Raw genomic sequence first — 57,671 nt, forward strand, 5'->3', positions numbered from 1 at the left:
CAAGGTTTAGAGGAGGAAGGCTAACCGGTTGGCAACATCGCTAGTGCTTAGTCAAAGAGATAGTGCCGAGTGAGAAGAGTAAGATGAAGTCAGTTTCTCAACCAAGGCTGACATGGTCAAAAATACGTTGTGCGCTTAAGCGACGAAGAACGACAAAACCTCCAGGAAATTGTCACCACGGGGAAACGAGCTGCGGCTCTGATCAATCATGCCCGAATTCTCCTCAAAGCCGATTGCCAGCAATCCCCCGGTTGGCGAGATCAGGATATAAAAGAAGCCCTTGATATTAGCCTTAGAACCATTGAGCGAGTGCGGAAACGATTTGTCGAAGAGGGGCTAGAGGCAGCCTTAAGCCCTCGTCCCCATCCCCGTCGCCCCCGAAAGTTGGATGGCACAACGGAGGCACACTTAGTGGCGTTGTGCTGTAGTGAACCGCCCGCAGGTCAGGGGCGATGGACGTTACGTTTATTAGCACAGCAGATGGTGGAGTTGGACTATGTCGATGACATCAGCCATGAAAGCGTGCGGCAACTGCTAAAAAAAACGGTAGTGCGTCAAAATGATGTGGGTTTGGTAAAGTAGAGGAATCGTTACCACTGCACTAAAACTATGGAATGTCGGCTCTGCGGTCATCCCAAAACCCACAAACACGGCAAAATGCCCAATGGTCATCAACGCTACTTCTGCCCTCACTGCCAGCAAACCTTTGCCGAGAGTTTTGACACCCTCTACTACTATCGCCATGTTACTCCGGAGCAGATTGAGCAAGTACTTCAAGCCCACAGTGAAGGCACTAGCTTGCGAGGAGTCAGCCGCATCAGCGGATTAGCCTATAACACCGTGGTCAGTATTATTCGTGCCGCCAGTGCTAAAGCTTTGCTGGTTCATAACGACCAAGTGCAGGGCGTGGAAACGGAGGACGTGAGTGCTGATGAGATGTGGTCATTCGTGAAAAAAAACAAACAATGCTTGCCCGAAGAAGTTGAAGTAGGCGATTGCTGGATTGCGATGAGTTTGGCAGATTCGAGCGGGTTAATCTTGACAGCACGAGTGGGGAAACACACCGATGAACTGATTGAAGAACTGGTGGTGAGCACGGAGGGAAAGACCCATTGCCAGCAATGGAATAGTGACAACTGGGGAGGATATGAGCGGGTACTGCCGCTGGAAATTGAGCACTACATTGGCAAAGACCAAACGCAACGGTTGGAGCGTACCAATGGAATTATCAGGCAGCAGACGGGTAGGTGGCATCGACGACAGAACCTGGTTGACTGACAAAAGATTGTGCCCAAACCTCAAAAACCCTCACTATGCCTGGATTTCAGCGTTTTATAATCGGAGCCCCCTTATCGTGAACCATCTTGGCACTGGATTGGAATTGGCAGAAGCCTTGCCAGTACTCAGTTATGGCTCTCTACAGAGGTGATCGCTGAGATGCCTATGGGACAAGAGTTTTCAAAGTTTTGTCAGTCAATCAGCGACAGAACAAGTTTGGCAAACTGTGGCAGCAGACAAAGGTGACGGTGCGTTTAGTGGTGAGTTATTTCAACTGGATCTGGCAGCACAGTCGCTACAAGAGCACGGCGGCACAACGAGCAGGATTGACTGACCATCGCTGGAGTTGGCAGGATATCCTCTCCTTCCCCACAATAATCTAATGCACTACCAAAAAAACGAACTCCAACCCTGGCGACAAAGCTGTTGGGTAATTCCACCGAGCCAAAGCGCAGAGTTTGTCTGGCATATGGAGGCAGTCTTGACGGTCTATCAGACGGATTACACCCCAAACATGCCTGTGATTTGCATTGATGAAGCGAGCAAACAGTTAGTCAAAGAAACCCGCCTACCCATTCCGGCTCAACCGGGGCAGCCCGAACGGGTGGATTATGAATATGAGCGCAACGGGACAGCTAACCTGTTTATGGTCTGTGAACCGATGATTGGGTGGCGGCGCGTGACGGTCACAGAGCGTCGCACCGCAGTAGATTATGCCCACTTGCTCAAAACGTTAGTGGATATCGATTACGCCCAAGCCCAAAAAATCATTGTCATTCAGGATAATCTCAATACTCATTCCCCGGCCTCACTCTACAAAGCCTTTGAACCGGCAGAAGCACAACGCATCTTGAGTCGATTGGAATTCTGCCATACCCCCAAACATGGCAGTTGGCTGAATATGGCCGAGATTGAACTGAGTGTTTTGAGTCGTCAGTGCTTAAGTCGCCGGATTCCTGATCAGGAGACACTCAAGCGTGAAGTGGATGCCTGGCAAGACGAGCGCAATCATCAGGAAACATGGATTGATTGGCGATTTACAACGGCTGATGCCAGGCTAAAATTACAACATCTCTATCCGTCAATTGATTGTTGACTGGACACTAGTTGTGATCAAGAAAGCAGCCGCCATTGGGTCAAAGCTCCGAGCCTATCTCTGGCCGTGGCGTGGCATTATTGTCGCAGCCCCTAGCGTTACGGCTGTGGTGCTTTGCTTACGATGGGCGGGATTATTGCAGTTTTTAGAATTGGCTTGGTTTGATCAATTTGTGCGCTGGCAGCCGGTGCTGCCACCGGATCAACGGGTGGTGATTGTGGGCATTTCTCAAACGGATCTCGATACCCTCGCCCAACCCTTTCCCACCGATACCACCCTCGCCCGCTTAATTCGCCAAATCCGCGCCCATGATCCCGCTGCGATCGGTTTGGATATTGTGCGATCGCTCCCCCTCGAACCCGGCTATGACGAACTGGTGCAGGTGTATCGCAGCACCCCCAACCTGATCGGGATTCGTAAGGCGGTGCGGGATGGGGAAGATGCCCCGATCGCGCCGCCGCCGGTGTTGGCTGAGTTGGGGCAAGTGGCGGCTAGTGATGTGCCGGTGGATGCGGATGGGACGGCTCGCCGGGGTTTGCTGTACTTGACAGCCCACGATGGCACGATTGTGGATGGGTTGGGGATGAAACTGGCGAGTTTGTACCTCAAACGCCGGGGAATCACGGAAGGGGAAACCCCAGCCCCGCAGTATTACATCAAGTTTCAAGAGACGGTGCTCCCGGCTTTAGGACCCTACAGTGGCGGCTATACTCACCTCGATCATAGGGGCTATCAGGTGTTGATTCGCTATCATCCCCACAAGCGCGATCGCCTGCCGTTTCCGCTGGTGTCGATGGTGGATGTGCTAGAGGGACGGATTGAGCCGGAGGCATTTCGCGATCGCATCGTCCTGATTGGCTACACTGCCCACAGCCATCGCGACCTCACCCAAACCCCCTACAGTAGAACCCTCCTCGAAAAAATCGACAGTGTGCCGGGGGTGCTGGTGCATGCCCATCTTGCCAGTCAGATTGTTGCGGCGGCCTTGGGGGAACGCGCTCCCCTGCGGAGTTGGCCCGAATGGCTGGAATTTCTCTGGTTGGCGGCTTGGACGACCCTGGCGACGGTGATCAGTTGGCAAGGACGCTATCCCCAGACGGAGAAGCGCCTTTCGTGGCGATCGATCGGGTTGCTGTTGGGGGCGATCGCTGCCTTAGCCCTTGGGAGCTATGGCGCGTTTTTGGCGGGGTGGTGGTTGCCCCTTGTGCCGCCACTGTTGGGCATTGCCGGGGCCGCCTTGGGGATTATGGGGTATCTCGCCTATCGCACCGCTAGTCTGCGCTCGATTTTTAGCCGCTATGTCAGTGATGAAATTGTCGCGACGCTGCTTGAAACCCCGGCCGGTTTGAATTTGGGTGGCCAGCGTCAAGAGGTGTCGATCTTAATGTCGGATCTGCGGGGGTTTTCTAATATTTCTGAACGGTTTTCCCCGGAACAGGTGGTGGCTCTCCTCAACATTTACCTTGAGGAGATGACCGATGTGATTAACCAGTACGGTGGCACGATTAATGAATTCATCGGGGATGCGATTTTAGTCCTGTTTGGCGCACCAACATCACGACCCAATGATGCGGAGCGGGCGGTGGCCTGTGCGATCGCGATGCAGTTGGCCATGCCCCGCGTTAATCAACGCCTCCAAGCCGCCGAGCTACCCACGATCCAAATGGGAATTGGGATTAATACCGGGTCGGTGGTGGTGGGGAATATTGGCTCGGCAAAATATGCCAAATGGACTGTGGTGGGCAGCCAGATTAACCTTGCATCGCGGATTGAGTCCTATACCGTTGGGGATCAGGTGCTCATTTCTTGGTCAACCCTCACCGCTGTCATTCCTCCTTTAACCGTGTGCCAACAGCGGGAAGTGCACCCCAAGGGCTTTGATACCGCCGTCACGCTCTATGACGTGACGGGCATCGGTGCGCCCTATGATTTAGCCCTGCCTCAGAAACGGGAGCCGTTGGTGTTGTTGCGATCGCCGATTCCGGTGCAATGCACCATGATTCAAGACAAAGATATTAGTGACCATCAATTCAGGGCGGAAATTGTCCGCATCAGCACCAACGCCGCCCAACTCCAAACGGAATTTGTCCCGGAGTTACTCTGCTCGCTCCAGTTGGCCTTCGCGTCACCCCTCACGCCCCTCTATGCAAAAGTCACGGTTCTCGACGCTCCCACCCAAACCATCCAAGTGCAATTCACCGTTGTGCCCCCCCGTGTGGAAAAATTTATCCAAGCGGCGATTCATCATAGCCAGTCGAGGGCGTGAGGCGATCGCCCCCTTCCTTTCGCAATCAAGACCTTGAATCTACCCACTTGGATCACTGTTTCTCGCCTCGCTGGTGTGCCGTTTCTGCTCTACTGGCTCTATATTCCCACGGCCTCCCATCGCTGGTGGGCGGTGGGGGTGTTTCTCCTCGCCGCTGGTACAGATTGGCTCGATGGCTATCTCGCCCGTCGCCTCAACCAAGTGACAGATTTGGGGAAATTTCTTGATCCCCTGGTGGATAAGCTCTTGGTGTTGGCTCCCCTGTTGAGTTTGGTGGCAATGGGGTTGATTCCAGCCTGGGGAGTGTTTTTGATTTTGGGGCGAGAATTAGCGATCGCCGGTTGGCGCGTCAATCAAACCCAAATTTCCGGGGCGAATCTTTGGGGCAAGGCGAAAACCGTGGTGCAGATTATCGCGATCGCCCTGCTGATCGCCCCCTTACCCGCCCCCTGGCCCATCATTGCCCAACTCATTTTTTGGATCGCCGTTCTCCTCACCCTGATCTCTGGCGCGATCTATCTCTGGCCGCGTCCTAGCACCGACCCTTCCCCCTAAGCTCGATGCGCTCCTCAATCAATCCTCAGGGATTGCGATCGCTCTTGTTCACCCTTCGACAGTAACCCCTCATCACGTTCACTAAACGAGGCGAACTTGGGTTTGAGGATGGGTGAGGTGGCTCACGTCGCTGCCGTCGTGAATTAACTGCCATGGGGAATCCTGTCGCTCCAACTGCACTAAACAACAAAGAGAGGCGTGAATCTTGGGGCGATCGCTCAATAACCCCCAGGACGCACCCACCACCGATGCACCATGGCCCACCAGGAGCAGATTTTCCGTCGGGAACCGTGCCACGATGCGCCGCGCCGCTTCGCCTGCCCGTTCGATGAGTTGGTCTTGGGTTTCGGGAAAGGTAGGGAGGAGACAGGGGGGATAGGTGGGGTCAATTTCGGAGAATTGGGCGGTTAACTCGTCCATGGTGCGGGTTTCGGGCATGGCGGTCATCCATTCCGAATTGAGCCATTCGCTTAGGCCGGGTTCGATGTAGAGGGGTAAGTTAATCACCTGGGCGATTTCGTGGGCGGTTTGGATGGCGCGGAAGAAGGGTGAAACGAGAATGCGATCGATGGGTTCTGATCGCAGTCGTTGGGCGAGTTCTTGGGCTTGGACGATGCCATCGCCGGAAAGGTGTGGGTCGTAGCGGCGTTCAGCGGTGAGAAACCAGTCCGGATTGACGAAATCAATCCGATTTCCGTGACGGGCAATCCAAACAGTTTGGGGCATGGGTTGAGGGTGCGATCGCGTTTTCGTCCTTACTGTATCGAACTTTTCCCATGGATGCCCTGGAGTGCGAGCGTCCCGCTCGCTACTTTAACCCTAGATTAGCTCGCTACTTTAACCCTAGATTAGCTCGCTGTCGTGCTGTGATGATCCTGCCTCACGATGCGACGAAATCATGGCGGGGCTTGAAGGTTTCAATCTCGCGGATCTGGGCGTAGAGGGCTTCCTCTTCCGGGGAGACGTTGGGGGGAATCAGGATTTGGATTTCGACGATTTGATCGCCCCGTTTGTCGCTGTCTTCGAGGGGGAAACCTTTATTGGCCAGGCGCAATTTTTGACCCGATCGCACCCCCTTTGGCACATTCATTTTCACCAACCCATCGAGGGTCGGTACTTCCACCAATCCCCCTAAAATTGCCTCACTGGGCGTTACGGGTACGGTACAGAGCACATCGCGATCGCGCAGGGAAAAGCGATCGTGGGGATCGACGGTGATTTTGAGATATAAATTGCCGCCGTTGATGCCCTGGTTGCGGAGGCGGATTTTTTGGCCGTCAATCATTCCGGCGGGCATATCCACCTCCAGCGATCGCCCATCATCGAGGCGAATCCGTTCCCGCCCCCCGGTAAACGCCTTTTCTAAGGGAATGGAGAGATTTGCCTCCACATCGCGGGGACGTTGGCGGGGTTCGGGGCGGGGTTCCGGACGAGGTTCCGGGCGGCGGGTTTGGGTACGAGGTGCGCTGGTGGGGGGGCGTTCCGGGCGGGGTTGCCCGGCGGGGCGTTCGGTTTTGGTGCGTCGCTGGCGGTAGGCTTCGGGGGTATTTGCATCCATGCGAGCGCTGCTGGTGTTGCGCTCTTGGGTGAGGAGGTCTTCAACAAAGCGGTTAAAATCCGTGTAGGCGTTGGGGTCTTGGCCATTACTTGCGCCCCGGCTGGGTTTGCGCTTCGTGCCGGTTTGGACAAAACGGGTGAACTGGTCGTATTGCGATCGCCGTCCCCCATCGGACAGCACCTCGTAGGCTTCGTTAATGTCCTTAAACTTATCCTCGGCGACCTTATCCCCTGGATTCATATCCGGGTGATAACGCCGCGCCAACCGCCGAAATGCCCGCTTAATGTCCTCCGGTGTCGCCTGGGTTTCAATTTCCAGAATCTCGTAGTAGTTGCGAAAGTTCTGCATTTTTGTCATTCAATTCCTCTCTCCGCGTGGTGTGCCCCCGACTTAGAACCAGTCATCATCATCATCCCAATCATCGTAGCTGGGCCGAGACCGAGCGCGATCGCTCGGTGGGCGGCTATTGCTGGGGCGGTTCCAGTCGCGCCCGTCGGTGCTGCGTCGATCCGGCGGGCGACGGGAGCCACGGGGATCATCGTAGGGTGGTGGGGCCGAACGCGGCGGCGGTGGAGCGGGGGCATCGTAGGGCGATCGCGCTCCCCGACGCGGCGGCGGCGCACCGTAGGGATCATCAAAATCGTAGGGATTCGTATCGTAGGGATTATTCGGCGCACCGTAGGGCGGCGCGTAGGGAGCCGGGCGATAGGGATCGCGATAGGGATCGCGGGCTTTCTTATCGCCGGAAAACGTGCGCTTCACCGAGCCAAAAAAACCATCATCCTCTTCATCTTCGTACTGCATCCGCACTTCCCGATTCAACTCATAGAGCGCGTCTTGAAGATCGGCATAGGTGCGATCGATCGCCCGTTCATCATCCTTCGCTAACGCCGCTTCAAGATCCTGAATCAAGGCATCAATCTGACGGCGATAATAACTCGCGAACTGCGTGCCGAAATCGAGGACAATTTCCCGCAAACGGCGTTGAGATTGATCCACCAAGGCCTTAGCCCGGTTGCGTTTTTCCACCCGTTCGCGGCGTTCCCGGTCTTGCTGGGCAAACTGTTCGGCCTCTTGCAACATCCGATCCACTTCCCCTTGATTCAGGGTAGAGGCTTCCTGCACCACAATACTTTGCTCGCGGCCCGTGGTTTTATCCATGGCCGTCACCTGCAAAATTCCGTTGGCATCAATATCAAACGCCACCTGAATTTGCGGCACACCACGCGGCGCGGGAGGAATCCCCGCCAGCTTAAACCGACCGAGGGATTTATTATCCTGGGACATTTCCCGCTCCCCTTGGAGGATGTGGACTTCTACCACGGTTTGATTGTTTTCCCCCGTGGAGAAAATTTCCGATCGCCGCACCGGAATCGTTGTATTGCGCGGGATTAACTTTTTCATCGCGCCACTAATGCTTTCCAAACCCAAGGACAGGGGTGTGACATCAAGCAGCAGCACATCTTTCACCACGCCGGAGAGAATCCCCGCCTGCACCGCTGCCCCCACGGCTACCACTTCATCGGGGTTGACGTTTTGGTTGGGTTCGCGATCGATCAACATCCGCACCAGGTCTTGCACCATCGGCATCCGCGTCGAACCGCCCACTAAAACGATTTCGTCAATTTGGCGCGGACTCAGGCCCGCATCTTTAATCGCCCGTTTAATCGGTCGCCGAATCCGGCTGAGGAGATCGCCGCAGAGTTCTTCAAAGTCGGCGCGATTCAGAGTCGTTTCGATATGTTTCGGGCCGTCATCGGTGGCGGTGATGAAGGGGAGGTTAATTTCGGTGCTGGCCACGCCGGAGAGTTCGATTTTGGCTTTTTCAGCGGCTTCGGTGAGGCGTTGGAAGGCTTGGCGATCGCTCTTGCGCAGATCAATCCCCTCCTGCTCTAAAAACCGTTCAGCCAACCAATCCACAATCCGCCGATCAAAATCATTCCCCCCCAGTTGCGTATCGCCACTGGTGGCCCGCACCTCAAACACCCCATCCCCCACTTCAAGGATCGACACATCAAAGGTGCCGCCCCCCAAGTCAAACACCATAATCGTCTGATTATCCTGACGATCTAACCCATAGGCCAACGATGCCGCCGTGGGTTCATTAATAATCCGCAGCACATCGAGGCCGGCAATTTTGCCCGCGTCGCGGGTGGCTTGGCGTTGGGAATCGTTAAAGTAAGCCGGTACAGTGATCACCGCTCCGGTCACGGGTTCACCTAAATACCGCTCGGCATCTTCGACGAGTTTGCGCAAAATCTTCGCCGACAATTCTTCCGCCGCAAAATCCTGCCGCAGCCGGGGGCAGGGAATCCGCACATTGCCATTCTCATCGCGGCGCACGGTGTAGGCGACGCGGCGGGATTCGGTGGTGAGTTCGCCGTAGGTGCGCCCGATGAAACGTTTGAGGGCATAGAATGTGTTTTTCGGATTGAGAACCGCTTGCCGCCGGGCCATCTGCCCGACCACAAGTTCCCCGTCCTTATTAAATCCGACAACAGACGGGGTGGTACGCATCCCTTCCGCGTTGGCAATAACCAGCGGTTTACCGCCTTCCATCACTGCAACGACGGAGTTTGTGGTTCCCAAATCGATGCCGACTACTCTTCCCATGCGTTGTTTCTGAACAAATGTTAAGCCATTATGGTCTATTGTATCTTGCTACAGCTTGGGTGCTGCGTCTAGAGAGTAGGGCTGATTTGTCTGGATCAAGTCTCTCCCATGGGGCCACGGGTGGCGCAAGATTGGGATATGACAGAGGGAGTGTAAGCGATCGCTGCACTCTTGATCTCTTCTCCACCCTGAAACCATGACCAGAAAACTACATCTTGCGATTTCCACAACCAAGATTGAAGCAACCATCGAAGACTATTCCCAACGACTCGGCCAACGTCCCTGCGCTGCGATTCCGGGTGAATATGCCCTGTGGCGCACAGAGACACTGAATCTTTCTGTGCGTCAAGATGCCTCCTGTGCGCCGGGTTCGTTGCGTCATTTAGGCTGGGAAGACTCAACGGTTGACGAGTTTTCCAGTGATGTGGATGTGAATGGCATCGTTTGGGAACGATTCAGCGCCGCACAGCAGGCTGACGAAATTCATGCCCTTTGGCCAGAGGCAACCAACCCTTTCAACGCAAACATTTAAACAACTGAGCAGATGCATACTCCTGTAACGTCCTAGCCGTAGAAAGATGGCGGTGCCTGGGGTCAATGATGAGAGGAGGGCGCTTCTTCATTCCAGCAATTCTCATTTTAAAAATAATTCTTGCTGAAGCGCCTATTTTTAGGCCCTTTTAGCGATTGAAACCCGCATTCTGTCGTTCAGACTATCGGGATGGAAAGCCTCAGAAAGCCATGATTTCAGGACAAATGTTCTCAAATGAGAATTGCTGTTGCTGCGGTCTACCCCTTTCCGAATTCCCACAAAACCTCGTACAATCGTAAAGCACAACTTTTTAGACAAAAGTAATCCAGCTCCCATGATCAAAATTCGCCTCAAACGGTACGGTAAAAAGCGTGAAGTCAGCTATCGGATCGTGGCTATGGACAGCCGCACCCGTCGTGATGGTCGTCCCCTCGAAGAATTAGGCTTCTACAATCCTCGCACCGACGAAACCCGCCTTGATGTTCCGGCCATTGTCACCCGCCTCAAGCAAGGAGCACAACCGACGGAAACCGTGCGGGATTTGTTGACCAAAGCTCAAGTGTTTGAACAACTCAAAAATGCCTAATGTCTGAGTCGATCAATCTCGAACGCTCGTATCCCGACTATGGTGAGTTGGTGCGGTTTTTGATTGAACCCTTGCTCGATACCCCCGATGCGCTGCGGATTAATTGTGAATATGTTCGTGGGAATTTGGGTGTTTTGGTGCGCGTTGCCTTTGAAGAGGCGGATCATGGGCGGGTATTCGGACGCGGGGGACGCAACATCGAAGCCATCCGTACCGTCCTAGCGGCCACTGCTCAAAATGCGGGACAAACGGCTCGTCTCGAAGTTTTCGGGAAGCCACCGGAACCCGTCAGCCAGACGGATTCGCGTCCGGCGGGGCGATCGCGCCAACGCAGTAGCAACCGCTCAACGCCCAAGCCGTCCCTGCCACGTCCGTCTCGCCCTCGCCGTAATGGATAAGTTGATCCCGTGATCACGGAAACGATCGAGTTCCCTAACCCTGAGACGGCGATCGCCTTCGCGGGCATTGGTGAAGCCCATTTAAAATTGCTCTCGCGCCAGACGGGTGTAACCGCTGTGTTGCGGGGGCAAGCCTTGATGATGACGGGACAACCGAAAGCCGTGGAACGGTGTCGGCAGGTGGTGCGATCGCTGCAACCCCTCTGGGACGAAGGGCAAACCATCGGCGAGCCGGATATTTTAACCGCTTTTCATGCCGTCGATACCCAGCGCAGCGATGACTACCGCGACCTGCAAAAAAACATCCTCGCCGTCACCCGTCGCGGCGAATCGATCCGCGCCAAAACCTTCCGCCAACGCCAATACATCAACGCCATCCAATCCCACAGCGTCACCTTTTGCATCGGCCCTGCCGGAACCGGAAAAACCTTCCTGGCGGCAGTGCTGGCGGTGAAAGCCTTACTCAATGATGATTGTGAGCGGATCTTGCTCACCCGTCCCGCCGTGGAAGCCGGGGAAAAACTGGGCTTTTTACCGGGGGACTTGCAGCAAAAAGTTGATCCGTTTTTGCGCCCTCTCTACGATGCCCTCTACGAATTTATCGACCCGGAAAAAATCCCCGACTTGATGGAGCGGGGCAAAATCGAAGTGGCTCCCCTGGCCTATATGCGGGGACGCACCTTAAAAAATGCCTTTGTGATTGTGGATGAAGCCCAAAACACCACGCCAGCCCAGTTAAAAATGGTGTTGACGCGCTTAGGCTACGGGTCGCGAATGGTGGTCACGGGCGATATTACCCAAACCGATTTAGCCAATCAGCAGGATTCGGGTTTGGTGGTGGCGCAACGGATTTTAAAAGCGGTGGAGGGGATCGCATTTTGCCAACTTTCGGCGGCGGATGTGGTGCGCCATCCTTTGGTGCAGCGGATTGTGGCAGCCTACGAACAGTACGAAAAACGGTGATATCGCAGTGGTCACGTCAGTTAGGACATCTAAGATTTGTTAATCACAAGAGACTGCTGAGGGCTGAGCGGAGTCGTTCGCGTAGCGTCTCCGCAGGAGATAGCCCGGCCGGCCGCTTACCCTTCGACTCCGCTCAGGGTGCGCTGGTTGAATGTCCTAACTGTTCCGACTACTGCCATAAAACATCGATTGCGCTATTGGATCGCCATGCCTCACGATCGCTGATCCAGTTGGGTTTGGGCAAAGTCGCGCACTTGGGGGTCGTTGTCGTTGGCGGCGCGATCGCTGACAAACTCCCAGGTTTGGGGCAGGTCGTGATAATGCTCGATCATTGCTTTTAAGGCAGAGAAGCGGGGATTCACCTCATCGGGATGTTGGCGACGAAAGCGATCGGCAAAGGCGCATTTGGAAAGAATTTCATAGACGTTAAAATCCGTCGTCCAATTTTGGGCAAGTTCTTGCACCGCCAGCGATCGCACCATAGGATTCTGGGCATATTGGCTATAGGTTTTAAACCAGTTCAACACGCCGAGATCCTGCGTCCCGTAATGGGCTAATGCCCGAATCGCAATCGAGAGGACACCGGGATCGGCTTCTTGCTGAATGAACGTTTGGAGGGTTTCGAGCAAGTCTGAGCGGGTGCTGAGGTGGGGGAGGTGGGCTTGGAGGGTGAGGGCGCGATCGCGGGGGTCAGCGATCGCGCCAATTTCCGTTACAGTCAGGGGGGATAAATCAGGCATAGGACAGCAATGTTCAGGATGCACACCCAATTTTAGCGGCGAATCCTGCCAAACCTGACCAATATTCTGATCATGCGTCCCGAAACGGACTCGATCCTAAGCATTGAGGGCCTGAAGATGGGCCACGATCGCCCGCAAACCGAGGCGATAGCTCATCGCCCCAAAGCCGCTAATCTGCCCAAGCACCACCGGCGCGAGATAGGAATGGTGGCGAAAGGGTTCGCGCTGGTAAATATTACTGAGATGGACTTCCACCGTGGGAATCTGCACCCCGGCGATCGCATCACGGATCGCAACACTCGTATGCGTATAAGCTCCGGCATTAATAATCACGCCATCGATATCCCCCCAAGCATCATGAATCCGATCCACCAAGACCCCTTCATGATTGGATTGCAGGCAATCCACCGTTGCCCCCAACTCCGCCGCATCCGTGGCTAGGGCGGCGTTAATTTCGTCGAGGGTGACTGTACCATAAACTCCTGGCTCACGACGGCCCAATAGATTGAGATTGGGACCGTGCAAAACCAGGAGTTTAAACGGAGTATTCGGGTGGTGTGCCATGACTATTGCCTCAAAGAGGAACTCAGTTTGCACTGAGCACTCGAAGGACTAGCGTACATGGCGGCGTGGATTGTCCACAGGAATCGGAATGAGCTCAGGTTCGGGTTCCGGTTCCGGGCCAAAGAGAGCATCCACAATCCGGCGTGCCCAATCTTTGAGTTGTTCCAATACCTTGTCTAGATAGTCCATTGAACAAAGTGCTCCTGCAAGACCTAACTTAATTTTAACGGTAGTTTTCGGGCTTGATCGCGAGTTTTCTAAATTTGCTTTCAATTATTCCTTACATTGTAACGATTTTTAAAGTTTTTTGATCATCTTCTTAATAAAAAATGCAGGTTTTAGGGCAAAAATGCGCCGCCTCTGCGATCGTCCCCGGCCCCGGCAAACTCGCCACTGGGGAGGCGTTCCACCCCATGCACCCCCCCAAAAAACATATTTTGGGCTTGCCAATGCAGTTGATGATCGGTGTAGCGATCGCTCAACTCCAGCCCTTCGCCTAAGCCCGGTTCGAGGTTCAATGTGCCGCTTTCCCAATGCAAACGCGGGCGAGCAATGGCGGTCCTGAGATCATCCCCAAAGTCCACCAAATTCGTCACGATCTGCGTGAGTACCGTGCGAATCCGGTTCGACCCCCCGGAACCAAAAACCTGGGTGGGCTGACCATCGGTGAGGATCATCGTTGGGGCCATCATCGAAGACATGCGGCGATCGCTTGCCCAAGCATGGAACCCCTGGGGGTTGAGATCCGCTTCGCCGAGCATATTGTTGACCATAATCCCCGTCCCCGGAATCATGTAGCCGGAGCCTTCGCCGTTGGAGGTAGTGGCGCTGGCAGCGTTGCCCCATTCATCCATGACGCTGATGTGGGTGGTGCTGCCCCAGCGGTTTAACCCGGCGGCGAGGGCGGCTTGATAGGGGGCGAAGTGATCCGCGCCCAGGAACTCAGCGGCGATGGTGGGGTCATGGATGCGATCGTCGTAGCCATCGGTGCGGGCTTGGTTGGTGAGTTGCATGGCGCGAATCAGGGCGCGGAGATGGGTTTCGCTGCCCCAGGGCAGGGTGTCTAAGCCTGCGGTGGCCAGGAGTTGGAGGGTAAAGGCCATTAACGCGCCGCCGGAACTGGGGGGCGGGTTGGTGAGAAGGGTTTGACCGCGATAGTTAATGCGTAAGGGTTGCCGTTTGATCACTTGGTAATGGGCGAGGTCGGCATGGGTGAGATAACCGCCGTGGGTTTGACAGTCGGCCACCAGTTGATCGGCGATCGCCCCCCGATAAAACAGATCAATCCCCTCACTCACGATCGCTGCTAAGGTGTGGGCAAACTCTCGATGCACAAGCTGTTCACCGTAGCGCACGAGGCGACCCGTAGGCGCATAGATGCGGCGGGATTCGGCCCGTTCGAGTAAAATCGGCGCGAGGACGGTATTGATGCAAAATTCTTGAAAATCACTGAGGGGTACACCATCACGGGCGTAGGCGATCGCCGGTTCAGCCACCACCCCAAAGGGCAACCGCCCCAACTCCTGTTGCACCGTCCACACCCCCGCTAAATTTCCCGGTGTGGCCATCGCCCCTAGGCCCACATGAAACGACTGCACCGCATCGCCAAAATTCACATCAACGGGGTAAAAATCCAAGTCCGCCACGGGTCGTTTTTCGCGGGGGGTTTGGGTGAAAAAGTCGTAGAGGATGGGGGGGCGATCGCCACAATGAGCCAACAAAAACCCGCCCCCCGCCGCTGAAGTGAGGGTGGGTTCTGTGACAAAGGAGGCGAGCATGGCCGCTGCGATCGCATCAAATGCATTCCCCCCCGCCTCAAACACCGTCATCGCCGCCGCTGCGGTCTGTGGATGTCCGGCTGCTACTCCGCCCCGTGTTTTTCCCATATCACTCTACAGATTGATCCTGTCAACGAAACCGCTTTTGATTGTGCCATAGGTCGCCTCCGCTAAAATACAGGCAGGATTGAGAAACCTCTCACCCCAACCCTCTCGCGCAGGCTTCTGCCTATACACCAATCGATCGCACAAGTGAACACCCTAGCTTGATCCCCCCTAACCCCCCTTAGTAAGGGGGGAAACTCGAAAAAAAGTCCCCTTAGTAAGGGGGGAAACTCAAAAAAAAGTCCCCCTTAGTAAGGGGGGAAACTCGAAAAAAAGTCCCCTTAGTAAGGGGGAAACTCGAAAAAAAGTCCCCTTAGTAAGGGGGGGAACTCAAAAAAAAGTCCCCTTAGTAAGGGGGAAACTCAAAAAAAAGTCCCCTTAGTAAGGGGGGAAACTCGAAAAAAAGTCCCCTTAGTAAGGGGGGGAACTCAAAAAAAAGTCCCCTTAGTAAGGGGGGAAACTCGAAAAAAAGTCCCCTTAGTAAGGGGGGAACTCAAAAAAAAGTCCCCCTTAGTAAGGGGGATTTAGGGGGATCAAGCCCAGGCTAAGTCAACAAGTGAAGATTATGTATCAGCAGAAGCTCCCACGGGAGAAGGGTTGGGTATGAGGGCATTCTGCCCCGTCGTATCATCTTTTCCTATGTCTACCCCCGATCCCGAACTCCGCGAAAAAATTCGCCGTCAATTCGACCATTGCCCCTATCCCAGCACGCCTATCGATCACACCTACGCGAATAATCCGGATTTTCTGTATATTCATAACCTGATCACGGCGTTTTATCGGCGCGATCGCACCGTGATCGACCCTTCCGGCATGGTGATTTTAGATGCGGGATGCGGTTCCGGCATCAAAGCCCTCGGCCTCGCCCAAGCCAATCCGAGCAGCCAGGTGATCGGTGTTGATCTGTCCCCGGAATCGGTGGAATTTGCCAAAAAGCGAATTCAGTATCATGGTATTGAAAACGTTGAATTTCAAGTGTTAGATCTTGAAGATTTACCCAGTTTGGGCCTTGAATTTGACTACATCAATTGTGATGAAGTGCTGTATCTTCTCGATGATCCGGCGGCGGGTTTGGCTGCCATGAGTCGGGTGTTAAAACCGACGGGCATTCTACGGTTTAACCTCCACAGCTTATATGGCCGTGGCATGATGTTGCGTGCCCAGGAAGTATTTCGGATTATGGGCTTGATGGAAAGTAATCCAGAAGATACTGAGGTCGATATTGTGCGAGACACTTTTGATGCTTTGCACGATAACACAATGCTGAAGCAACTGACGAATTGGCCCAAGGCAGGCGAGTCGAAAGAGTCAATTTTGGCGAATTATTTGCTGATGGGTGATCGCGGTTTTTCCATTCCGCAGGTTTTTGACTTTCTTCGCCAAACAAACCTTGAATTTATCAGCATGGTGGAATGGCGAAATTGGAATCTTCTTGATCTTTTCAACACTCCCGATGATCTCCCTGTGTTTTGGCAACTCGCCCTTCCCGAAGCTAGCCTCGAAGACCAACTCACTCTGATTGAACTTTTGCACCCCAGCAACCGCCTCATTGATCTCTGGTGCTGTCATCCTCAACCCCCCAGCACGATTCAACCTCTCGACACCTGGAGCCAATCCGATTGGCTTCGGTCTACGATCCATCTACACCCCCAACTCCAAATCCCCGCCGTCCGGACTGAGCTAGAGCGGTGTGTGGCCCAACTCCAGCCTTTTAATCTGGGGGCATTTTTACGCCATGTCGGCACGGCGGCGGTGATTGATGCTACGTTGGCCGCCGGTTTACTCATTCCCCTACTCCAGCAGCCCCAACCCTTTCAAGCCCTTACCGAACACTGGCAAACCCTCCATCCCCTCAACCCAATCACCCAAGCGCCCACAACACCAGACGAGGCGCGATCGACCCTGTACAGCGCGGCACAAGGTTTAGAGGCGGGGGGCTACCTCCTGATCACTCCTTGAAATGCAACAATCTAAAAAAATTTAGCGTCGATGATGGGTCGCGGGTTTAAACTGGGTATCTTACACACATGAAGCTAGCCAGCGTTGAGGCAAAACGTCCTATGAAACCAGAATTTCAGGCCAAATTTTTACAATATCTCAATAGCACCCGCAAGGAAGATGAGGGTTTCACCCTGATCGAACTGCTCGTTGTGATCATCATCATCGGTATTCTTGCTGCGATCGCGCTGCCCTCCCTCCTGGGTCAAGCCAACAAAGCCAAACAATCAGAAGCCCGCAATAACGTCGGCGCTATGATGCGGGGTCAACAGGCTGCGTTTCTTGAAAACCAAGGATTCACAAGCAGTGTTGAAGCCCTTGGTTTAGGTATTCAAACCCAAACAGTTAACTATCAGTACAGGATGGTGACTGGGGGTACTATTCAAGTTGCAGGTGCAACTATCGGTTCCCAGGCAGTTCGGGTCTATGCCACTCCAATTAAGCCTGCTTTGAAATCCTATGTTGGTATTGTAGCCACCCTCTATGCCGGTACAGGTAACCAATCAGGAGAGTCCACAACATCTGCAAAACTTTGCGAAACAATCAAAACAGGTTCACCTCCTGTGGCCAGCTTACCAGCACCTGGTGGTACTGGTCCTCAAGAGTTAGATTGTGCTAAGCTGCCTGATGTTGAGAGCGCTGGCTGGAAAGACTTAGGTAGCTAAGTTAACGCTGAACTGTTAGCTGCTAACGTTTAAATATTTTTTAAAAACAAAGATGAGTTGCTAGCAACTCATCTTTGTTTTTAAAGGCTCTGGAAATAACCTTGTGAACCTATTATGTCTCTTGATCATCCTCACAGCCTCTATCGCAGCGGTCAATACGCCGAAGCTGTTCAACAGTATGAAACCGCTATTCAAGAGAATGTGGACTGTAAAGAGAATTACTGGTACTTAGGAATCGTACTGTTGTTGGGGGGACAACACGAAGAAGCTCAGGCAACATGGTTAATGGCAATGTTTGGAGGTGAGGATTATGAAATCGAGCAATGGCAACATGAATTACTAGATATTCTCAAGCATGAAGCCTTCTTTCAAGAAATCAATGTTGATGTTAACCATGGATTAATTATTCGAGAGAAAATTCAAGAGCTGTTTCCAGATCTACTAGATAATAACCTCCAGGTTCTGCGCCTCCATCTACAGCGCAAGACTTACCAGAGAGAACAGCTAGAAGCGGCTAATTTAATCGAACTTATTCAACACCATGCTGAACCCTTCGATCATTTGCTATTCATGGTAGTGATCCAGGAACTATTGAACATTGATCCGACCCATGAACCACTCTTAGAGTTAATTCAACTCAGTATTCCTTTCTTTGAACAATCTTCGCATCAGCTTGACTATATCAATCTTCTGGGACAAGCAGCTAAAAATATTGGCTATATTCAATATCAGCCCGAAATTGCTGCCGCAATTTGTGAAGCGGCCCTACAACTTGATCCAACCAATACCGAACTAACAGCCTCACGCGCCGAATTTTATCAAAATGGTGACCAATACTATAAAGGAATTGAAGCAGCCAAAAAACATCTCGCGCTAGTAACATCCTTAGCCGATCGCATTGATGCTATGAAGCTTGTATTGAAGTCGTTAGTGATCACGGGGGGACGCTGGGACGAAAGTACAGCGGTTTTTCAAGAGCAACAGACATTATTTGAGAAATTTGTTAGGATTCAGCCTCAAGATTTAAGCCTCGAACAAGTGTCCCGACTATTTAATAGCTATTTCTTTGCTCCCTATTTTCATGACCAACCAGAACAAACCCACCATATTCAACAGCAAATCACCCAAATTTGCGCCGAAAATACCGCCCGCCACACTCCCCAACGCCAAGCCCGCTTCCGCCAAGGCCACCGCGATCGCCTCTCCACTCGTCCGGCTGATCGCAAGCTGAGAATTGGCTATCTTTCCTTTTGTTTGCGACGGCATTCGGTAGGCTGGTTGGCACGGGCGTTATTTCAACATAGCGATCGCGAAAAATATGACACTTACGCCTATTTGGTCACGATGCCAGAGCACCAAGAATCCCTACAAGATTGGTATATTTCCCAAGTGAATGGTGCTTTCAAATCAACGAATGTGGCCAGTTTAGCCGATGCGATTTTTGAGGATGAAATTGATATTTTAATCGAACTGGATAGCATTACTGTAGACACAACTTGTAGTGTGGTGATCTTGAAGCCTGCGCCGATTCAGGTGACATGGTTGGGGTGGGATGCGTCGGGGATTCCGACGATTGATTATTTCATTGCCGATGATTATGTGTTGCCCGATGATGCCCAGGATTACTATCAGGAAAAAATTGTGCGGCTGCCCAATAGTTATATTGCCTGCGATGGGTTTGAGGTGGGCTTGCCGACCCTGCGCCGGGAAGATTTAGACATACCGACGGAGGCGATCACATTCTATAGCGTCCAAAAAGGCTATAAACGCCACCCCGACACGATGCGTTTTCAGTTGGAAATTATTAAAAATGTTCCCGGTAGTTACTTTTTAATCAAAGGCTCCAACGATACGGAAGATATGGAAAAGGCATTTTTGGCCCTCGCGGATGTGGTGGGGGTGGAGCGCGATCGCCTCAAATTCCTCGGTGTGGACTTAGCCGAAGCCAACCACCGCGCCAATATGGCGATCGCCGATATCATCCTCGACACCTACCCCTACAACGGCGCAACCACCACCATGGAAACCCTCTGGATGGGCATCCCCCTCGTCACCCGCGTCGGCCAACAGTTCGCCGCCCGCAACAGCTACACCATGATGCTCAACGCCGGAATCACCGAAGGCATCGCCCACAGCGCCGCCGACTATGTGGATTGGGGGGTGAAGTTGGGCACGGATGCCGAATTACGTCAGCAGGTGATGTTGAAATTACGGGCAGCGCGGCGATCGGCTCCTCTCTGGAACGGTCGGCAATTTGCCCGCAATATGGAAGCCGCCTACGACCAAATGTGGGCCGACTATGTAGCGGCTAATTTGCCAGAGTCCGATCGAGAAAGTGGTTGAGGATCGGCATCTTTTCGCGCTCTAATCCGTCATCATGAATATCAATCAGCCCTAGGGGTTTTCCTGTCTAGCTGACGCTGATGGCTATCTTTTTTTAAATTGGTTGAGGTTTTTTGTTATGGCGTTCTCCTCCCTGCGGACTGTGGTGCAATCGGCGAGTCTTGCGATGGTTGTCACCCTGGCGACCTTCCTACCCAGCACGGCCGCCTATGCTGCTAAGGATATTGTTTTGACCTACGGCTTTCTGCGCCATTCGATCCCAGTGTCAGAGATTACCCGCTTTGCGGAAACGGGGAAACAATCCCCCTCCTTGGGATTATTGGTGAGCTTGAGCCAACAAGACCCCGCCCTGCTCCGGGAGGCTCTGAATCGGACTGTGCCGGTGAATTATCTTGTGCTGCAAGGCGCGTTGAACAGTTCCCACGGGGATAGTATCTTGGCGGAAGCGGGCCAGGTGGTTCACCCGGATAGCCGCGAGGAAAGTGTGCCAGCGTTGCGGGCGGCGATCGCTACCTCAGCCCAAGATAATCGAGTGTCCCTGTTAGAATTTTTTGAAAATTATCCCACCGACACGATGTATGTGGATGGCGAAAAATTGATGGAGGCGGTGCAGCGGGCGCGTCCGATGATTGAAGCGGCGGGCGACGGGATTGAAACCGTTGAAGATGTACTCGGAGCTTTGGGGTTCTAACCCATGGGGAGCATCCCACTTTGGCACATCTAGATTGTATAGTCCTCATCCCCCAACTCCTTCTCTCAAGAAGGGGGAAGGGGAGACGGATTCAGAAATTCCTCGCCCTGCTTGGGAGAGGAATTTAGGGTGAGGGGTTGCGTAACTGGGATGTTCCCAAGCAATGGGTGTGCAGGCTGATGCGATCGCAGTGGAACCGGCAATGACCCGAAGATTTTTTGAAAGCCGCCCATGATACCGTACCGTAGATCTGAGAATAGCCCTGTGGCTGTGAATCTATCCCTAAAATTGCCTCAAATGCTCATGAATTATTCATCCCAACCCTCTGTTGTCCATGCCCATGTTTGGATTTCTGGCAAAGTGCAGGGGGTTGGCTATCGCTTCGCCACAGTGGCACGGGCACAGCAAGCAGGCATCCGGGGCTGGGTACGCAATCTTGACGATCGCCGGGTTGAAGCGATTTTTGAGGGGCCCAAGGTAAGGGTGGAAAAAATGGTGGATTGGTGTCATTCTGGGTCAGATGCTGCCATTGTTCAGCGGGTAGAAGTTGAATATCGGGCGGTGCAAGGGTTTAAGACGTTTGAGGTGCGCTATTGAAGGTGGGATTTAGCCAGAGTTGAGCACTGCTGTGAGGAATTGACGGCAATTGTGTCAAAATGTAAAGCGTGTGGATCACTTCTTCGACTCAACAAGCACTAACCCCCACTGCCCTCGCCCTCGGCAACTTCGACGGCGTTCACCGAGGGCATCAGACCGTGATGGCCCCCATCGCTCGCCCGCAATTAGGCGAAAGCCCCCTGGTGTCTACGGTGGTGACCTTCGACCCCCATCCCCGCGAGTTTTTTTCCGGCGATCGCCGCCCCCTCCTTACCCCCTTAGCGGAAAAAGTCCAGCAGCTAGAAGCCTTTGGGATTGAGCAATTGGTGCTGTTGCCCTTTACGGCGGCATTGGCGCGGATGACTCCCCAGGCATTTGTAGACGAGATTTTAATCGCCCAACTCCAGGCCCAACGGGTTAGCGTCGGGGCGGATTTTTGTTTTGGGCGCGATCGCAGCGGTACGGCAACGGCCTTGCAAGCGATCGCTGCCGCCTCTGGTTGTGAAGTGTTGATCACACCCCTCCATTGTCACGACACTGAACGGGTGAGTAGTTCCGGAATTCGTCAGGCCTTGGCGGCGGGGGATGTGGCGATCGCCGCTGCGGCCCTCGGTCGCCCCTACACCCTGAACGGCGTAGTCGTCCAAGGCCAACAACTGGGCCGCACCATCGGCTTCCCCACCGCCAACTTGCAGGTTCCCGACCATAAGCTGCTGCCGCGCCACGGTGTCTATCGGGTGCGGGTGTCCAGTGCGGCGGGTCTGAGGAACCTAACCGGCGTGATGAATATCGGCTGTCGTCCCACGGTCTCCGGAACCAAGCCGACGATTGAAGTGCATTTACTCGATTGGTCGGGGAATCTCTACGGCGAAACCCTCGCGATCGCGATCGAAAAATTCATCCGCCCTGAACAAAAGTTTCCCTCTCTCGATGCCCTCAAAGCGCAAATTGCAGCCGACTGCCAAGGGGCCCGGGTCTAAAAGCGGACAGAGACAAGCCTGAGCGGCCAGAAATTGGCGAAAACGTCCGTGTAGTTGTGCAAATCTTGCCCTGAACCCCTAAAATCCAAACCATGATTAGTCCTCCCTCTTCCGCTATGAGCGATCGCATCACCCGTCTTACCGAATCCCTCGCCCGCGTCATTGTCGGCAAAGATCACGCCATTCGCCTCGTGCTCACTGCCCTGATCAGCGGCGGCCATGCCCTCCTTGAAGATGTGCCCGGTGTGGGGAAAACTCTGCTCGCAAAATCCTTAGCGCGATCGATTAACGGCAAATTCCAGCGCATCCAATGCACCCCCGACCTGCTCCCCTCCGATGTGACGGGAACCAATATTTGGAACCCCAGCAGCCGCGAATTTGAATTTCTAGCGGGCCCCGCCTTCGCCAACATCCTCCTCGCCGACGAGATCAACCGAGCCACCCCCCGCACCCAATCCGCCCTCTTAGAGGTGATGGAAGAGGCCCAAGTCACGATCGACGGGGTGGCTCTCACCGTCCCCGCGCCCTTTTTCGTGATCGCCACCCAAAACCCCATCGAATACCAAGGCACATTCCCCCTCCCCGAAGCCCAGATGGATCGCTTTACCCTCTCCCTGTCCTTGGGCTATCCCACGGAATCCGAAGAACTGGTGATGTTGCAGCGTCATCAAACCATGAGCATGACAACCCTCGAACCCTGCATCACCACCGAAGAAGTGCTCGAACTCCAAGCCCAAGCGCGTCAAGTCGCCGTGACTCCGGCGCTGCAACAGTATATTCTGAGGTTAGTACGAGCCTCGCGATCGGATGCAGAGGTGGTTTTGGGGGTGAGTCCGCGTGGAACGGTGGCCCTCCAACGTGCGGCCCAGGCCTATGCCTTAATTGATCGGCGCGACTATACGCTACCGGATGATGTCAAGGTGTTAGCGCCCTATGTATTAGCCCATCGGATGATTCCGGCGGGTGGAAAGCAGGCTAAGGTGATTATTGAACGATTGTTAGATACTGTGCCGGTGGATTGATATGCAAAGAATTCAAGGGATACGGCAATGGTTGGCGGGGGTATTGGTGCTATTTATGGGGGCAGTGTTGGGGTTGGGGTTAGCGATCGCCCTCCATCCCCAACCCGTCCAAGCTGCGATCGATCCGACCAAATCCGTCGATCCCGTCCCGGCTGAACTGACCCTTAAACGAGATGTCTATGTAGCCCGCTGCGGCAGTTGCCATGTGGCTGTCCCACCCGCTTTATTGCCCCGTGAGCGATGGGTGGAACTCCTCGAAAACCCGATGCAGCATTTTGGCGTGAACCTCCGCCGCAGCCAAGGCAATATCCCCCCGCTGTCTAATATTGACGTGCGCCTGATGTGGGACTACGTGCGCAACTTTTCCCGCCCCGCCGGGCGAGAAGAAACCCTCCCCTCGACCCTCTCCGCTTCACGATTTTTCCGCGCTCTCCATCCCAAAGTTGGCGACTATTGCCGCCAAAATGAAGCGTTAAGCTGTCCGCCGACGGTATCGGTGCAAACCTGCGTTCTTTGTCACACCAACGCCCGTGCCTACGACTACCAAACCCTCGCGCCAGTATGGGAGGATGCCCCTTAATGTCCGATCAAACCCTCAACTGAATTTAGGGTGTTCATCAAAAACTCCTTGTGGAAACCCCCACCTCGCACCGCAGGTGGGGGAGGAAACAAGCGTCAGGCAGCGGGGTTAAATGCCCCACTGACTGACAATCTCTGCGGGCAACTGACCAAAATACCCGTGGCGCGATAGAGTAGCTCAACCTTGGCAGCACTAAACTGCCCAATACGCTTCCCAGTGAACTCAGAAACAGAAACTTGCCGAGTTGTATCCCCACTCACATAGCCCACCGAGACGCGACCTGCCATCTCAGCCCGCACTAGATCGCCCTTCCGGAATCCATGGCGGGTTACTGTGCCCCCATATTTGCGGCGTAGACCCTTTTTACGGGGAACCATGAGGTGCAGTTGCCTGCGACTGATGGGTGGCCGTTTAATCACCACAAATGGGGCAGATGTGAGCTTAACCTCTCCAAACCAAAGATAACCGTGACTGCGTTTCCGGTGGAAGGGACGATACTCGATGAAGTATCCACAGGCTAAAGCGATACCATCTACCGCATGGGTTTGGGGAATTTGTTCTGCTTTGTCCTGAGACTTCTTCAATCCCAGGGTAGAGCGAAGTTGAGCGGTGCCATTGCCATCCTGCTGCCATCCGTAGCGAGTGTAGACAGGGGCAATCTGCTCCATTTTCTCAATGGCGTAGGCTTGCCCCACCATGACCGGAGAGAAACCTTGCCCAGATTTTGCTCCCTTTCGACCTGAGGTTAAGTCCACGTCGGCGCGAACTTTCTCGTAGCCAATGGTGGCAATGGGGAATAGTTGGGACAACTCCTGAACAACTCGAAACTCTAGGTCTCGGTTGGCTCGGATACTGGGGGGCACTTTCTGCTGTTTACGGTTGTTAAATCGCTTTTGGCGATGATTTCGTAGCTGGAAGGGTAACTCTCGATTAATCCGCCGACTGCGGCGAGAACGCCGTAGCATTCTGCGATGATCCATCCGTTCACGCACCTTGGGGTAGGGGAGTTCTAGGTGGGACTGGAATAATGTCGCTTGAGCGGATTGAACGGCAATCCCTGAATAGAGTTTGCCGGGATCGACCCCGACCACGATGGGCTGGGTATTACGACCCGATGGCTCCGCTTTCAGGCGCACTGCCTTGATCCGTAGATTGGTTTTCACCCATTGGGCCTTGCCCTGCGCTACCCACTTTTGAGCGCGACTACTCTTAGTGGGCATGGCAGGAGTACCATCAGGGTTTTGGACTGGGATGCGTTGCATGGAAGATAATTCCAAAACTACAGGTCTCTTCAGCCAGTGAGTACGGTGTTTCTGGGCTGAACCCACTCCCTGAGATTCCAGGGCCTTACAAATAATCCGATTTAGAGAAGCAACCGGAAGTGTTGCCGTACTAACCTTGGTGGCCTATTCGCAGCTACGACCGGGTTATCTCCGGTCACTCCCCCACCTCGGCGGATGCCAGGTGGGGGTCATTGAAGCTCACAATCGTTTGGTGACATACTCCAGACAGCAATACAAGTATACGCTTCTGGCTTCTCCCACCTACTGCATCTGTAACGATCTCTAGTTCTAGAGCGTAGGATTCGAGCTTTTTAGAGTGAGGAAGATGCCCAGCCCCACTTTTTAATTCTCTCTCTCTGCATTAATTACGTTTTTTGCTTTTCCAGAAAACGTATTCCAGCGATGGGTGTCTACTCTGTGCATTGCCCGAAAGAAAGGCGTAGAAGGGAAATCAGCTCAGCTCAATATTTGCCACGCTCTTCAGTAGACATTCCACTGGAGAACTTGCCAATTTCACTTCGTTGCTTTGGCGGACTATCCTTCCCGACGTTGACCGCAAGCGGTACAACGCGGGGCTGTCGTCCATAGCTCAAAGGCTGATCAATTCTTGCAGAGAGGCTTCTAACCAAATTCTAATTCGGGTGGAAGATCGCGAACGGCTTCACCCATAACGGCAAGGTTATACAACACGGCCCGGATTGTCTTTCGATCATCTTGAAAATCATCGAAGGTTCTTTCATTCGTGAACTCTCGGATTTCAGCACACCAAAGTCCTTAAGTGTGAGCCTCTGACTCACTCTTGCTATAGAGGCTCACAGCTTAAGTGATGCATAAGCCCTCTCCCGTGGGAGAGGGTTAGGTGAGGGCAGTTAGGTTAACGCCGCTGCTTGGGGGTGGAGGGGGGTTTCGCTGCTGTTGAGGGCGGCGCTGAGGCGATTCAAGGCCCCAATGTAGGCGCGGGCCGAGGCGACGATAATATCGGTATTGGCGGCATGGCCGGAGAAGGTGCGGCCCTCGTGGCGGAGACGGATCGTGACTTCGCCCATCGCGTCGATGCCTTCGGTGACGGACTTGACGGAATATTCGATCAGGTCGTTGGGGATATTAACGACGCGGTTAATCGCTTTGTAAACGGCATCGACGGGGCCAGTGCCGATCGCGGCATCGGTGAGTTCTTGGCCGCTGGGGGTGCGGAGGGTGACGGTGGCGGTGGGCCGGGCGCGATCGCCACAGGAGACCTGCACTAATTCGAGATGGAACAGTTCGGGAACCTGTTGGGTTTCGTCATTAACGATCGCTTCTAAATCGAGATCGCCGATTTCCTTTTTCTTGTCGGCCAGATCTTTAAACCGCAAAAATGCCTTATTCAATTCCGTTTCCGACAGGTCATAGCCCAAGGTTTGGAGGCGATCGCGAAACGCATGGCGGCCCGAATGCTTACCCAAAACAATCAGATTTTTCGTTAAGCCGATGGATTCCGCATCCATGATTTCGTAGGTGAGGCGATGTTTCAGCACCCCATCTTGATGGATACCCGACTCATGGGCGAAAGCATTAGCCCCGACGATCGCCTTATTCGGCTGCACGAGCATCCCCGTCAAATTCGACACCAGGCGCGAGGTTTTGTAAATCTGCGTCGTGTCGATATTGCACAGGGGTTCGGTGGATTCTGCGGGCCGTCCCAAAAAGGGATTGTAGAAGCCGCGCCGCACATAGAGCGCCATCACCAATTCTTCGAGGGCGGCATTGCCGGCCCGTTCGCCGATGCCGTTGATCGTGCATTCCAGTTGTCGCGCCCCGTTTTGCACCGCTGCGAGGAAGTTCGCCACCGCCAAACCGAGGTCATTATGGCCGTGGACGGAAATGATCGCCTGGTCAATGTTGGGGACATTTTCTTTAATGCCGCGAATCAACGCGCCGAACTCTTCGGGGGTGGTGTAGCCAACGGTATCAGGAATATTAACCGTTGTTGCCCCGGCGGCGATCGCCGCTTCCAACACTTCATAGAGGAATTCCGGATCACTGCGCCCCGCATCTTCGGGGGAAAATTCAATATCGTTGATCAACGATTTCGCATAGCCCACCATCTCCGGCACGATCGCTAAAACATCTTTGCGGCTCTTACGGAGTTTGTATTCTAAATGAATATCCGAGGTGGCGATAAAGGTGTGAATCCGACCGTTGGCGGCGGGTTTGACGGCTTCGGCGGCTTGGCGGATATCTTCTTTTGTGGCCCGCGCTAACCCGCAGATCGTCGGTCCGCCTTCGATGCCCACTTGATCGGCAATTTTCTGCACCGCTTCAAAGTCCCCCAGGCTCGCACGAGGAAAGCCCGCTTCAATGACATCTACACCCAGTCGCGCCAGCGATTTTGCGATCGTCAGCTTTTCGTCCACGTTCAGGGTTGCACCGGGAGACTGTTCACCATCCCGGAGGGTTGTGTCAAAGATAATAATGCGGTCTTGCTCGTTTGCCATGGATAGTACTTCCTTACTAATTTAAGAGGTCAATGGAAGGATAGCCCCAAACTTCTAGGGTAACGAAATTTACCCAAGAGCGGAACATTAACCGGCGTTTAATTACCGTGGGGAATGGTGTGGTGTTCGAGAACGCGGTGAATGGCTTGGGCGCGGCGGCGTTGATCCTGGGCGACACAGTCCCAATCGCTGACGGGGCGATTTTCGCGCCGACAAATGCCGATTAAACCGCTGGCATCAATGCGATCGCGCCGTCGAAAGGCTTCCACCCGCGCCCAAACGATCGCCATTTCCCCGGTTTTCCCCTGAGCACGGGCGGCGGCATATTGAGCGGGAAACTGCACCGAAACCCAAGGACTCGCTTGATTGTAGAGATCCACAGCATTGATAAACACTTCGATGTGAACGCCCGGATCAAGGCCCGCGCTTTCAAGATCCGCCACGAGTTTCGGCAACCGTTGCTGAACCCGTTCTAAGCATTTTTGGTCGGCACGATTCGCATCGCCGCCGCCCCGCCCTTGGTCGGAGCACCAGCCTTGATTGCGGCGAAAATTGCCCGGATCGGTGTGGCCCCAATAGAGGGAGGTGCGATCGCCCGATACCGTTAAATTCCCTTCCGCATGGCCAATGGCCAACACCCCCACTGCATCCACCGAGGCAAACAGGTCTTCGGTCATCGGGGGCAGGGGTTTCGTGGTGGTGAGCAGTTGATGGAGAGAACCGGGCAAGGCCAGCAGCAGCGTCCGCACGGGGGGCGAGGCAATCACACAGAGCAGCATAATCACCGTCAGGGTTCCCATGGCAATGTGCCAATCCAGGGGGTCACGGGTGGCAGACCAACGGCGCAGAGACCGACGGGGGCGAGGGGGGCGTTTCATCCAGGCGGGGAAGCTGAATTAGGTCGGGGGGCTCACGCTTAAAATTAGCACAGCTTTACTAGTTTGGCGGTGGAGATGGGGGGCGATCGCAGGGTGGGGAAACGATTGCTATATGATGGCCAACAGCCGAGCTATCGCCGTGAGCCGATGACCCAAGAAGAGCAACTGAGTTTATTCGGAGCCTCCGAACCTGTTCCCGCTGGTGAACCCACCCCAGCGGTTCCGTTTGAGTTAATCCCAACGCGGGCCGATCTCCCCATTCCCCCCGGAACCTATGATGATTTGACACAATTGGCGACCCATTGCCGGAGTTGCGATCGCTGCGGCCTCAGTGAACATCGCACCCATGTGGTGGTGAGTCGGGGCAACCCCAACGCCGATATTTTGATCGTCGGGGAAGGCCCGGGCCAACAGGAAGACGAAACCGGCCAGCCCTTCGTCGGTCGCTCCGGTCAATTGCTCGAAAAAATTCTCGCCTCGGTCAATCTCAACACGACCGAGGATGTCTACATTGCCAACGTGGTGAAATGCCTAACGGGGGACACCCTGATCGCTACGGAATTGGGCTATCGGCCCCTGGGTTGGATTGTGGAAACGCGCTGGGCGGGGCGGGTGCTGACGGTGGATGAGCAGCGGCAATTGGTGTGGCGGCCCGTGACCCATTGGTATACGTCACCCTTGGCGGGGCGATGGTTGTATCGGGTCAGTTTTGTGGATCAACTCCACGGTTATACTGCCACGGGGGATCATCCGGTGTTGACGCGGCGGGGTTGGGTTCCGGTGGATGAGTTGACGGCGGGCGATCGCGTCGCGACGGGAATCCCCCAACGCCGTCCCGTTGTGGCCGGGCGCAGCAGCGATCGCCCCGAAGCGGATTTTCACGACTATCTCGGCCAACCCACCACCTGGGCCCCGGTCAAAAAAGAACTCCTCACCCCCCAAGCCAGCGACACCCCGGTGTATTGCATTGATGTGGCGGAAACGGCCAACTTTGTCACCCTGGCGGGGGTGGTGCATAACTGCCGTCCCCCCGGCAATCGCACCCCTTTACCCGCCGAAGTGGAGGCCTGTCGCCCCTATCTCCTCGAACAAATTCGCCTCGTTGATCCGAAAATCATCCTGTTTGCCGGGGCTACAGCCATGAAGGCCCTGACGGGAAAAAAAGAAGCGATCACCAAAATTCGCGGTCAATGGTTGAACTGGAACGGCTACGACTGCATGGCCCTGTTTCACCCGGCCTATTTACTGCGGAACCCCTCGCGGGAGAAGGGCAAGCCGAAATGGTTGATGTGGCAGGATATCCAGGCGATTCGGGACAAATACGATGCTCTCCGGGCTGACAATCCGGGCTGATCATTCGCGATCGCTCTCCACATAAAACGTCACCTGCAACGCCCCATAGCGGCGGCGTAGTTCTGCTTCGAGTTCCCGCACCAGTTCATGGGTGAGGGGTTCGTAGTGGTGGTCAATGATCAGGTGCATTTGGAGATAGACAAACTGACCGACAATGCCCCGCGACCGAATCCGATCGCACCGTTTCACCCCATCCACATTGCGGGCGATCGCCGCCAGCACATCCGGCGCGATCGCCGTTTGTTCCACCAACAGGGGAAATTGCCAGGCGATCACCTGCCAGACCCGATCCAACGCCACTAACCACAAAATCAACGCCACGATTAAATCAATCAACGGCTCGCCAAACCACACCCCCCACAGCCCCGCCATCACGAAAAACGATAGCCCCGTTTCAATAAAAAGCTGCTTGGTATTAAAAGCGAGGATGGGGTGATGGAGTTGGCGGGCTTGGTAACCACAGAAACAGGCAAGACCGAGGGGAATGGCGCTGATCATGCCTAACAGTTGCACGAGGGGAATCCCGATCTGGAGGTCAAAGGGGAGGGGTTGACGTTGGGCGATCGCCATCAGTTGCGGCACAAACATCGACGCAAACAGCACCGTCATCAACGTCAACAGGGCAATCAAGACAAACGTGGCCAAGGTTTCCCGCTGACCATGGCCGTAAATCATCCGCCCATCGGGATGATCCGCATTGACAATCGAGAGCAGGCTAAAGAGGGTATTAAAACAAATAATCAAGGTATGGAAGGCTTGCACGATCAAACTCAGCGATCGCACCTCCCACCCCAGGGAGCCTTTCACCCACACCACCAACACCATCAACCAAAGAATGGCCCCCAAGAGCAACCGAATCTGCCAATCCGACTGAGTCCCCTTCTGCATCATCATTTTATCGCCAGGGTTTCGCGTGCTAGTCTGCCTGCCCACAGTCCTTAGGATCGGGGTCGGTGAGCCAGGGGCCGAAGTCTTCGACAAAGCGATCGCTCAAAATCGAAGCGCGAATCTGTTGGGTAAAGCGCACCAACTCCGTCACGTTGTGGAGCGAGAGCAAAATATAGGCCAGCATTTCCTTCGCCTTCACCAAATGGTTGAGATAGGCACGGCTGAAGGTGGTGCAACAATAGCAGGGACAGGTGGGATCAAGGGGAGTGAAGTCTTCCCGGAATTGGGCGTTTTTTAAATTCAGCCGCTCACCCTGCACCATCGCCGTCCCATGGCGACCGAAGCGAGTGGGAATCACGCAATCAAAGAGGTCAATCCCAGCGGCGATCGCTCGCACCATCTCCCGGTAGGTTCCCATTCCCATCAGGTAGCGGGGCTTATGGGCCGGCAAAATCGGGGTCGTCGCTTCCACCACGGGATACATCAATTCTGGCGGCTCCCCCACACTCACCCCGCCGATCGCATAGCCCGGCAGATCCAACGCCACCAACTGCTGCGCCGCCTCAATCCGTAAGTCTGGGTAGATCCCGCCTTGGACAATACCGAACAGGGCTTGATCCTGGGGACGCTCATGGGCTGCGATCGATCGCTCCAGCCATCGAAACGTCCGCTGCGTCGCCGCCTCCACTGCTTCACGGGTGGCAGGATAGGGCGGGCATTCATCAAAGGCCATAATCACATCCGCCCCCAAGGCGTTTTGAATTTGGATCGACTTTTCGGGGGTGAAGTGAATTTTGCGACCATCGCGGGGGGATTGAAACGTGACCCCATCTTCCGTTAACTTGCGCAGCTTACTGAGGCTAAAGACTTGAAATCCGCCCGAATCCGTCAGAATCGGTTGCTGCCACCCCATAAACTGATGTAGCCCACCGGCCGCCTGCACCAGGGCCTCGCCGGGTTGGAGATGGAGGTGGTAGGTGTTCGCCAAGATCATTTGGGCTTGGGTTGCTTCGACCTGGGCGGGGGTCAACCCTTTGATCGTGCCCACGGTTCCCACGGGCATGAATCGCGGCGTTTCGACAATGCCGTGGGGGGTCTGAAACGTGGCGGCTCGGGCCTGGGTTTGGGAGCAGGTCGCATCAATGTGAAACTGAAAGGCGCTCGCAACTGGACTACTCATGCGCCTTGGCACAGGCGCGATCGCACCCCTCTAAAACGGACAATCATCATCATCAATCTGGACATCCCACTTCGCCGACAACACTTCACTGAGCATAGCCTCTAGGGCCGCTTCGTCCAAATTTTGGGCGGTTACGTCTTCTTGCAGGGGATTGTTCAAGGGGACTAAACGGAGCAGACGATTGTCTTGGACTAAATCGTAATAGGTTTCGTAGTTGGGCGATTGATGCAGGTGTAAATAATCGAAACTTTGCACATTTAGATAGATGCCATGATTGGCGACTAACGTTGCTTGCTGAGGGTCTAGAAATACATCGAGCACGACTCCTTCTCCCTCACTTTGAACCTGATGATCGAGGGAGTGGATATAGCTCACTCGGTTTAAAGCCGCAAGTAAGCGACGCATATCGTCTTTATTCACCACAATGCCATTATCGACAATGCAAGGAGCAGGAAGAGAGTGGGGGAGTTGATTATGACTCATGAGAAAACGCCGTTGATGCGGACGGATGCGGTGGAGGAGATGCCAATCAACAATGCCTTGGCAAGGAAACGGTAACGCTTTACCTTACACAAGCCGTTGACTTGGCAATCACAAACTTTCAATAAAAAGGTAAACGGGTTACTGACGGTTTAAACCCATAATGACAGGATACTCGGCATCCTGAGTTTAGGTTAAACTATCTACCCTTGGATTAATCTTAACCCAAGATTTTAATTTGTCTCCGTTTTTGTTGGCGATGCCCCTAAATGTAAACAATGACCAAAGATAGACCCGTAAATTTTCGGATTCAGGATGTTCAAAAAATTTTTCTGGTCGTTCAGTAGTGCTCTTGTTTTTTATACACGCCTCCCCTTGCCCCCCCATTGGCCCCTCCGGTTTGAGCGGATTGCTCGCTGGGCTCCGCTGATTGGAATCGTTTTGGGCTGGGGATTAGGGGCGATTGATTGGGGGCTGATGCAGGGGGGATTGTCGTCGCTGTTGCGGGCGATCGCGCTCGCCCTCCTTTGGGTGTGGTGGACGGGGGGACTGCACCTCGATGGGGCGATGGATACGGCGGATGGCTTGGCGGTGCTCGACCCGGAGCGGCGCTTGGCAGTGATGCGCGACAGTGCGGCGGGGGCCTTTGGGGTGATGGCGGCGATCGCCATTCTCGCCCTCAAGACGGCCGCTTTGGTTGAGTTTGCTAACCCTGGTTTTGCGATCGCAGCGGTGGCGGGCTGGGGGCGTTGGGGCCAAGGGGTGGCGATCGCGGCCTATCCCTATCTGCGCCCCACGGGGAAAGGTGCAATCCATAAAACTCACCAAAAATTGCCCCAAGATGTGCTCCTGGGCCTGGTGTGTCTCCTGAGTCTCGCGGCATTGCATATATCTCTGCACAGAGAAAAATACATCATCATTCTCCTCGGCCATGGCTTCCTCGCCGTGCTCACCGTGGGCATTGGCTCCTGGTTGGCGCGGCAGTTTCAGGGCCATACCGGCGATACCTATGGCGCGGTGGTGGAATGGACTGAGGCCTTGGGGTTGGTGGGGTTAACGATGCTGTGGACGTGAGCCGTTGGGGATCTGGAATGGGGATCAATCGCCGAGGAGGATGGTTCGGATGCGATCGCGCCAGGTTTTTTTCTGCTTGGGGTGCGATCGCTGTTCCTGAAAGGTAACTGTTGGGGGGGGTAAAATACCCTGTTGGATTAAATGATGTTGCTGCCAACGCAGCCCGATCAACGTGGCAACATAGACCATATAGCCCGGCTCTTCCATCTGAGTAAAAATCAACCCAAACATTAACGGACAGAACAACAAAAATCGCGATAAATCATCAAAACAAAGGTACTTCCACACCACCCACCAAATATACAAAAACGCGAATAACCCCAACCAACCCACATCCCCCCAAATCCCCGCCCAGCCAAAAAACGGGCTAAACATACTCGATTGATCCCCCAGCCAACTCTGCCCCGCCGCTACCCACGTTTCTTGACTCGCAGGATGGACTGTTGAGCCTAACGGTGATAACAGACTTTCATAGGCCGCTAGCATCCAGCCCCCCAAACGCCCCACACTATGCCCCGGCCCAATACCAAGCCAAGGATGCCACCAATCAGTGTGATAGCCGGAAACAATTCTAATCGCCGCTGTTTTTAACAGTGTTGCTTCACCGTTGGGGCCGTAAATTTCCGGTCGCATCCAGGTGTTGAAGGCTCGAAATGCTTCTAGATTTTGCATACACCACCAAAATCCCGACCCTAGCAATGCCCCACCAATGACGAATTTAATGGCTTCGAGCAGATTATTGAATTTGGTGAGCAGTAAACAACCTCCTGCCATCCCCAAGGATAAAAGGACTTGTTTAGCATCGGCCATATTCATGTGCCAAAAGGTTAAGGCCATGACCAATACTCTGGCCCACAGGGGGATTTTTTGAGCATCGACACAGTAGTAAATCCCAAAGGTGAGGGCCACTGAAGCCCCCACCACATGACCCGCTCCTCCTCCAACAAACACGCCTTTAATGTTGTCTTCTAGTCCGGGTTTATGGTGGAGTTGAAAGACATAGTGCTGGGCATAGGCAAAGAGGGTATTAAGGGCGGCGCAGCCGACGAGAAAGGCACGGAGCGTGTAGAATTTTTCTGCGGTTAAGGGGATACAAATGAGGGTGAGAAGGAAGAGAAAATGCTCGCCAAAAAATAAAAAGTTCATCACTGCGTTGATGATGCCAGCATCGTTGAGCAGCGCACTACAAAAGTTAACCCAGAGAAAGAGCAGGATGGCGATGAGAAGATGATAGGTGATTTTAATCTGGGTGCGGTTTTTAACCCGTGCTTTGCGGAGGGCGAGGAAGCAAACGAGGGGAATGATGCCCAAGTGGGCGAGGTTGATCACGGAGGGGAATTTGATCAGGGTTAAGGCGCGAACGAGAAAGGCGGAGCTAAAAGATAGGGCAACGAGGGGGATTAGGGGGATGTAAACGCTGCCTTCTGGTTTGGAGAAGCGTGATTGTGGAATGTATCCCATGGGACGGCGGGTGATGAGGTCGTGGGATGAACAATGGAGGGGGTCAGGTGGGGCGGGTGATGCCCGCAAACGAGAGCGGTCGTGGAATTTGAGGTCGTGCGATCGCCCTCGATTCTCTGGCTACACCTTAACGAATGGCGGGGGCAGCGGCGAGGACTTGGTGGTAGATGTCCATGAGGCGGGCATAGTTTTGGGGGGCGGTGTATTTGGTTTCGTATTCGTGGCGCACGGTGTGGCGCATGGCGGCGAGTTTGTCCGGCTGTTGGAGGACGGATTGAACGACGCGGGCGAGGTCTTGGGGATCACCGGGTTGAAAGTGGAAGCCGGTGTGATTGTGGGTGACGAGTTCCGCGATCGCGCCAATCTTAGCCGCAATCACGGGGGTTCCTTTGGCAAAGGCTTCAACGGCAACGCGCCCAAAGGTTTCGTACCACTGGGACGGAAAAACTAAAAACCGGGCTTCTCCCATCAGGTGATGGACTTCTGGCATGGCTTTACGCCCTAACCATTCCACGGCGGGGTTGGTGGCAGCGATCGCTTTCACCTGCTCCGCCAGCGGGCCATCCCCAACAATTTTCAACGGGATCGGAGTTTGCAACTGTTGCCAAGCCGTCAGCAACGTATCCAGCCCCTTTTCCACCGAAAGCCGCCCCACAAAAAGGGCGTACCCCCCAGCACCACTGCCCACCCCCGGATCAGGATGGACAAAATTCGGCTTCGTGACAATTTTGTCCGGGGGAAATCCCCCTTCGATAAACTTTTGCCGAGCAAATTCGGTGAGGGTGATGTAGATGGAAACTTGTTTTGACCATGTTTTCAGGGCGCGATGGGCCACCAACATACTCGCGGTAACGGTGGTGGCAAGGCGACTTTCACGATAGCAGGCATGGATAATACCGGGATAGGGGATCGGTTTGTGGAGACAATCTTCACAGACACGACCTGCACGAAAAAAGAGGCCATTGGGGCAGAGCAGGCGGTAGTTTCGCAGGGTTTGAACGATGGGAATTTTTAACGATTGAGCCGCGTAGTAAATGGAGGGGGAAATGATGGGAAAAAAGTTTTGAACGTGGATTAAGTCGGGGTGATGGGTGGTGATGTATTGTTGAATTTCGCGATAACTTTGGCGCGACCAAATTGTTTTTTGCGAAATTTTGAAACCACTCAAGTTTTTGATCTCATCGTTGTGTTTTTTATAGACCCCGACGGTATGATTCATTTCTCGCAGCATATTTTCTTCGGCTTCACTGGAAACATCTTCTCCTCCGCGTACTTGGTAGTAGTTGTGAACCGAAAGGATATGCATTGTAAATGACTCCACATTTTAACGATTAAATCGGGTTTATTGAACCACCGGTTTGCAGCCCCAGTGGGCCAGGCCAATGGCGAGCCAGTAGGACAGACTCAAGAGGATCAACCACCCCCCAAAACGAATGAGGGAGACTTGCCACAGGTTGAGGCTGAGTTCTGCGAAGAGAGGGCGTGCTAGCACTGAAAAAAATTTATTCCCAATGCCATTAATGCAGTAAATGCCGAGGCTATACCGGGAAAGTTGGCGGATGAGGGTGACGGCCCAGGGGGGGAGGGAATGGGGGGTGAGGTTGAGGCAACAGAGGAGGAGCAGCAGAGGACTGAGGCTGGCGGTGATCAGGGCGTATTCAAAGGGGTAGAGGTTGGCAAAGCCGGGTTGAGTGAGGAGGTAGAATTCTAGGCTGGCGGCGATCGCATACCCCAACAGCCCTGCAATTTTAATCTGTGGCGTGAGGCGACGGGACCAGGTGAGCAGTTGATCCCAATGGGTGTAGCAAAAATGGCCGAGGCCGAGGTAAAGCAGCCAGTAGAGGATCAGGGGGCGTTGAAGGGTGGTGAGGATGGTTAGGGCCTGGGCAGAGGCGGGATGGGTTTGTGTCCAGAGGAGACCGTGAACCCCGATAAAGACTAACCCTTGCAGTAGGGCGAGGCTGGGGAGGGTGAGGGGATGCCGGAAGAGGGAACGCAGGAGGGGATAGAGGAGGGTGAGTTGCAGGAGGATGAGCAGGTAGTCGGAGCCGATGAAGATCGTGCCGGTGAGGGTTTCTTGGGCAATGTCGCGGCGGGTGTTGTCGGTGGCGATCGCTTCGAGGAGGATCGCGATCGCAAACCAAAACCCCACAGGCTTCAACAGCCGCCAGATCCGGAACTTAAGGTGCTCCAGGGGGGAACGGTGGGGCACGGAGTGCAGGCGATGTTCAAAGAGGATAAACGAGAGGGTGAGGAACATCGGCACACAAAAGCGGAGGGGCGCGATCAGAATCAATTCCGAGATGGCGACGGCTCCGTAGGCGTTGATCGGGGCAAAGAGGGCATGGTAGTAAACAACCGCGCTGATGCTGATCGCACGGAGCAGGTCAATGCTGAAGTGGCGATCGCCAGTTTGCCATGCTTGGGGTACAGAAGAGGTCATGGTGCAACGGCTACGAGATCATGAATTACGATGGGGATAGGGTGCGATCGCCCAACGCATAGCGTGTCACACGAGCCAGAAACTCCCCCGCTGCCGCTGGGTCATACTGTGCCATATAGTCCTGCGCCTGTTGCCCGATCTGCTGCCGGGCCATCGGATTTTTGATCAATTGCTCCATCAACTGCGCCAACTGGGTCGGATTGCGCGGATCAAACCCATAGCCGGTCACACCATCTTCAATCAATTCCACCGCCCCCGCCTGCCGAGAACAGAGCACCGGCTTACCCAACACCATCGCCTCCGACACCACCACCCCCCAGGTATCTTCGAGGGTGGGTAACACAAACACATCCGCCCGCCGGAAAAAGGCCCCCACTTCGTCGTAGGTCACTTTCCCCACCCATTGCACCAACTCGCTTAATCCTTCGGCATCACAGCGGGCCATCAATGCCGCCCGTTGCGGCCCATCCCCCACCACTAACAGCCGAAACCCGGTGATCTGTCTGGCTTTCAGTTGACCACAGGCATCGAGGAGAAAGTTTAAGCCTTTGCGGGGGTCAACGCTACCAACAAAGAGGAAAACGGGGCGGGTGAGGGTTGACCAATCCAGGGGGTGCTCGGTGGTGCTGGCGGCGAGGGCTTGGGCGTTGGGGACTTCGTAGGGTTGGTTGAAGACTTTGGCGGGGTCGGCGTTGAGGGTGTCGAGGAGGTAGCGGCGGCCGGCTTGACTGTTGGTGATGCAGGCATCGGCGAGGCGCACCATTTGCCGCCGGACGGTGAGGCGCACGGGGGAATGGAGATAGTCTACGCCGGGGGAACTGCCTTCGTAGGCAATGACTAAACGCCAACGGCCAAGGGGTTTAAAGAGAAGCGCGAGAATGGTCCAAATCCCGAAGGAGTTTGAGAAAATGACGTGGGGTTTGTAGGCGAAAAGGTAGTTAACGATGCTGGGGGAGAGGGCGGTGTAGTTGGAGCCGTAGCTTTCGGTGGATTTTTGCAGGGCGACAATTTTGCGATCGCCCACCACTTCCACGCTTAATTTATCCTCATAGCCATAGGCATATCCCCGCCACCACGCCGTAAAAATCTTCAGTTGAGGAAACTGGCGGCTTAATTCGTAAAGGGACGGATGCCAGTAGAAAAAGGCAGAATTGAGCAGCCAGGCAACGCGGGTTAATTGGGGGTTCAGGGTCATGGTATTGGTGTCACAGCAATCACTGGCCAAAAAGGCGCGAAAACTCGGCTTGACCCCTAGGGGATGGGCCGATCGCGATTTTCCACTTCAGTATAATGTGCGTGGCTCGTGGGAGCACGTTTAGGCTTGGGGGGCAGATGGCGCGATTACGCGATCGCCGTCTCCGGTGCCATCGTCGGTTGATCCTGCAACGCGGGCCGCAAACAAACATACAACAGCGGGCCAAACAGAGGAACCAACGCCACCGCCCAAAAGATCGCCCGATGCTCCAGACCCCGCCGCGCCATATCATCCCCTAGCAACGCCGTAATCAAGCCCGACAGCATCAGAAAATCCAAACTCATCACATGGATAAAGCGGGAAGTTTGCCATTGGGTGACAAAATTTCCCCAATCCCCAGCGGTGATGCCCCAGGCGACGAGAGCCACTGATCCCGCCAGGAGACCCACCCCCAGCCAGCGCGAATCATGAAGCCGTAACCACCAGCCCACCGGCCCCGCAAATCCCGGATTCGGCCGACGCAGCGCCAAATAGGGCAAAATCGCAAACGCTCCCGTCGCGAAGCTCACCACCGCAAACAGCGCCGCCGGTAGCCGTTGCCCCCGCCCATCGCTATACATAAACATCAAGTACAGGAACGGCCAAATCCCCATCAAGTTAAACAGCGCGAGGATCGCCGGGTTAATGCCGTCCCATGCACCGGTGCTCATGTTCACAATTAAATCCAAAGTCTCCGGCTGATCTGGGGGTGCGAGCACCGTCGCATAGCCCAAAAACGCCACCCACAGCAAGCCAAATCCTAAGCGAAATCGCAGCATTAGCACATCATCCTTAATAAACAGCCATTTCCTTGATGTTGCTCAGCATGGGCTGAACTCTGGCCATTCATTGTAGAAAGGGACTCCTCAGCAAAGCAAGGTTAGAGCCTGAGGTGCGATCGCCCAGATGATGCCTTAAACCGCTGCGGACTGTTTAAAGATGAGGCGATCGCCCTCGGCATCCACATGAATTGTGTCACCGAGATTATATTGACCCCGGAGGATTTCTTTAGCGATCGCTGTTTCTAAATACCGCTGCACCGCCCGCTTCAACGGTCGCGCCCCATAGACCGGGTCATAGCCCTTATCTGCCAGATAATCCAGTGCCGCTTCGGACAAATTGAGAGCTAATTTTTGCTCACCCAACCGTTGATTGAGTCGCTCAATTTGCAGCGTCACAATTTTGCGTAGTTGGGACTTCATCAAGTTCCGGAAAATAATGATTTCATCAATCCGGTTGAGAAATTCCGGGCGAAAACTTGACCGCATCGCATCCATCACCCGACTGCGCATTGATTCATACTGATCATCGGATTCATCAAAGGCAAAATCCAGAATAAATTGCGACCCAATATTACTCGTCATGATGATAATTGTATTGCGAAAATCCACCGTTCGCCCCTGGGAATCCGTCAGCCGCCCATCATCTAAGATCTGCAACATCACATTAAACACATCCGCGTGGGCCTTCTCAATTTCATCAAACAGAATGACCGAATAGGGACGGCGGCGAATCGCTTCGGTTAGCTGTCCCCCCTGTTCATAGCCCACATAGCCCGGAGGCGCACCCATCAACCGCGAAACACTATGTTTCTCCATATATTCCGACATATCAATCCGCACCATCGCATCGGTCGTATCAAATAAATTGTGAGCCAATGCTTTGGCTAATTCGGTTTTTCCCACCCCCGTAGGCCCGAGAAAAATGAAGCTGGCGATCGGTCGATGGGGATCAGCCAGGCCAGCCCGCGATCGCTGAATCGCACCCGCCACCGCCGTCACCGCTTCATCCTGGCCAATCACCTTTTCATGAAGTTCATCTTCAAGATGGAGGAGCTTTTCTTTCTCCGATTCCACCAATTTACTGATCGGAATTCCCGTCCATTTAGAAATAATTTCGGCAATGTCAGACTCTAAAACCTCTTCTCGTAACAAAGATTTCCCAGTGGTTTGAATTTCGGTTAAACGCTGCTCAATAGCCTGTGCATCTCGTTGTAAGCTAATCAGGGTTCCATGCCGTAATTCTGAGGCACGTCCGAGATCATAATCACGTTCAGCTTGTTGAAGTTCAACATTAACTTGATCAATGCTTTCTTTGATCGTTTGTAACTTATCAATAACTTCTTTCTCCGAAGTCCATTGAGCATTCAGTCGGGATTGATCTTCTTTGAGATTGGCAAGTTCTTGATCAAGATTTTGGAGTCGTTCTTGAGAAAGTAGATCATCTTCGCGCCGTAGCGAGAGTTTTTCCATCTCCAGTTGCAGAATTTTTCGATCAACTTCATCCAATTCCTCAGGCTTCGAGGTAATTTCCATTTTGAGCTTTGCCGCCGCTTCATCGACAAGATCAATGGCTTTATCTGGCAAGAAGCGATCGCTAATATAGCGGTTTGATAACGTTGCCGCTGCCACTAGGGCATTATCAGCAATTTTTACCCCATGATGCACCTCATAACGCTCTTTTAAGCCCCGCAAAATCGAAATCGTATCCACTTCACTCGGCTCATTCACCATCACCTCTTGAAACCGCCGTTCAAGGGCCGCATCTTTCTCAATATATTGCCGATATTCATCCAGCGTCGTCGCCCCAATACAGCGCAATTCACCCCGCGCCAACATTGGTTTCAAAAGGTTTCCCGCATCCATCGCCCCCTGGGTTGCACCCGCCCCCACCACCGTATGAATTTCATCAATAAACAGGACAATTTGACCGTTGGATTCGGTCACTTCTTTTAAAACTGCTTTTAAGCGTTCTTCAAATTCCCCCCGATATTTCGCCCCGGCAATTAATGCCCCCATATCTAGGGCCACGACCTGCCGATCTTTGAGGGAATCCGGTACATCCCGGTTCACAATCCGCTGGGCGAGACCTTCGGCGATCGCGGTTTTTCCTACCCCTGGCTCACCAATTAACACCGGATTATTCTTCGTCCGCCGAGACAAAATTTGAATCGTGCGGCGAATTTCATCATCCCGACCAATCACCGGATCGAGCTTTCCCGCCCGTGCTAATTCCGTCAGTTCCCGACCATATTTTTCCAACGATTCATACTTACCTTCAGGGTTTTGATCAGTCACAGTTTGATTGCCTCGAATACGTTTAATAATATCGGTCAGTTTTGCTTCATTCAGCCCAAACTCTTGGAGCAACTGCCGCCCAAAGCGATCATCTTTGGCATAGCCTAAAACTAAATGCTCGACGGAAATGTAGTCATCTCCAAGATTTTTACGATACTGTTCTGCGCGATCGAGTAATGTATCTAAACTCCGGCCAAGATAAACCGAATCACTGACTTGGTTCAGTTTGGGCTGATTCTTGATAAATGTCGAGGTGCGATCGTTGAGGTGTTGTAAACTCACCCCTGCTTTTGTAAATATGCTAATCGCGAGACTATTATCATCCAGCAAAGCCTTGAAAAGGTGCTCACTTTCCAATTGCTGCTGATAACTTTGCTTCACAATTTCCGGCGTTTTTACAATCGCAGCCCATGCTTTTTCGGTAAATTGATTAGGATTGGTGGGTTGCATAGGATATTCATTTAATGTAAGGCGAATATGCTTATTATTTTAAGGCGTTGGAGGCCTGCCCTGGTTTAGGGATTATCCCCCTTGAGTCGGTAGGGTTTTCCCGATGGGCGCGTTTCCCCGTAGATTTGGTTGGGGGCTTGCTCTACAGTAGGGTTAAGACCCCTTGGATTGAGGAGTAAGACCAATGCGATCGCCCCTTCGGTTATGGACAGTGGCAGACTACCTGGAAGCTGAAGCCGCCAGCAACATCCGCCATGAGTATGTGAGTGGCTATGTATTCGCCATGGCCGGAGCAAGCGAAGCCCACAACCTGATCGCGTGCAATTTTGTCGCCCAACTCCGGCCCCATTTGCGTGGCAGCACTTGTCGCGTTTTCGTATCTGATATGAAGGTAAAAATCCAGGATGATATTTTTTACTACCCAGATCTCCTCGTCACCTGCAACCCCCAGGATAATCAGCCCTATTTCAAAACTCAACCGACGTTAATCATTGAAGTTCTCTCAAAAACGACTGAGACGACGGATCGGCGTGAAAAGCTGATGCACTATCAAACCCTAGAGAGTTTACAGGAATATGTATTAGTATCCCAGAACTGTATTGAAGTGGAAGTCTATCGTCGCCAAGCTTCGGGCTTTTGGACAGTGGAAGTGCTGAAGGCAGATCACAATTTACATTTAGTGTCTGTAGATTTGAAGCTGACAATGGCAGAGATTTATGAGGATGTTCGGTGGTAGTGCGGGGGGGAACCTAAGCCCACTCCTCTGCCAACCCCAATCGGTGACAATGTCCACTAAAACAAAGCCCCCTCAATCACGAGGGAGCTTTGTTCAGTTAGTTAGGACATTAGGTTATTAAACCCAGAAATCTTAACCGTTAATCGCAGGAGCGGTCAAAGCCACAGGCGCAGACTCAGCAGAAGCCAAATCTAAGGGGAAGTTGTGGGCATTGCGTTCGTGCATCACTTCAAAACCGAGGTTAGCGCGGTTCAGGATGTCCGCCCAGGTATTGATGACGCGACCTTGAGAATCGAGCACCGATTGGTTGAAGTTGAACCCGTTCAGGTTGAATGCCATCGTGGACACACCCAAGGCGGTGAACCAAATCCCAATCACGGGCCATGCACCTAAGAAGAAGTGCAGAGCGCGGGAGTTGTTGAAGGAAGCGTATTGGAAGATGAGACGACCGAAGTAGCCGTGGGCTGCAACGATGTTGTAGGTTTCTTCTTCTTGTCCGAATTTGTAGCCGTAGTTTTGGCTTTCGATTTCGGTGGTTTCCCGCACCAAGGAAGAGGTGACGAGGGAACCGTGCATGGCGGAGAACAAAGCACCACCGAAGACACCAGCCACACCGAGCATGTGGAAGGGGTGCATCAGGATGTTGTGTTCGGCTTGGAACACGAGCATGAAGTTAAAGGTTCCGGAGATACCCAAAGGCATACCGTCGGAGAAGGACCCTTGACCCATGGGGTAGATGAGGAACACTGCGGATGCGGCGGAGACGGGTGCAGAGTATGCAACACAAATCCAAGGACGCATGCCGAGGCGGTAGCTCAATTCCCACTGACGACCCATGTAGCAGAAGATGCCGATCAGGAAGTGGAAAATGACGAGCTGGTAGGGACCACCGTTGTACAGCCACTCATCGAGGGAAGCAGCTTCCCAGATCGGGTAGAAGTGCAAGCCGATGGCGTTTGAGGAAGGCACAACAGCACCGGAGATGATGTTGTTGCCGTAGAGGAGAGAACCGGCCACGGGTTCACGGATGCCGTCAATGTCCACGGGGGGAGCAGCGATGAAAGCGATGATGAAGCAGGTGGTGGCGGTCAAGAGGGTGGGGATCATCAAGACACCAAACCAGCCCACGTAGAGGCGGTTGTTGGTGCTGGTGACCCATTGGCAAAAGCGTTCCCAGATGGAGCCGCTTTGTTGTGCCTGAATGGTTGTGGTCATGGTTAGATAATTGCGAGAAAGGTATGTATGGGGGAAGTTGTTTCCCTTGGGTACAACAATAGCAAGAAAGTTAAGGAATGTAAAGTGTTTGTAACAATTGGGGATGTCCGTACTCAGTTTGGGGGGCGATCGCACCCCTACCCAATCACCCTAACCCAAACCCCATCCTGCTTCACAGGAATCTGAAGCGAACCTTAAATCCGTTTGTTACAACCTGAGAATCAGAAAAGCCCCCACCCCCCCGATCCCTAGCTCCCAGAGAAAGAGCGATCGCATCCAGGCCAACGCCTGATCAATAACATCAGAGGTAATCGGGTGAATCGGGTCGCCGAGTAACGGTTTTGGACGGAGTTCGCCCCGATAGGTATTTAAGCCCCCCAACTGCACCCCCAAGGCTGCGGCATAGGCGCATTCGCTCCAACCGGAATTCGGGCTGGGGTCTTGGGGAGCATCACGACGGCAGAGGGTGAGGACGTGGCGGGGGTGGCGGGACAGGAGGGCGATCAGGAGGACGGTGAGGCGACAGGGGAGCCAGGTTAAGCGGTCTTCGAGTTGGGCACTGAACCAGCCGAGATCATGGAAAGGGTCGCGACGATAGCCGATCATTGAGTCGAGGGTGCTGGCGGCTTTGTAGGCGATCGCCAAAGGCAGCGGCCCAATCCCCAACCAAAGACCCGCGATCGCATAAAAGAGCGGCGCGGTCACGCCGTCGGTGGTGTTTTCGGCAATGGTTTCTAAAACAGCGCGGCGCATTTCCCCGGCATCCAGTTGATCGGTGTCGCGGCCCACGTAGCGGCTCAGTTGGTGGCGGGCTTGGTCGAGATCGCCGGATGCGAGGGGTTCGAGCACGTCCAACGCCGCCCAGCGTAAACCCCGTGCGGCGAAACAACTGGCGAGGAGAATTACCTGAGCGATCGCCCCGAACACCGGATGCAGTCGCGCCCCCCATTCTGGAATTGCCCAGCCCAACCCGCCACACCCACTGATTAATCCCAACCCCAACACCACGCCCCCCAATTGACGCGGCCAACCGGGTGCTAAACGGAGGATGAGGGACTGCGATCGCCCAATCACCCAGCCCATCCCCTGCACCGGGTGAGGCCAAGCCCAGGGATCACCAATGGCATAGTCCAACCCCGCCGCCGCACAGAGGATCAGAAAATCAGTCAAGAGGGGATCAACCATAGCGCACCGGATCGCGAAAAGAGCATCAACGTCTCCCTATTTAACCCTGTGGGGGCGTTGATGCCTGCGGTTTTCAGGTGCGGGGCCGTGCTAAGGGCGTTGGGACATCGGGCGGGAGAGGGGCGGCGGCCGGTGCAGTGGGCAAGAAGGTGCGATCGCGTCCGGGTGGAGTCGGTTCCGTGGCCACCACATCTTCACTGCCATTAATCACCCCGCCAAAAATCGGAATTTCCGCATCGAGCAACTGTTCCAACATCATCCCCAAGGGTTTTTTCTGGGTCACCCCAGGCCGCGTCGTGATCACCATGCCATCGGTGAGGGGTTGGAGCAGCAGCGCATCGTTGCAATGGTCGAGGGGGGGCGTGTCGAGAATCACCAAATCATACCGCACCCGCGCATCTTGGAGGAGGCGCAGTAGTTCGCTGGATTCGAGGAGCATCGCAGCATTGCGTTGGGGGCCCGCGCTGGGGATGACGTAGAGATTGGCCACATCCGGAGCGAGGACGGTACAGGACTGGGCTGCCCCATAGTAGCTGAGAGGTTCCGCCACGGCATCGAGATCCACCGCCAAGTTAAGGGAGGACACGCGGGAGCGCGATCGCAAATCTGCCTCAATTAACAACGTGCGCTGACCGGCGTGGGCCGATGCGATCGCCAAATTATACGATGTCAGACTTTTGCCCTCGTTTTCCTCCACACTGGTCATCAACACCACCTTGCCCTGCGGCCCTGCCACGCGGCGTAGCGTACTCCGAAACCGCTCATATTGATCCCCATACACCGCATTCGATCCCTGGATCAGCGGCAGATCTTCCGGGTAGGGGGGAGCATTCAAGATCGGCAATTCCCCCAGCACCAGCACATCGCGATCGCCAAACACCGCCCGAATCTCACCTGCCGTATACAGATGCGGGTCAAGAATTCCCAACACCAAAATCACCCCCGCCCCGGCCAAGATCGCCACCACAACCCCCGCACTCATGATAATCAGCGGGCCCGGCGGCGGTGAATAGGTACTCGGCACCAATTGCGCTAGGGGCGGCTGGGCGATCGTTAAACTGCCCACCGCTTCCGCCTCTGCCGATTGGGCATCCACTAACTTCGCTTGGAGAAAATCGTGAAAATTTTTCTTCAGGGTTAACTGTTGTTGGAGTCGCTCTTTATCCAATTGTTGATTGGGGAACCGTTCATAATCGCGGCGCAGTTGTTGTTCCGTCTGTTGAGCGAGGGTTAACTGTTTTGTCAAACCGTCTTTTTGGGTTTGCAGATTTACCAACTGATTGGCCAACTGTTGGCGCGTCACATCTAAACTGCTGTCGCGACGAATTTCACTGACTTGGGCCCGAAACACGCCATCCGTCCCCACCACTTCATCGGCCCGCTCTCGCAGCAGTTGGTCAAAGGTGGCCTTTTGTTTGAGTAAGTCCGCCATGATCGGATGTTCCGGGCGGAGTTCGCGCGATCGCAACGCCAACTGCGTTTCCACCTGCAAAATCTGCGCCCGCAAATTCGCAATAATCGGATCAGCACTCAACGCTGATGCCAACGCCGCCTGGGACGGGTTTAACCCCAATTGCCCCACAATGCTATCAATCTGCGCCGTCACCCCTTCGAGTTGAAACCGCAGATCCCGCTGTTGCTGCTGGCTAGTACTGATCGCCGTGAATAAGCTTCCATCCTGGGCCGCCACCAATGATGACCCCTGCCGACTCATAAATTGATAAAACTGCTGTTCTGCGGTTTGTAACTCCTCTTTCGCCCCTGCCAGCCGAATTTCTAGCGCCGCAATCTGGGCCCGCAAGCGAGACGTATTCACCGTTCGGCTTTGAGCAACCATCGCCTCTAGCAAGAGTTCCAAGGCCCGCACAGCCCGCTCTTCTCGATTATCAGTGAACTTGATTTGAATAATCGGCGGATCGTTCTCTTTCTTCGGGAGCTTGATCTCAACCTTTTTGACAAAGCGCTCAATGTTCTTGATGTCCAATTCAGTGACCACATCAAACACCACCTGCTCCGTCAGCAAGGATTCTGGGCTACTGATGGAGGTGCGTCCCTGTTCAAACAACGTTCGGCCGGTTTCTGTGGCGGTGGGGGGCGGGTTGCTGTAGGTTAAGGTTGCCGCCGCCGCATATTCAGGATTGGGGGGTGGTTTGGGCGGTAACAGGGCCACCACCGTTGCCAAGCCCAAGACAAAGCCACTGGTTGCCACACCCAAGAGTTTATTCCGATCCAAACTGACTTGAAACCGTTTCACAAGAGGGGAGGTCATGGGTCTTTTGCACAGGACGAAGGAACCGCATCTTAATCCTAGCGGCCCCAAGGCAGAAATGCGATCCTGTTTCCGACGGATTGATCACCCGGAGGGGTAGGGGGGGCGGGTTGCTGGCAGGGTGAGGATGGCGGGGGATTTGGGGAAGCGGCGATCGCGCTAAAATCAGGCCGCATCCTGTGAGATTTTCAAGAACACACTATGACCGACACCATTTTATTAGCCGTCAATGGCACGCTGATGCGAGGTTTAGAACTTAATGGCAATCTCCTCGCAGTCAATGCCACCTTTGTCCGCGAAACGACAACGGAACCCTGTTACCGCCTTTGGACGATTGGCGATCGCCATCCTGCCATGCAGCGCGTTGCCCAAGGGGGCGTTGCGGTAGCCGTCGAACTGTGGGCCGTTCCTGCCGCTGGGATTGCACAGATTTTGCAGCAGGAACCCCCAGGATTATCTGTGGGAAAGGTGCGCCTCGTGGATGGTGAAGAGGTGTTAGGCGTAGTGGGAGAAGCGATCTGCTGTGAGCAGGGACGGGAGATTACGGAATACGGGGGATGGCGTGCCTATTGTGCCGCTCGCACCTAGCACCGCCTGGGCGATCGCGGGGACAGTCTACCCCCAATTAGCAATAGGCGCTGATGTCTTCATTGCATTCATCGGCTAAGTAACAGAGAGCGCGGAACCGGAGTTCCATCAATTCGGGGTAGAGGGGGTTGAGTTTGCACAAAGGCGGGATTTGTGCGACTTTGCGGCCTAAGATCCGGATTTCACGGGCGAAGGGGCATTGATTGGGGATTACGGTACAGAGGCGGCGGGCCATGGTTGCGTTGGCGATCGCCATACTCTGAAGCCAAGTGCGCACGGGTTGCAAGGGTGCAAAGCGAGGGTGGGATGATGGTAACGAGTGGGTTGAGTTCAACATAATTCAGCCTCTAACAAACGTGAATGAATTCCGTGCAGTGCATTGGTTTGCTGCGTTGTTCATACTATATCTATAATTTCAGAGAATATAAAGACCCATTAAATATAAATAAACTTTATCAAAGATAATCAAACCTAATTCCTGCACCAAGCTGCCAATTTTGCGATCAGGGCAATGAGCTAGAAGCTCGCACTACAGAGGATTCCCGGAAGGAGTGCGAGCCTCTGGCTCACCCACACCCGATCCGGTATGGGTGAGGTATCACAGCATTAAGGGCGGGGACTGGTGGAGCAGGTGCTTCATCGCCACGGCATCAAAGGTTTCCGCAAAGAGGGGGCCATGGACAAAATCACAATTCAACTCCCGCAAAATTTCCACCTGTTGGGCGGTGGTGACATGGGAGGCGATCACATCAAGGTGAAACTGATGGGCCAAAATAATCAAAATGCGGAGGGTTTCGCGGGTTTCCCCTGGGTCGCCAAGCTCTTGAATTAAAACGGGGTCGAGCTTAAAGCTCTGGATGGGTGACTGTTGTAAACGATGCAAACTCGTATGACTCGTGCCAAATTCCGTAATGCAGAGGCGAATATTGCGATCGCGCAGGGCGGTTAACTGCTCATGCCATCCTGCTGTCTGATGCTCCCAAAACCCATCGGTCACGGCCAACCGAAGCTGACTCGGCTTCACCTGGGTTTGCGCACAAATGGTGTCGAGCTGCTTTAAAAACTCAGGATGACCATATTGCCGCGCCGAACAATGGATATGGACAAAAATATCGGTGGTTAATTCCCACTGTTGCAGATGCTCACAGACGGTGGAGATCATCCAGTGGGTCATCGCCAACCATTGGCCCGTTTCCTCCACCTGTTGCCAATGCTCAAGGGCCGGAATCAAACCCTGCTGCGGGTGATGCCAATAGAGCAAGGCATCTAGACCCTGAATCATCCCAGTTTTCAGGTTAATAATGGGCTGATAGTGCAGTTGGAAGAGTTGAGCTTCAATGGCTTGGCGGAGTTCCGTTTCCAACTTCATTTGACTCATGGCTTTGTCGTGCATCGTGGGCGTGAACAGTTCATACCGACCTTTGCCCCGTGCTTTGGCTTGGTAGAGGGCGGTATCCGCATCGCGCAGGAGTTCTTCTGCCGTTTGCCCTTCCCATTCCGTTTCCGACACGTTGAGATTACCACTGAGCACAATCCCAATGCTGGCCCCGGTGAAGACTTGATAGCCGTTGAGATCAAACGGGGCGCGGAGGGCGGTTTCAATGCGCTCGGCGATGCGGGTGGCGGTGTTGATGTCTTCGATCGCATCGAGCAAAATCGTAAATTCATCGCCGCCGAGTCGGGCCACAATGTCATCGGTGCGTAAACAGTCTTCAATGCGGCGAGCAATGGCGATCAGGAGTTGATCCCCCACCAAATGCCCCAAGCTGTCGTTAACCACTTTGAAGCGATCGAGGTCTAAGAATAAGACCGCAAAATGATACAGTTCGCTATCAACATCGGCCGCAGAGGTTTGGCTACGGGCGATCGCTTCATTGAGGCGCAGTTGAAACAAAGCCCGGTTGGGCAATTGGGTGAGGGGGTCATAAAAGGCGCGGCGATGCAGTTCGGCTTCGACGGCTTTCTGGTTGGTAATGTCCATCACCATCCCTTCGTAGCGGAGAATATTCCCCCGTTCATCCCGCACGGCCCGCGCATTTTCTGAAATCCAAATCACCGTGCCATCTTTGCGGTAGACCTGGGATTCAAACCCAATCACGACCCCCTGTTTTTGCATCACATCTTGAAATTCTTCCCGCTGCTGGGGGTCAACGTAAAGCTGATGGCCGATGTCGGTGAGGGAACTGATTAACTCCATTGGGGAAGGGTAGCCATAGATGCGGGCCAAGGCGGGGTTGGCGCTGAGGTAGATGCCATCGGGGGAGGTCTGGAAGATCCCTTCGAGGGCATTTTCAAAAATACTGCGATAGTTTTGTTCGGCTTCGGCGAGGGCCTGTTGGGCGAGTTTGGTGGTGGTGATGTCGCGGGCCACCCAGACGACGGTATGTTCACGGGTGGGGGATACGGTGGCGACAAACCAGATGGAGCGATCGCCCATGTTCAAACAATATTCCAGATCGTGTAAGGTCTCACCGGTGGCGAGCACCTGATCGATGGTGCGGAGAAAGAGAGCGGCGAGGTCGGGGGGGAAAATATCGGTGATCGACTGTCCGAGTAAGACATCGGCGGGGCGGTAGAGCAAGGCGGTATTGGTGGGGGCTATTTTTAAATATGTTCCATCGGCGCTGAGCACGAGGATTAGATCGGTCATGGCCGCAAAGAGGGCTTCGAGTTCCCCTAGGTGGGTTTGGCGTTCGGCTTCGGCGGCTTTCCAAAGGGTGATGTCCCGCGCCACCCAAATGACACGATCGCAGTCGAGGGGTGAAATGTTGGCGGCAAACCAGCGGTTTTGACCGGCGTGGCTGAGGGTGAGTTCGAGATCCACTTGGGGGGTTTGGTGGGTGAGGACGAAGGCGATCGCTGCTTGGTGCGCGGCGATTTGGGGGGCGTTGAGGAGGGTGGCAACGGGGGCGGTGGGGGGAGTGCCGAGGGGCGCAAAGAAGGGGGTTAAGGTGGGGGGAATCTGCGATCGCAAGCAGCGCCCCTGGCGATCAAACACACAGATCACATCACTCATCGCCGACATCAAAACCCGCTGCTCGGTTTCCGAATTGCGTAACGCCCGTTCCATCTGGTGGCGATCGTTAATATCGGTGATTAGCCCCTCAATCATCCCCAACTCGCCCGCCTCATCATAGACCCCATGGCCCCGCTCCCACACCCAACGCTCTTCCCCCGTTTTGGTGATGATCCGATATTCCAGGTTGTAGCGTTTCCGTTGGGCTAAGGCCCGGCGAATCGCCTGGAGAATCCGCGTGCGATCGTCGGGGTGGATCAACTCATTAAACGAATGAAACCCACTGGCAATTAATTCAGCACTGGTGTAGCCCGTGATGCCGTAACAGCCTTCACTGAGGTAGAGCATCGGCCAATCTACCTGGGCCGAAGCACGAAAAAAGACTCCCGGCAAGGCATCAATGAGGCTCGTCAGTTGGCGTTGGCTTTCTTGGAGGGCAAGCTGGGAGTGGAGCGCGTCGTCAATGGCCTGTTTGCGGCGAATCATGCCACTGAGTTGAGTGGCGATCGCATTAATCAGATCCAACAGGCGCGGGTCACGTAACCGCGCTTCCATCGTGAAAAACACCAGCACCGCCACCACCGTCCCCTCGGCAATAATCGGCACACCAAACCCCGATCGCAACCCACAACGCAGGGCGAGTTGCGATCGCACAAACGTCGGATCAAGGGACACATCCGGAAACCACTGGGGCTTCTCCAACTGCCAGACCCGCCCCGGTAACCCCACCCCCCGCGCAAACCGAAAATCCCCACTGTAAATGCGAAACTCCTGGGCATGGCGCAACGACGCACTCCGATACCAAGCCGGATGCAACTCCAACACCTGCCCCGACGGCCCCGGACACCACACCTCCCCCAACGCCCACCCCGTCGTCTCACAGACCCGCGCCAACACCCCCTGCAACGCCGTTTCTAAATCCGCCGCCTCGCCAATCATCTGGCTCAGTTCCTGCAACAGTTGGCGCTCCTCCTCCGCCCGCTTTTGGTCAGTGATCTCCGTGATTAACCCCTCGATCGCCACATTGCCCTGAGGAGTCACAACCCCATACCCCTGGTCACACACCCATTTTTGCTCTCCCGTGCGCGTCACCATGCGATAGTCCATCCGATAGGACACCTGCTGCTCTAACGCCGCCTCAAGCATCCGCTGCACTTGGACGCGATCCTCCGGATGGATCAAATCCCTCAACGTGATGCTGCGATCGTGGGTAAAATCTCGCGTCCGATACCCCGTCAACCCCTCTCCCCCCTCACTCATAAACTCCAGCCGTTGCGTCGTGAGACAGAGGCGATAGATCAAACCCGGCAGATGGTTCGTAATCGCCACCAAACGCCGTTGATTAGCCTGTAACGCCTGCTCAATCGCCCGTGGATACGTCGTATCCAAAAACGTCCCCAACACCAGATCTTCGCCCTGGTGCTGCAACAACTGTAACGACACCACCGCACATAACGAGTCTCCATCCGGCCGCCGCAATTCCAGTTCATAATTGGAGAGGAAATGACACTGCAACAACGCCTGCTGAATCACCTGCCAGGCACTGGGATTAAAATACATGTCCAAGTAAGTTTTAGTCTGGACAACCCCAAACACCTGATCAAAATGGTCATTACGATACAGCACCTCTCGGTCTGCCAGTCGCGCCACCAGCATCGGCACGGGCATCCCCAACAACAGCTTAAAAGCCAGATCCTCGTTTTGGGTGACGGCAATCTGGGTCGATGAATGTCCCTCTGATGCAAATAATGTATTCAAAGCAGCCAGACCCTGACTAAAAGGTTGCACAGTATTTCACGCCGTTCCGACTTAACCACCAGTGTAGTTCCAGAATGAATGATTTCAGCTTGAACAAGCAGAGAAGAGACAAACTGTAGAGTCACCATCAAGCTCCTGGCCTGATTGAACCGCAAAAAATTCTCCCTTGACTGTTAACCTTAATACAATTCTTCTTTCTGAACGTCAACCGATGCGAATGCTGTGGCCCTTTAATTCATCTCGATGGACTCCCTATCTTTTTTTATTTCCTGCCCTCTTTTTACTGACATTAACAGTCTTTTTTCCAGCCCTCCAAGCCTTTGCCCTCAGCTTTACCCGCTACGAATATGACATCACCCAAACCCCCGTATGGATCGGCTGGGAAAATTTTCAACGCTTGAGTCAAGATGCCGTTTTTTGGCAGACCCTAGGGAATACACTGATTTATCTGGTGGGGGTTGTGCCTGTCCTCGTGTTTTTACCGTTAGGACTAGCCATCTTGGTCAATCAGAAACTCAAGGGAATTCACTGGTTTCGGATGGCCTTCTACGCGCCAGTGGTGATTTCCATGGTAGTGGCTGGGATTGCCTGGAATGCCCTGTACTCATCTAATGGACTGCTCAATCAACTGCTGCAAGGCCTGGGATTTTCGAGCCAAATTCCTTGGTTAACGAGTCCAAATTGGTCAATCTGGAGTGTGATGGTGGTGACGGTTTGGAAAGGGTTGGGGTACTACATGGTGATCTATTTAGCCGGCTTACAAGGGATTCCCAATGATCTCTACGAAGCGGCTGCCTTGGATGGTTCAACAGGATTACGTCAGCATTGGGATATTACTGTACCTTTGATGCGGCCATACCTGGTTTTGGTGACGGTCATTTCTTCAATTTCGGCGATGAAAGTGTTTGAAGAAATCTACATCATGACCCAGGGAGGGCCGTTGAATAGCTCAAAAACGGTGGTGTATTACCTCTATGAACAGGCGTTTCAAAATTTGGAAATCAGCTATGCCTGTACGATTGGTTTAGTCTTGTTTTTGGTAATTTTTAGCCTATCTTTAGTGAATTTGAAAATTTCCCAGGGCCGCGAGTCTTGGCAGAATGTGCAGCGTTAGGGGGTGAAAGTCCCAGGGAGAATTGGGGGCTAGGACGTGTGGACATTTCATCTGAGCCAAATTGTGGATTGCCTCCAAGTAGGCAAACGTAATTTCTCAACAGTTTTTCATGACGAGTAAAGATTCGTCGGAATCGCTTGATTTTCTTGATTTTATTGAAAAAGCAGTCCACTAAGTAGGTAAGCTCAATACAGGGATGGGCGCGGACGGTTGTGCTGTCTGAGTACAGGACAAACGTTGAAATGTACGGCGGCATCTTGATTTTGATGGGGTGGGAGCATCCTGCTCCCTATTTTGTCTGAGTCCTAGCGGGGGTGGGAGCATCCTGCTCCCTATTTTGTCTGAGTCCTAGCGGGCAAGATGCCCGCACGACAGACTATGGATTTTTAGGGAGCGTGTTGAGTTTTGCCATTGTTCCATCCAACCTACGAAATCATCAGGGTTTCAGCCAAAGCCTGATTTTTTGTCCTGTATTCAGGTGCTGTCTATGTTCAGAGTCTCCCAGTCGATTAGCTTAGCGATCGCATGACTTACTTTTTGCCAGATTCCTTTGCGACTCCACCGATTGAGTGGCTACTCTGACAACCCATCGATTCATTCCTTAAAACGTCAACACGTCCTAGCCCTTTGTCCATGTGCGTCTGGTGGTGCTCCGGTTCGGAAATTACGAGGGGCGCACCGAGGGAGAAAATTGATACCGTTAGGAAAAGGGCAGAAGATCCCCACGATCGCACACTGCTCGTACTGATTTGGGAGGTTCCTATGGTGCAATTTTTAGTCACGTGGTTAGTTTCAGCGGCAGCGGTGCTTTTAACCGTGTGGTTGATTCCCGGTTTGAGCATGGCGGGGTTGACCTCTGCGTTGATTGCGGCTCCGGTGTTTGGGATTGTGAATGCAGTGGTGAAGCCGATTTTGGTGTTGTTCACCCTGCCGCTGACGGTGCTGTCGTTGGGTTTGTTTTTGCTGGTGGTGAATGCGATCGCCTTTGGTTTAGTGGGTTATCTCACCCCCGGCTTTACCGTGGCGGGCTTTTTCCCGGCGCTCTTCGGGTCCCTGGCGCTCTCGTTTATTTCCAGTTTGTTGAATAGTCTGCTGCAATCCGACGACGAAACCGCCCTCACCTCACGCTAAGGGCCGCAGGGTTAACCGAATCGTGTAGTCAAAGGCTTTCGGCTGACCTTGATCCAACGTTGGATTGAATTGCCAGGTTTCAATAATTTTGGCCGCTACGGCTCCCGCCTGTGACGGTGTTAGCGATCCCGCTAGCACCGTTGTTTTGTCGGGCAAAACTTCGGCGCGTCCTGTGGCATCGATAATCACCACCACATCCAAAATAAGCGGCTCGGTCAAGGTTAACCCCAACGGCGCGAGATATTGCGCGATCGCTAATTTTTTTTCCGCCGTACGCACCGTGGCAAGCTGATCCGGGACATCCCGCTGCACCGTTTCCCCGTAGGCATTGGTAAAACTGGGTAGCGTCGGATTGGCTGCGATCGCCATAAATTCCGTCGCGTCAGCAGTCCCCCCATTGCCCGGACTCACTCCCTCATTAGTCCCCGGTGGCGGCGGTAACACGGGGGGCGAGGGTCGGGGGGATGGGGATGGATTCGGGGATGGGGATGGATTTGGGGATGGGGATGGGGATGGGGATGGGGATGGGGATGGACTGGGTGAGGGACTGGGTGAGGGATTCGGGGATGGGGATGGACTGGGTGAGGGACTGGGTGAGGGACTGGGTGAGGGATTTGGGGATGGGGATGGACTGGGTGAGGGACTGGGTGAGGGACTGGGTGAGGGATTTGGGGATGGATTGGGTGCAGTGGCGGGGGCTTGGGTTGCAGGTTCTACGGGAATGGGGGCCAGTTGGGGCGCAGCGGGAACGGGGCTATCGTAGAGGGTGACGGGTATCCAGTCCGGGGTAAGCAGACCCGTGGGCATGGCGATTTGGACGGCTGTGGACGGCAGAAACAACAGTAGCAACAGATGGCCACCCCCAGAGAGGACAATCAAAAACCACCAAAGGGCGGGGGGATCATGGCGGGGACTGCGATCGCTCATCCGTCGAAATTCTTCACGATGTGGACATCTTGCACTCCAGTGTAATCGTAGCGGATTAATCTCCGTCACCCTAGAGGCTGGTTTGCGCGACAGAATCAGCGATCGCACTTTTAAAATTGCTTCTTAACAATTAAGTTAGAAGTTCTGAGCGTGAATTAAATTTTCATCAAACCGTAATTTCATGCAGAGAATGGAACACTCATAAATCGCCGTTCACGGTCGGCTGCATAAGCAATACAGGCTTTTAAATCCTCTTGTGTCAAATCAGGAAAGTCATCGAGAATTTCTGCTTCGGTCATCTCGGACGCTAGATACTCCAGCACTTCATAAACCGTACGCAGGAGCAGGGATTATCTATTTCTTGATCAAATTTTCCCCTGCTAACGCACCCTACGAGATCAGCGATCGCCCTAACTAGACTCCGCAAACATGGATGGAAAATCCTGCCGTCCGCTGACAACTCTGAGAATTTCAATCCCATTGTTGAGAATTCTGTAAAAAATAATGTATTTCTCAAAAGATAGCCCTCGCAACCCAGGACGGATAGATTCATAGCTCTTTCCACTGTTTGGGAAGGCAACAAGTTGTTGACATTTGCGGTTAAATGCCTGAAAGAATCGCTCCCCCGCTTCAATACTATTTTCTGTAAAGTAGTCAGCAATTGCGTTGAGGTCTTGACTGGCAAGGACATTGATAACGTAGCGGCTCATGGCTGCTGTGCTTACTGGAACCGTTCCAGAATGCCGTTAACAAACGTTTCGCCATCCACTGGAGCGGTATGCTCTGAGGTTTCAACCGCTGCATCAATTTTGGCTCGAATGTCTTCAACCCATTCAGCTTCGGCGCGATCGTATTCATCCAATAGCCGTAATGCAATCTCCAATACTTCTTCGGCAGAGCGGTATTTACCTGTTTGCAGCTTGGTTTGAATAAAGCGTTCTTGGTCAGGTGTGAGATTAATGTTCATCACCATCCCAGAGTTGAGAAAGGGGCAAGGTTTCGCCTGCCATTGCCTGCTGCCAGGATCTCTGCAAACTTTCCGTAGAGAAGCCCGTATTGTATTCTGTGGGTTGAGTCTGTGTGTTTTGGGAATGAGTTTGCTGAATGATTTCAGAGAGGGCTTGCAGCAACTCTAGCTGTTCTGCTAACGAGAGCGATTGGGCAATCTGAATGGCTTGTGTAAGTTGACCTGTCATCGTTTATCCCTTCGTTTCTAATTACCTCATTATTGACTTTCAGCTACTTGCGCAAGGGGTTTTGTGCGTTACGCAGGAGCGATAATCATCTATTTTTTGATAAATTACTCCCCGTATTAACGCATCCGACAAGAAGTGCGATCAAACTCACTCATTATAACTTTGACTTTTGGGTTATCAAACCTTGATTGGTCCGAACATTCCGGTATTAATAAGGGAGTTCCAAATTTTTTTTATGGCCTGCCCTGTCTCTTGGTTCACAAAGAGTGATGAACGAGCTCCATGAGGGCTACCCAGGAAATAGTACCGCATCGTTTCCCAGGTTTCTGCAACCTGGGACCACCGCCAGC

General features: G+C 53.8%; 51 protein-coding genes and 5 pseudogenes (1 of these 56 cut by a window edge). 25 read left to right on the forward strand and 31 right to left on the reverse strand.

The genetic code is table 11. The features are described 5' to 3' along the window. Window positions 1-129: 129 nt before the first annotated feature. From SPI6313_RS08410 to pgsA, 6 genes and pseudogenes are all read left to right on the forward strand, one after another. Window positions 130-543: pseudogene (locus SPI6313_RS08410) on the forward strand (helix-turn-helix domain-containing protein); the annotation flags it as partial. Between the two features lie 66 nt (window positions 544-609). Further along, window positions 610-1,266, forward strand: a pseudogene (locus SPI6313_RS08415) (IS1 family transposase); the annotation flags it as partial. 200 nt (window positions 1,267-1,466) lie between these two features. Next, a complete protein-coding gene (locus SPI6313_RS23450; protein WP_072620593.1) occupies window positions 1,467-1,661 on the forward strand; it encodes a hypothetical protein in 195 nt (64 codons plus the stop codon). Between the two features lie 8 nt (window positions 1,662-1,669). Next, window positions 1,670-2,374: pseudogene (locus SPI6313_RS08425) on the forward strand (IS630 family transposase); the annotation flags it as partial. A gap of 13 nt (window positions 2,375-2,387) precedes the next feature. Then, window positions 2,388-4,640 (forward strand): CHASE2 domain-containing protein, encoded by a 2,253-nt coding sequence (locus tag SPI6313_RS08430; protein ID WP_139276588.1) that lies wholly within the window; start codon window positions 2,388-2,390, stop codon window positions 4,638-4,640. Between the two features lie 33 nt (window positions 4,641-4,673). Beyond that, window positions 4,674-5,195, forward strand: coding sequence for a CDP-diacylglycerol--glycerol-3-phosphate 3-phosphatidyltransferase (gene pgsA, locus SPI6313_RS08435; RefSeq protein WP_072620594.1), 522 nt, complete (start codon window positions 4,674-4,676; stop codon window positions 5,193-5,195). Window positions 5,196-5,276: 81 nt separating this feature from the next. On the opposite strand, the gene SPI6313_RS08440 is transcribed toward pgsA, so the two are convergent. The 3 genes from SPI6313_RS08440 to dnaK all read right to left on the reverse strand — a co-directional run bounded on the left by SPI6313_RS08440 (window position 5,277) and on the right by dnaK (window position 9,366). Further along, window positions 5,277-5,921: a histidine phosphatase family protein gene (locus tag SPI6313_RS08440; protein WP_072620595.1), complete on the reverse strand. Its 645-nt coding sequence runs from the start codon at window positions 5,919-5,921 to the stop codon at window positions 5,277-5,279. 154 nt (window positions 5,922-6,075) lie between these two features. After that, window positions 6,076-7,110, reverse strand: coding sequence for a DnaJ C-terminal domain-containing protein (locus tag SPI6313_RS08445; protein WP_072620596.1), 1,035 nt, complete (start codon window positions 7,108-7,110; stop codon window positions 6,076-6,078). A 33-nt stretch (window positions 7,111-7,143) separates the two neighbouring features. Further along, entirely contained in the window at window positions 7,144-9,366 is a 2,223-nt protein-coding gene (gene dnaK / locus SPI6313_RS08450) for a molecular chaperone DnaK (RefSeq protein WP_072620597.1), read from the reverse strand. Between the two features lie 196 nt (window positions 9,367-9,562). On the opposite strand from dnaK, the gene SPI6313_RS08455 reads away from it, so the two are divergent. The 4 genes from SPI6313_RS08455 (at window position 9,563) to SPI6313_RS08470 (ending at window position 11,845) form a co-directional block, all read left to right on the forward strand. Next, complete coding sequence (locus SPI6313_RS08455) at window positions 9,563-9,898, forward strand: VOC family protein (RefSeq protein WP_072620598.1); 336 nt, start codon at window positions 9,563-9,565, stop codon at window positions 9,896-9,898. Window positions 9,899-10,232: 334 nt separating this feature from the next. Further along, on the forward strand, window positions 10,233-10,484 hold the full coding sequence (gene rpsP, locus SPI6313_RS08460) for a 30S ribosomal protein S16 (RefSeq protein WP_072620599.1): 252 nt from the start codon (window positions 10,233-10,235) through the stop codon (window positions 10,482-10,484). Further along, window positions 10,484-10,882 carry a KH domain-containing protein gene (locus SPI6313_RS08465; RefSeq protein WP_072620600.1) on the forward strand — a complete coding sequence of 133 codons (399 nt, stop codon included), beginning with the start codon at window positions 10,484-10,486 and terminating at the stop codon, window positions 10,880-10,882. Before rpsP ends, SPI6313_RS08465 begins: the two co-directional genes overlap by 1 nt. A gap of 9 nt (window positions 10,883-10,891) precedes the next feature. Next, entirely contained in the window at window positions 10,892-11,845 is a 954-nt protein-coding gene (locus SPI6313_RS08470) for a PhoH family protein (protein ID WP_217650546.1), read from the forward strand. Window positions 11,846-12,057: 212 nt separating this feature from the next. On the opposite strand, the gene SPI6313_RS08475 is transcribed toward SPI6313_RS08470, so the two are convergent. The 4 genes from SPI6313_RS08475 to ggt form a co-directional block, all read right to left on the reverse strand. Next, window positions 12,058-12,585: a hypothetical protein gene (locus tag SPI6313_RS08475; protein WP_072620601.1), complete on the reverse strand. Its 528-nt coding sequence runs from the start codon at window positions 12,583-12,585 to the stop codon at window positions 12,058-12,060. Window positions 12,586-12,681: 96 nt separating this feature from the next. Further along, window positions 12,682-13,149 carry a type II 3-dehydroquinate dehydratase gene (aroQ, locus tag SPI6313_RS08480; RefSeq protein WP_072620602.1) on the reverse strand — a complete coding sequence of 156 codons (468 nt, stop codon included), beginning with the start codon at window positions 13,147-13,149 and terminating at the stop codon, window positions 12,682-12,684. 48 nt (window positions 13,150-13,197) lie between these two features. Beyond that, the gene (locus SPI6313_RS23455) at window positions 13,198-13,338 is read right to left on the reverse strand and encodes a hypothetical protein (protein ID WP_175551105.1); all 141 of its coding nucleotides are present in this window, start codon (window positions 13,336-13,338) and stop codon (window positions 13,198-13,200) included. A 149-nt stretch (window positions 13,339-13,487) separates the two neighbouring features. Beyond that, window positions 13,488-15,035 carry a gamma-glutamyltransferase gene (gene ggt, locus SPI6313_RS08485; protein WP_072620603.1) on the reverse strand — a complete coding sequence of 516 codons (1,548 nt, stop codon included), beginning with the start codon at window positions 15,033-15,035 and terminating at the stop codon, window positions 13,488-13,490. A 636-nt stretch (window positions 15,036-15,671) separates the two neighbouring features. Between ggt and SPI6313_RS08490 the strand changes: the two genes are divergently transcribed. The 8 genes from SPI6313_RS08490 (at window position 15,672) to SPI6313_RS08525 (ending at window position 23,908) form a co-directional block, all read left to right on the forward strand. Continuing rightward, window positions 15,672-16,991, forward strand: coding sequence for a class I SAM-dependent methyltransferase (locus SPI6313_RS08490; protein ID WP_072620604.1), 1,320 nt, complete (start codon window positions 15,672-15,674; stop codon window positions 16,989-16,991). Between the two features lie 101 nt (window positions 16,992-17,092). Beyond that, the gene (locus SPI6313_RS08495) at window positions 17,093-17,695 is read left to right on the forward strand and encodes a type IV pilin-like G/H family protein (RefSeq protein ID WP_084669189.1); all 603 of its coding nucleotides are present in this window, start codon (window positions 17,093-17,095) and stop codon (window positions 17,693-17,695) included. 114 nt (window positions 17,696-17,809) lie between these two features. After that, window positions 17,810-20,038 carry an O-linked N-acetylglucosamine transferase, SPINDLY family protein gene (locus SPI6313_RS08500; RefSeq protein WP_072620606.1) on the forward strand — a complete coding sequence of 743 codons (2,229 nt, stop codon included), beginning with the start codon at window positions 17,810-17,812 and terminating at the stop codon, window positions 20,036-20,038. Between the two features lie 118 nt (window positions 20,039-20,156). Then, entirely contained in the window at window positions 20,157-20,729 is a 573-nt protein-coding gene (locus SPI6313_RS08505; RefSeq protein WP_072620607.1) for an alpha/beta hydrolase, read from the forward strand. 303 nt (window positions 20,730-21,032) lie between these two features. Beyond that, complete coding sequence (locus SPI6313_RS08510; RefSeq protein ID WP_084669190.1) at window positions 21,033-21,326, forward strand: acylphosphatase; 294 nt, start codon at window positions 21,033-21,035, stop codon at window positions 21,324-21,326. Window positions 21,327-21,394: 68 nt separating this feature from the next. After that, entirely contained in the window at window positions 21,395-22,306 is a 912-nt protein-coding gene (locus SPI6313_RS08515) for a bifunctional riboflavin kinase/FAD synthetase (protein WP_072620609.1), read from the forward strand. Window positions 22,307-22,422: 116 nt separating this feature from the next. Continuing rightward, window positions 22,423-23,328 carry an AAA family ATPase gene (locus tag SPI6313_RS08520; protein WP_072620610.1) on the forward strand — a complete coding sequence of 302 codons (906 nt, stop codon included), beginning with the start codon at window positions 22,423-22,425 and terminating at the stop codon, window positions 23,326-23,328. A gap of 1 nt (window position 23,329) precedes the next feature. After that, complete coding sequence (locus SPI6313_RS08525; RefSeq protein WP_072620611.1) at window positions 23,330-23,908, forward strand: hypothetical protein; 579 nt, start codon at window positions 23,330-23,332, stop codon at window positions 23,906-23,908. A 95-nt stretch (window positions 23,909-24,003) separates the two neighbouring features. On the opposite strand, the gene SPI6313_RS08530 is transcribed toward SPI6313_RS08525, so the two are convergent. From SPI6313_RS08530 to SPI6313_RS08545, 4 genes are all read right to left on the reverse strand, one after another. Beyond that, the gene (locus SPI6313_RS08530) at window positions 24,004-25,170 is read right to left on the reverse strand and encodes an RRXRR domain-containing protein (protein ID WP_072620612.1); all 1,167 of its coding nucleotides are present in this window, start codon (window positions 25,168-25,170) and stop codon (window positions 24,004-24,006) included. Between the two features lie 642 nt (window positions 25,171-25,812). Continuing rightward, on the reverse strand, window positions 25,813-25,947 hold the full coding sequence (locus tag SPI6313_RS25355; protein ID WP_084669191.1) for a HepT-like ribonuclease domain-containing protein: 135 nt from the start codon (window positions 25,945-25,947) through the stop codon (window positions 25,813-25,815). Window positions 25,948-26,060: 113 nt separating this feature from the next. Then, entirely contained in the window at window positions 26,061-27,668 is a 1,608-nt protein-coding gene (locus tag SPI6313_RS08540; protein WP_072620613.1) for a 2-isopropylmalate synthase, read from the reverse strand. 98 nt (window positions 27,669-27,766) lie between these two features. Then, complete coding sequence (locus tag SPI6313_RS08545) at window positions 27,767-28,546, reverse strand: hypothetical protein (protein ID WP_084668955.1); 780 nt, start codon at window positions 28,544-28,546, stop codon at window positions 27,767-27,769. Window positions 28,547-28,693: 147 nt separating this feature from the next. On the opposite strand from SPI6313_RS08545, the pseudogene SPI6313_RS25060 reads away from it, so the two are divergent. Together SPI6313_RS25060 and SPI6313_RS25065 are read left to right on the forward strand one after the other, a co-directional pair. After that, window positions 28,694-29,071 (forward strand): annotated as a pseudogene (locus tag SPI6313_RS25060) (uracil-DNA glycosylase); the annotation flags it as partial. A gap of 432 nt (window positions 29,072-29,503) precedes the next feature. Beyond that, window positions 29,504-29,899 carry a uracil-DNA glycosylase gene (locus tag SPI6313_RS25065; protein WP_425443122.1) on the forward strand — a complete coding sequence of 132 codons (396 nt, stop codon included), beginning with the start codon at window positions 29,504-29,506 and terminating at the stop codon, window positions 29,897-29,899. Here the strand turns inward: SPI6313_RS25065 and SPI6313_RS08560 are convergent, their stop codons facing one another. From SPI6313_RS08560 to SPI6313_RS08570, 3 genes are read right to left on the reverse strand one after another with little or no spacing between them, the layout of a single operon-like run. Next, window positions 29,900-30,793 (reverse strand): cation diffusion facilitator family transporter, encoded by an 894-nt coding sequence (locus tag SPI6313_RS08560; protein WP_072620614.1) that lies wholly within the window; start codon window positions 30,791-30,793, stop codon window positions 29,900-29,902. Window positions 30,794-30,815: 22 nt separating this feature from the next. Beyond that, window positions 30,816-31,967 (reverse strand): tRNA guanosine(34) transglycosylase Tgt, encoded by a 1,152-nt coding sequence (gene tgt / locus SPI6313_RS08565; RefSeq protein ID WP_072620615.1) that lies wholly within the window; start codon window positions 31,965-31,967, stop codon window positions 30,816-30,818. Between the two features lie 30 nt (window positions 31,968-31,997). Then, window positions 31,998-32,450: a hypothetical protein gene (locus SPI6313_RS08570; protein ID WP_072620616.1), complete on the reverse strand. Its 453-nt coding sequence runs from the start codon at window positions 32,448-32,450 to the stop codon at window positions 31,998-32,000. A gap of 312 nt (window positions 32,451-32,762) precedes the next feature. Between SPI6313_RS08570 and cobS the strand changes: the two genes are divergently transcribed. Further along, window positions 32,763-33,521: an adenosylcobinamide-GDP ribazoletransferase gene (gene cobS / locus SPI6313_RS08575; RefSeq protein WP_072620617.1), complete on the forward strand. Its 759-nt coding sequence runs from the start codon at window positions 32,763-32,765 to the stop codon at window positions 33,519-33,521. 24 nt (window positions 33,522-33,545) lie between these two features. Here the strand turns inward: cobS and SPI6313_RS08580 are convergent, their stop codons facing one another. The 6 genes from SPI6313_RS08580 to clpB form a co-directional block, all read right to left on the reverse strand. Then, window positions 33,546-34,982, reverse strand: coding sequence for a hypothetical protein (locus SPI6313_RS08580; protein WP_072620618.1), 1,437 nt, complete (start codon window positions 34,980-34,982; stop codon window positions 33,546-33,548). 127 nt (window positions 34,983-35,109) lie between these two features. After that, a complete protein-coding gene (locus SPI6313_RS08585) occupies window positions 35,110-36,288 on the reverse strand; it encodes a glycosyltransferase (RefSeq protein ID WP_072620619.1) in 1,179 nt (392 codons plus the stop codon). A gap of 36 nt (window positions 36,289-36,324) precedes the next feature. After that, window positions 36,325-37,425: an acyltransferase family protein gene (locus SPI6313_RS08590; protein WP_072620620.1), complete on the reverse strand. Its 1,101-nt coding sequence runs from the start codon at window positions 37,423-37,425 to the stop codon at window positions 36,325-36,327. Window positions 37,426-37,450: 25 nt separating this feature from the next. Then, complete coding sequence (locus tag SPI6313_RS08595; protein ID WP_072620621.1) at window positions 37,451-38,620, reverse strand: glycosyltransferase family 4 protein; 1,170 nt, start codon at window positions 38,618-38,620, stop codon at window positions 37,451-37,453. A gap of 146 nt (window positions 38,621-38,766) precedes the next feature. Beyond that, complete coding sequence (locus SPI6313_RS08600) at window positions 38,767-39,438, reverse strand: DUF2834 domain-containing protein (RefSeq protein ID WP_072620622.1); 672 nt, start codon at window positions 39,436-39,438, stop codon at window positions 38,767-38,769. 135 nt (window positions 39,439-39,573) lie between these two features. Then, window positions 39,574-42,186 carry an ATP-dependent chaperone ClpB gene (clpB, locus tag SPI6313_RS08605; protein ID WP_072620623.1) on the reverse strand — a complete coding sequence of 871 codons (2,613 nt, stop codon included), beginning with the start codon at window positions 42,184-42,186 and terminating at the stop codon, window positions 39,574-39,576. Window positions 42,187-42,370: 184 nt separating this feature from the next. Here clpB and SPI6313_RS08610 point away from each other — a divergent pair, with 184 nt between their 5' ends. After that, the gene (locus SPI6313_RS08610; protein WP_072620624.1) at window positions 42,371-42,922 is read left to right on the forward strand and encodes a Uma2 family endonuclease; all 552 of its coding nucleotides are present in this window, start codon (window positions 42,371-42,373) and stop codon (window positions 42,920-42,922) included. A gap of 132 nt (window positions 42,923-43,054) precedes the next feature. Here the strand turns inward: SPI6313_RS08610 and psbA are convergent, their stop codons facing one another. From psbA to SPI6313_RS08625, 3 genes are all read right to left on the reverse strand, one after another. After that, window positions 43,055-44,137 carry a photosystem II q(b) protein gene (gene psbA / locus SPI6313_RS08615; protein ID WP_072620625.1) on the reverse strand — a complete coding sequence of 361 codons (1,083 nt, stop codon included), beginning with the start codon at window positions 44,135-44,137 and terminating at the stop codon, window positions 43,055-43,057. A gap of 207 nt (window positions 44,138-44,344) precedes the next feature. Continuing rightward, window positions 44,345-45,322, reverse strand: coding sequence for an adenosylcobinamide-phosphate synthase CbiB (gene cbiB, locus SPI6313_RS08620; protein WP_072620626.1), 978 nt, complete (start codon window positions 45,320-45,322; stop codon window positions 44,345-44,347). Window positions 45,323-45,395: 73 nt separating this feature from the next. Continuing rightward, window positions 45,396-47,591, reverse strand: coding sequence for a GumC family protein (locus SPI6313_RS08625; protein WP_072620627.1), 2,196 nt, complete (start codon window positions 47,589-47,591; stop codon window positions 45,396-45,398). A gap of 201 nt (window positions 47,592-47,792) precedes the next feature. Here SPI6313_RS08625 and SPI6313_RS08630 point away from each other — a divergent pair, with 201 nt between their 5' ends. Beyond that, window positions 47,793-48,179 (forward strand): allophanate hydrolase-related protein, encoded by a 387-nt coding sequence (locus SPI6313_RS08630; RefSeq protein ID WP_072620628.1) that lies wholly within the window; start codon window positions 47,793-47,795, stop codon window positions 48,177-48,179. Window positions 48,180-48,216: 37 nt separating this feature from the next. Here the strand turns inward: SPI6313_RS08630 and SPI6313_RS08635 are convergent, their stop codons facing one another. Next, complete coding sequence (locus tag SPI6313_RS08635) at window positions 48,217-48,516, reverse strand: Mo-dependent nitrogenase C-terminal domain-containing protein (RefSeq protein WP_072620629.1); 300 nt, start codon at window positions 48,514-48,516, stop codon at window positions 48,217-48,219. Between the two features lie 261 nt (window positions 48,517-48,777). Further along, window positions 48,778-52,983: a PAS domain-containing protein gene (locus SPI6313_RS08640; RefSeq protein WP_072620630.1), complete on the reverse strand. Its 4,206-nt coding sequence runs from the start codon at window positions 52,981-52,983 to the stop codon at window positions 48,778-48,780. Window positions 52,984-53,164: 181 nt separating this feature from the next. Between SPI6313_RS08640 and SPI6313_RS08645 the strand changes: the two genes are divergently transcribed. Together SPI6313_RS08645 and SPI6313_RS08650 are read left to right on the forward strand one after the other, a co-directional pair. Then, window positions 53,165-54,067 carry an ABC transporter permease subunit gene (locus tag SPI6313_RS08645; RefSeq protein ID WP_072620631.1) on the forward strand — a complete coding sequence of 301 codons (903 nt, stop codon included), beginning with the start codon at window positions 53,165-53,167 and terminating at the stop codon, window positions 54,065-54,067. 762 nt (window positions 54,068-54,829) lie between these two features. Further along, entirely contained in the window at window positions 54,830-55,198 is a 369-nt protein-coding gene (locus tag SPI6313_RS08650) for a phage holin family protein (protein WP_072620632.1), read from the forward strand. On the opposite strand, the gene SPI6313_RS23460 is transcribed toward SPI6313_RS08650, so the two are convergent. The 6 genes and pseudogenes from SPI6313_RS23460 to SPI6313_RS08685 form a co-directional block, all read right to left on the reverse strand. Then, window positions 55,190-56,125 (reverse strand): hypothetical protein, encoded by a 936-nt coding sequence (locus SPI6313_RS23460; protein WP_175551107.1) that lies wholly within the window; start codon window positions 56,123-56,125, stop codon window positions 55,190-55,192. The two genes, SPI6313_RS08650 and SPI6313_RS23460, sit on opposite strands and share 9 nt — an antisense overlap. A 179-nt stretch (window positions 56,126-56,304) precedes the next feature. Further along, window positions 56,305-56,460 (reverse strand): annotated as a pseudogene (locus tag SPI6313_RS08665) (DUF433 domain-containing protein); the annotation flags it as partial. A gap of 75 nt (window positions 56,461-56,535) precedes the next feature. After that, a complete protein-coding gene (locus SPI6313_RS08670) occupies window positions 56,536-56,835 on the reverse strand; it encodes a type II toxin-antitoxin system RelE/ParE family toxin (RefSeq protein ID WP_072620636.1) in 300 nt (99 codons plus the stop codon). 11 nt (window positions 56,836-56,846) lie between these two features. After that, window positions 56,847-57,092: a ribbon-helix-helix domain-containing protein gene (locus SPI6313_RS08675; protein WP_072623064.1), complete on the reverse strand. Its 246-nt coding sequence runs from the start codon at window positions 57,090-57,092 to the stop codon at window positions 56,847-56,849. Further along, a complete protein-coding gene (locus SPI6313_RS08680; protein ID WP_072620637.1) occupies window positions 57,082-57,321 on the reverse strand; it encodes a hypothetical protein in 240 nt (79 codons plus the stop codon). The genes SPI6313_RS08675 and SPI6313_RS08680 overlap by 11 nt, the downstream gene beginning before the upstream one ends. A gap of 177 nt (window positions 57,322-57,498) precedes the next feature. Continuing rightward, window positions 57,499-57,671, reverse strand: partial view of a hypothetical protein gene (locus tag SPI6313_RS08685; protein WP_072623065.1) — the final stretch only. Its footprint extends 496 nt past the window's final position; only the last 173 of its 669 coding nucleotides appear in the window; its start codon lies off the right edge, out of view; the stop codon is at window positions 57,499-57,501.

The organism is Spirulina major PCC 6313, from assembly GCF_001890765.1.
Classification (GTDB): domain Bacteria; phylum Cyanobacteriota; class Cyanobacteriia; order Cyanobacteriales; family Spirulinaceae; genus Spirulina; species Spirulina major.

Excerpts from the sequence above, each read along its gene's own strand:
- SPI6313_RS08440 (WP_072620595.1), bottom strand. The coding sequence starts at position 5,921 with ATGCCCCAAACTGTTTGGATTGCCCGTCACGGAAATCGGATTGATTTC.
- SPI6313_RS08445 (WP_072620596.1), bottom strand. The coding sequence starts at position 7,110 with ATGACAAAAATGCAGAACTTTCGCAACTACTACGAGATTCTGGAAATT.
- dnaK (WP_072620597.1), bottom strand. The coding sequence starts at position 9,366 with ATGGGAAGAGTAGTCGGCATCGATTTGGGAACCACAAACTCCGTCGTT.
- SPI6313_RS08455 (WP_072620598.1), top strand. The coding sequence starts at position 9,563 with ATGACCAGAAAACTACATCTTGCGATTTCCACAACCAAGATTGAAGCA.
- rpsP (WP_072620599.1), top strand. The coding sequence starts at position 10,233 with ATGATCAAAATTCGCCTCAAACGGTACGGTAAAAAGCGTGAAGTCAGC.
- SPI6313_RS08465 (WP_072620600.1), top strand. The coding sequence starts at position 10,484 with ATGTCTGAGTCGATCAATCTCGAACGCTCGTATCCCGACTATGGTGAG.
- SPI6313_RS08475 (WP_072620601.1), bottom strand. The coding sequence starts at position 12,585 with ATGCCTGATTTATCCCCCCTGACTGTAACGGAAATTGGCGCGATCGCT.
- aroQ (WP_072620602.1), bottom strand. The coding sequence starts at position 13,149 with ATGGCACACCACCCGAATACTCCGTTTAAACTCCTGGTTTTGCACGGT.
- SPI6313_RS23455 (WP_175551105.1), bottom strand. The coding sequence starts at position 13,338 with ATGGACTATCTAGACAAGGTATTGGAACAACTCAAAGATTGGGCACGC.
- ggt (WP_072620603.1), bottom strand. The coding sequence starts at position 15,035 with ATGGGAAAAACACGGGGCGGAGTAGCAGCCGGACATCCACAGACCGCA.
- SPI6313_RS08490 (WP_072620604.1), top strand. The coding sequence starts at position 15,672 with ATGTCTACCCCCGATCCCGAACTCCGCGAAAAAATTCGCCGTCAATTC.
- SPI6313_RS08495 (WP_084669189.1), top strand. The coding sequence starts at position 17,093 with ATGAAACCAGAATTTCAGGCCAAATTTTTACAATATCTCAATAGCACC.
- SPI6313_RS08500 (WP_072620606.1), top strand. The coding sequence starts at position 17,810 with ATGTCTCTTGATCATCCTCACAGCCTCTATCGCAGCGGTCAATACGCC.
- SPI6313_RS08505 (WP_072620607.1), top strand. The coding sequence starts at position 20,157 with ATGGCGTTCTCCTCCCTGCGGACTGTGGTGCAATCGGCGAGTCTTGCG.
- SPI6313_RS08510 (WP_084669190.1), top strand. The coding sequence starts at position 21,033 with ATGAATTATTCATCCCAACCCTCTGTTGTCCATGCCCATGTTTGGATT.
- SPI6313_RS08520 (WP_072620610.1), top strand. The coding sequence starts at position 22,423 with ATGAGCGATCGCATCACCCGTCTTACCGAATCCCTCGCCCGCGTCATT.
- SPI6313_RS08525 (WP_072620611.1), top strand. The coding sequence starts at position 23,330 with ATGCAAAGAATTCAAGGGATACGGCAATGGTTGGCGGGGGTATTGGTG.
- SPI6313_RS08530 (WP_072620612.1), bottom strand. The coding sequence starts at position 25,170 with ATGCAACGCATCCCAGTCCAAAACCCTGATGGTACTCCTGCCATGCCC.
- SPI6313_RS08540 (WP_072620613.1), bottom strand. The coding sequence starts at position 27,668 with ATGGCAAACGAGCAAGACCGCATTATTATCTTTGACACAACCCTCCGG.
- SPI6313_RS08545 (WP_084668955.1), bottom strand. The coding sequence starts at position 28,546 with ATGAAACGCCCCCCTCGCCCCCGTCGGTCTCTGCGCCGTTGGTCTGCC.
- SPI6313_RS08560 (WP_072620614.1), bottom strand. The coding sequence starts at position 30,793 with ATGATGATGCAGAAGGGGACTCAGTCGGATTGGCAGATTCGGTTGCTC.
- tgt (WP_072620615.1), bottom strand. The coding sequence starts at position 31,967 with ATGAGTAGTCCAGTTGCGAGCGCCTTTCAGTTTCACATTGATGCGACC.
- SPI6313_RS08570 (WP_072620616.1), bottom strand. The coding sequence starts at position 32,450 with ATGAGTCATAATCAACTCCCCCACTCTCTTCCTGCTCCTTGCATTGTC.
- cobS (WP_072620617.1), top strand. The coding sequence starts at position 32,763 with ATGTTCAAAAAATTTTTCTGGTCGTTCAGTAGTGCTCTTGTTTTTTAT.
- SPI6313_RS08580 (WP_072620618.1), bottom strand. The coding sequence starts at position 34,982 with ATGGGATACATTCCACAATCACGCTTCTCCAAACCAGAAGGCAGCGTT.
- SPI6313_RS08585 (WP_072620619.1), bottom strand. The coding sequence starts at position 36,288 with ATGCATATCCTTTCGGTTCACAACTACTACCAAGTACGCGGAGGAGAA.
- SPI6313_RS08590 (WP_072620620.1), bottom strand. The coding sequence starts at position 37,425 with ATGACCTCTTCTGTACCCCAAGCATGGCAAACTGGCGATCGCCACTTC.
- SPI6313_RS08595 (WP_072620621.1), bottom strand. The coding sequence starts at position 38,620 with ATGACCCTGAACCCCCAATTAACCCGCGTTGCCTGGCTGCTCAATTCT.
- SPI6313_RS08600 (WP_072620622.1), bottom strand. The coding sequence starts at position 39,438 with ATGCTGCGATTTCGCTTAGGATTTGGCTTGCTGTGGGTGGCGTTTTTG.
- clpB (WP_072620623.1), bottom strand. The coding sequence starts at position 42,186 with ATGCAACCCACCAATCCTAATCAATTTACCGAAAAAGCATGGGCTGCG.
- SPI6313_RS08610 (WP_072620624.1), top strand. The coding sequence starts at position 42,371 with ATGCGATCGCCCCTTCGGTTATGGACAGTGGCAGACTACCTGGAAGCT.
- psbA (WP_072620625.1), bottom strand. The coding sequence starts at position 44,137 with ATGACCACAACCATTCAGGCACAACAAAGCGGCTCCATCTGGGAACGC.
- cbiB (WP_072620626.1), bottom strand. The coding sequence starts at position 45,322 with ATGGTTGATCCCCTCTTGACTGATTTTCTGATCCTCTGTGCGGCGGCG.
- SPI6313_RS08625 (WP_072620627.1), bottom strand. The coding sequence starts at position 47,591 with ATGACCTCCCCTCTTGTGAAACGGTTTCAAGTCAGTTTGGATCGGAAT.
- SPI6313_RS08630 (WP_072620628.1), top strand. The coding sequence starts at position 47,793 with ATGACCGACACCATTTTATTAGCCGTCAATGGCACGCTGATGCGAGGT.
- SPI6313_RS08635 (WP_072620629.1), bottom strand. The coding sequence starts at position 48,516 with ATGTTGAACTCAACCCACTCGTTACCATCATCCCACCCTCGCTTTGCA.
- SPI6313_RS08645 (WP_072620631.1), top strand. The coding sequence starts at position 53,165 with ATGCGAATGCTGTGGCCCTTTAATTCATCTCGATGGACTCCCTATCTT.
- SPI6313_RS08650 (WP_072620632.1), top strand. The coding sequence starts at position 54,830 with ATGGTGCAATTTTTAGTCACGTGGTTAGTTTCAGCGGCAGCGGTGCTT.
- SPI6313_RS23460 (WP_175551107.1), bottom strand. The coding sequence starts at position 56,125 with ATGAGCGATCGCAGTCCCCGCCATGATCCCCCCGCCCTTTGGTGGTTT.
- SPI6313_RS08670 (WP_072620636.1), bottom strand. The coding sequence starts at position 56,835 with ATGAGCCGCTACGTTATCAATGTCCTTGCCAGTCAAGACCTCAACGCA.
- SPI6313_RS08675 (WP_072623064.1), bottom strand. The coding sequence starts at position 57,092 with ATGAACATTAATCTCACACCTGACCAAGAACGCTTTATTCAAACCAAG.
- SPI6313_RS08680 (WP_072620637.1), bottom strand. The coding sequence starts at position 57,321 with ATGACAGGTCAACTTACACAAGCCATTCAGATTGCCCAATCGCTCTCG.